Source organism: Bradyrhizobium ottawaense (genome assembly GCF_900099825.1).
Lineage (GTDB): Bacteria > Pseudomonadota > Alphaproteobacteria > Rhizobiales > Xanthobacteraceae > Bradyrhizobium > Bradyrhizobium ottawaense_A.
The window spans coordinates 8,028,671-8,083,242 of the sequence record NZ_LT629693.1; the positions used below are offsets into that span (position 1 = coordinate 8,028,671).

Below are 54,572 nucleotides of genomic sequence, written 5' to 3' on the forward strand. Positions count from 1 at the left end.
TGGCCTGCGAGCGCATCACCGACGCCGGGGTTGCCGACGTCGCCGCCGCGCATCGCGCGATGGCGCGGTACTACGAGGACGGCGACCTGCTGCAATATTACCGCTGCAACCGCCATATCCACGAGGCGATCATCGCCGCGGCCGGCAACCCCGTGCTGTCCGGACTTTATGACTCCGTGACCGCCCGCATTCGCCGCGCCCGCTATGTCACGCCGATGACGCCGCAACGCTGGGCGCTTGCCCTGCAGGAGCACGAGGCAATCCTCAACGCGTTGCAGCGCCGCGACGGCGTCGGACTGTCGCATATCCTGCGCGCGCATCTGCGCCACAAGCGCGAGGAGGTCCTGCAGGCCGGGTTCGCGGAGACCGAGTCTCACGTGGAAGGTCGCGCCTCCCTATAACGACAGGCCTGATCCGCCGGCATCGGAAGCGGCGACGAAAGCCGGCGCCTTCCGCCATCGGCGCGACCGGCGCTCGAAGCCGGTGATCCCCCGCGTCCGGGATTTTTGCGGGGCTCGCGCGATAACCACCCGTTCACCATGCCGACGAATCCCGGCGGCGTTTCGCGCAAATAATTCACCCCTCAAGTTCCCTTATACCTTTGCTGCCTAGTCATCCCTGTGGGGATGGCTGTCATCACCGTGCAGTTGGGGCATTCCGGCGTAAGAGTATCGAAGCGTATGAACATCGCACGTATCGTTGTCCTGACTATCGCGCTCAGCGCCGGTGGCGTTGCAGCCTATCTCGCCCGCGGAACCGACACCACGTCGGCCCCGGTCGAGCCGGTCGCGCAGTTGCCGACGAACGAAATTCTGGTCGCGAAAACCGACCTCGGGCTCGGCCAGCAGGTCAAGCCGGAGGATCTGCAATGGCAGATCTGGCCGGCGTCGAGCACCAGCGGCAATCTCATCACTCGCGCCGGCAGGGCCGAGGCGATCAAGGACATCGCCGGCTCGATCGTGCGCGCGCCCTTCATCGCCGGCGAGCCGATCCGCGAGCAGAAGCTGGTCAAGGCCAACGGCTCGGGCTTCATGGCGGCGATCCTGCCGAGCGGCATGCGGGGCATCTCGACCGAGATCTCGCCGGAGACCGGCGCCGGCGGATTCATCCTGCCCAACGACCGCGTCGACGTCCTGCTTTCCAAGCGCGAAAAGAACCCGGACAACAAATTGCCGGACCTCGTCAGTTCGGAAATCATCCTGACCAATATCCGTGTCCTCGCCATCGACCAGGCGCCGAAGGAAAAAGAGGGCAGCAACTCGCTGGTCGGCAAGACCGCCACGCTCGAGCTGAAGCCCGAGCAGGCCGAGACGCTCGGACGGGCGCGCCAGAGCGGCACGATCCAGCTCGCGCTGCGCAGCATCACCGACGTCAACGCGGTCGACAACGGGTCTCAGGACCTGGCTCTCAGACGAGACCAGAGCGTCAACGTGGTTCGCTACGGCGTCGCCAACCAATCGACGGCACAGAAGTGACCGAAAGGACGCGCGACATGAAGTTTGGGGAAAAGCAGTCAGTGATGCGCAACGTGAAAAGCCGTGCCGGCCGGGCCGTGCTGTTATCGGCTGTCGCCGCGCTGGCGCTGGGTCAGGCCGCGCGGGTTATCGCCGCGGAGCCCGACAAGGAACTCGCCAGGCAGCTCTCCAGGGAGCCCGAGACCACGTCCGCCATCGGTGGATCGGTGCGGACCAAGTTTCTGGCACTCGGCGTCGGCAAATCCGTCGTCATCGACCTGCCGCGTGACGTCAAGGACGTGCTGGTTGCCGATCCGAAGATCGCCAACGCCGTCGTGCGCTCCGCCCAGCGCGCCTATATTATCGGCGCTGCGGTCGGCCAGACCAACGTCGTGTTCTTCGATGCCGATGGTCAGCAGGTCGCCTCCTACGACATCGCTATCAAGCGCGATCTCAATGGCGTGCGCTCCGCGCTCAAGCAGACGTTCTCGGGAGTCCAGATCGAAGGCGTCGGCGACGGCGTCATCCTGACCGGCTCGGTGGCGAGTCCGGTCGAAGCCCAGCAGGCAGGCGATGTCGCGGCGCGACTGGTCGGCGGCGCCGACAAGGTTGTCAACTCCATCACCGTTCGCGGCCGCGACCAGGTGATGCTCAAGGTCACCGTCGCGGAAGTGCGGCGCGACATCATCAAGCAGTTGGGCGTCGATCTCAGCGCCAGCATGAATTACGGCACCGCGGCTGTGAATTTCAACAATTCCAACCCGTTCACCGCAAACAGTGCACCGCTCGTCTCCGGCAACGGCCTGACCGCGGCAGCCCTGACCAAAGCTGGTCTGCCGTCGGTCACCGCGACCCTGCGCGCGATGGAGAGCGCGGGCGTGGTGCGGACGCTGGCGGAGCCAAATCTGACGGCCATCTCAGGCGAGTCCGCGACATTTATTTCAGGCGGCGAATTTCCAATTCCGACCGGTGTAACCTGCCAAACGACGACGTCGGGCGCTATCGGACAATGCGTCCAGACGGTCAGTTTCAAGAAGTTCGGCATCTCGCTCAACTTCACGCCGGTGGTGCTGAGTGAGGGACGGATCAGCCTGCGGGTGATGACCGAGGTGTCGGAAGTCTCGACCGAAAACGCTTTGACCGGCGGAACCGGTGGAACGACGATTCCCTCGATCAAGACCCGCCGCGCGGAAACCACGCTGGAAATCGCGTCCGGCGGCTCGATCGCGATGGCCGGCCTGATTTCGGAGCAAACCAAGCAGGCCGTCAACGGAATGCCCGGTGTGGACCAGATACCGATTCTTGGGGGACTTTTCAGGAGCCAGGACTTCGTCAATCACGAGACCGAGTTGATGGTTATCGTGACGCCCTATGTGGTTCGCGCCGTGGCGCAGAAGGAGCTGTCGCGTCCGGATGACGGGTTTGCGCCGGCGTCGGATTCTCAATCGGCGCTGCTCGCCCGCATCAACCGCATCTACGGCCTTGCCGTCCGCGCCGACGCGATCGGGACCACCCAGGGCAATTTCGGCTTCATCATTGACTGAGACGGCAGCACGCCACCGATCCGGGACGGGGACAGAACGATGACCATCCAAACACCGCATCGCCTTCAGAGCTGGCGCCTGCTCGGCGCCCTGCTCGGCCTGTCATGCGCCCTGGGCGCGTGCAACCAGACCACGGAGATCGTGACCGCGAGCGTTCCCGGCAACGATTACAAGCTGCGTCACCCGATCGCGGTGACCGAGGCCAACCAATCGATCGTCGTCTTCGTCGGCCACGCGCGCGGCGGCCTCTCCGGTCCGCAGCGTGTCGACATCGCCGGCCTGGCGCAGAGCTGGGTTCGCGAGGGCACCGGCGCCATTGTCGCCGACGTGCCGGCCGATCCGGTCTATGGACGCGCGGCCGCGGCGTCCTACCGTGAAATCCGTTCGATCCTGATGGCGCGCGGCGTGCCGTCCAACGCCATCACAGAGCGTCCGTACCAGGCGGAATATGCCGGTACGCTTCCTACCATCAAGCTGAGCTACCCGAGGATCAAGGCGGTCGCCGGCCCCTGCGGCCTGTGGCCGGAAGACCTCGGACCGAACATCGACGACGCCGGCTACAACGAGAATCGGCCCTACCACAATTTCGGCTGCGCCACCCAGCGCAACCTCGCCGCCATGGTCGACAATCCGGCGGACCTCGAGCAGCCGCGTCCGGAAGCCCCGGCCTATACACCGCGACGCAATGTCGCCTTTGAAAAATACCGCAAGGGCATCACGACCACGACCGTCTATCCCGAAGTCGAACAAGCCAAACTCAGCGATACAGGCAAATGATCAAGCGCGACCATCAAGATTCGGACGAACACATGGACGTCACGCCGCCGCGCAACGACGAGTATATCTCGCCGGCGCCGCGCGTCTCGGTACAGGCCTATTGCGCCAGCGTCGCGGTCGCCACCACGATGCGCGCGGCGAGCGAAGATCGCCGGCTCGGCAAGGCCCACCTTTCGGTTCATATGGGCGGCGTCGCCGCCGCCATCGAAGCCTATCAGAAGGCGCCGACGCCGAACGTGATCGTACTCGAAACCGAAGTCGAGCATGACATCCTCGAAGGCCTCGACGAACTCGCGGCCGTCTGCGATGCCGGAACCCGCGTCGTCGTGATCGGCAGCGCCAGCGATGTCGCGCCCTACCGCGAACTGGTGCGGCGCGGCGTCAGCGACTACGTGGTCGGACCGGTCCAGCCGCTCGACGTCGTCCGCGCCATCTGCGGCCTCTACGCCTCGTCCGAGGAAGTCGCCGTCGGCCGCGTCATCGCCGTGGTCGGCGCCAAGGGCGGCGTCGGCGCCTCCACCGTCGCCCATAACGTCGCCTGGGCGATCGCGCGCGACCTCGCGATCGATTCCGTGGTGATCGATCTCGATCTCGCTTTCGGAACCGCCGGCCTCGATTTCAACCAGGATCCGGTGCAGGGCATTGCCAACGCGATCTCTCAGCAGGAACGGCCCGATACCGCCCTGATGGAACGCCTGCTCGCCAAGTGCACCGACCGGCTCAGCCTTTTGGCCGCGCCGGCGACGCTCGATCAGGTCTACGATTTCGGCGCCGACGCGTTCGACGCGATCTTCGACACGCTGCGAATGACGACGCCCTGCATCATACTCGACGTGCCGCATCAGTGGTCGGCATGGACCAAGCGCGCGCTGATCGGCGCCGACGACATCCTGGTCGTGGCCGAGCCCGATCTCGCCAACATGCGCAACGCCAAGAACATGCTGAACGTGCTGAAGGCGGCGCGGCCCAATGACCGGCCGCCGCTGTATTGTCTCAATCAGGTCGGCATGCACAAGCGCCCGGAAATCGCCGTGCGCGAATTCGCCAAGGCGATCGAGAGCCAGCCGATCGCCGCCATTCCGTTCGATTCAAAGATGTTCGGGACCGCCGCCAATAACGGCCAGATGATCGCGCAAGTTTCCGCTACGCATAAGACCACCACGATGTTCCTGCAGATGGCGCAGCGCATGACCGGTCACGCCGTGACCAAAAAGGCCTCGCTCCTGACGCCGATCCTCAAGAAGTTGCAGGCTGCGACAGCTCGCAAGCGGGCATAACCTGCCCGCGCCCTAGTTGGCGCGGCCGGCCCCGGCGATCGGCATCTTCTCCGCTTCCGCGCGGCCTTCCTTGCGCGCCAACAGCCGCTTCAGTTGCGTGACATTCGCCGCCGCTTCATCCGGCGGCAGGTCTGCCCGCACGATCTTTTCAGCTTCGGCGAGATGGCCCTGCAGGCCCACGGTGAGCGCCAGATTGGCGCGTACGCGCTGATCGGCCGGCGCACGATCATAAGCGCGCCGCATCACCTCCTCGGCCTTCGCCAGGTCTTTCGAAAGCACGTAGGACAGTCCGAGGTTGGACAGCACCGACGGCTCATCGGGCACGATCTTCAGGGCACTGGCGTAATACTGCCGCGCCTCATCAAACCGGCCGAGCTGATCCAGCGTCGCGCCCTGAGCCGACAGGATTCGCCAGTCCGGATCTTCGGGACTGTGGGCGCGGCCGAGCACTTCGAAAGCCTGCTGGAAGTTGCCGTTGTCCGCCAGCGCGCGTCCATAGCCCGCAAGCAGCGCCTTGTTGCCGGAATGGGAGATTGTCGCCTGTTCGAGCACCGCCACCGCCTGGGCGCGCTGTCCCGACGCGCGCAGTGCCTTACCGTATTGCAGCGCCGCCTCGGCGTCCTTGGGGTTGGCTTTGAAGCGCGCCTGAGCGAGTTCGACGTCACGCCGTGGATCGGCGGAGCGCTTGGTGTCAGCCTTCTCGCCGAGCGACCCGGTGACGTCCGAAATGTCACCTGCGGTCTGGCAGCTGCAAAGCGCCACCGTCAGGATGATGGCGGTAGCCGTCCCCGCAAGAAGTCGTGCGACGCGGGGGGACTGGATCGATTTCTGGAACATGTACTGGACTCGCGGTCGGCGACTGTCCAAACACGCTCACAGCTTAACCCTAAATTCAGGTTAAGTTCCCAGGATTTGGGTAACGGATGACCTCCGGGGGCCGATGGCCCCCGGCACCTAGGAATTTGCCTTGCCGGCCCCGGCCTTATCGGCGAGGCAATCCGGCCTAATCGACGAACTGAGCGCCCAGCTCGAAGCCGATCCGCCATGCGAGCTTGCACACGCGCGGCCGGCCTTCCGAAAATATCACGGTGAACTCGGTCGGAATTTCCGGATATTCGGCGATGATCTTCACGCCGCCATCCGAGATGTCCGAGATCATGCAATCCCGCGGCAGTCCGCCCGTCGCGAACTGGATCTTGGCAAAACTCCTACACGCACGACGATCGCTCTTGCGGCGATTGGCTGCTGTTGCTGCTGCAAACATTTGAATCCCTGGCCCTGCTCGATTGATGCGCCCGATAGAGTCTCTGGTGTACAGAAGAAGTCTTGGAATTAAGCTAGCGAGAAAGCTCGCAATGTAACGGTTATCTTTCAACTCCGTTTACCGACGGCGGCGCCGTGCGCCGTGAAAAGCGCCCATTGTCGCGCCGCCGCACGCGCAATTTTCGGCAAATTAAAGGGTTGATCCGCCCTCGATTGGCGGTAGCCTGACCCCTCGACTCGAATTGCCGGGAAAGCAAACGAGCATGGGGACCATGGTTCTTCTCGACCTGATGGGCGGCGTGGCGCTGCTGTTGTGGGGCCTGCACATGGTCCACAGCGGCATTCTGCGCGCGTTCGGGCCTGACCTGCGCCTGCTGCTGGCCAAGGCGTTGAGCAACCGCTTCACCGCCTTTGCCGCCGGCCTCGGCCTGACCGCGCTGCTGCAGAGCAGCACCGCCACCGCTCTGATCACGAGTTCGTTCACGTCGGAGGGACTGGTCAGCCTGGTGCCGGCGCTCGCCATCATGCTCGGCGCCAATGTCGGCACCACGCTGATCGTGCAGGTCCTGTCGTTCAACATCGCCGCCGTCGCTCCGGTGCTGTTCATCATCGGCCTAGTCGCGTTCCGCAGCGGTCCGCGCTCGCGCATCAAGGATATCGGCCGGGTCTCGATCGGCCTCGGCCTGATGCTGCTGGCGCTGCACATCCTGCTCGACACGCTGGCCCCGGCCGAGAATGCGCCCGGCGTGCGCGTATTCATGAGCGCCATCACCGGCGATCCCATGCTCTGCATCATCTTCGGCGCGGTCGTGACCTGGGTGGTGCATTCTTCCGTCGCCAGCGTGCTGCTGGTGATGTCGCTGGCCTATGCGCATTTCATCTCGGCCCCGGCAGCGCTGGCGCTGGTGCTCGGCGCCAATCTCGGCAGCGCGATCAACCCGATCTTCGAAGGCGCCCGCCGCGACAACCCGGCGAGCTACCGGCTGCCGCTCGGCAACCTCGTCAACCGGCTGGCCGGCGTCGCGCTGGTGGCGCCGTTCCTCAATCCGATCTCGGAGTTGCTGGGCTCCTGGCAGCCGGATCTGGCCAAGGCGACCGCGCTGTTCCACATCGCCTTCAACGTTGCGACCGCCGTCATCTTCATCGGCCTGCTCGATGGTATGGCGCGGCTTCTGAAGAAGCTGCTGCCCACCCGGGTCCAGGAGGCCGACCCGTCGCGCCCGCGCTATCTCGACGACAGCGCGCTCGAGACCCCCTCGCTCGCGCTGGCGGACGCCGCGCGCGAGGTACTGCACATGGGCGATCACGTCGAAATCATGCTGCGCAAGGTGATGGCGGCGATGATGACCAACGACCGCGCGCTGGTCGACCAGGTCTCGCAGATGGACAACAGCGTCGACAGCCTCGACGAGGCGATCAAGCTCTATGTCACCAAACTGACCCGCGGCAGCCTCGACGAGCGCGAAGGACAGCGGGCGATGGAAATCGTCTCCTTTGCCATCAACCTCGAACATATCGGCGATATCATCGACAAGAACCTGAGCGAGCTCGCGACCAAGAAGATCAAGCGCCGCTTCCAGTTCTCGGCCGAAGGCGCCGAGGAGCTTTCGGCTTTCCACAAACGCACGACGGATTCGCTGCGGATCGCATTCGGTGTCTTCATGTCCGGCGACCTCAACGAGGCGCGCAAGCTGCTGACCGAGAAAGCCGCGCTGCGCAACGCCGAGCTTGCCGCCACCGAGCGGCACCTGGATCGTTTACGTGAGGGTCGGCCCGAGACCATCGAGACCACGTCGCTGCATCTGGACGTGTTGCGCGACCTGCGGCGGATTCACTCGCACATCTGCTCGGTCGCCTATCCCGTGCTGGATGCCGCCGGCGAGCTTGCCGCCTATCGCTCGACCGAAGCCGACGTGGCCGCGCTGTCAGCGCCGGCGCCGGCGCCCGGGCGCGGTTGATCAGCGATCGAGCGTCTTCGAGGCTTGGCCGCGGTTCTTCACGATCAGCATGATGTTGCGGATGTAGATCACGGTCGCCATCGCCTGGCCGAGGATGATGACCGGTTCGCGCTTGGCGATGCCGTAGACCAGCGTCATCAGCCCGCCGCCCATCGAGAAGAACCAGAACGCCATCGGCACCACGCTCTGTCCGGCGCGCTCGCTGGAAATCCACTGCACCAGGAACCGCGCGGTAAACAGCAGTTGCGCGATCAGGCCGAACGCCAGCCAGAAATCGAACTTGGCGACGAACACGTCGTAGAGGTAATCGCCGAGCGCCTGGCCGTATTGAATCAGCATCAGTGAACCTCAGTGGCTGCGGGCGTCGGCTTCTTGCGGCGGATCAGCCACCACACGCCGGCGAGATCCATGATCCCGATCCACAGCCGGTCGAAGAAGCCGTAATTGGAAACGCCGGAATGGCGCGGGCGGTCGATTACGTCGACATAGGCGATGTCGAAGCCCTCGCGGCGGACCAGCGCCGGCAGGAAGCGATGCAGCCCGTCGAAATAGGGCATCGACAGGAACACGTCGCGCGGAAACGCCTTCAGCCCGCAGCCGGTGTCACGGGTGCCGTCTTTCAGGATCGCGTTGCGCACGCCGTTGGCGATCTTCGATTGCATGCGCTTGAAACCGGTATCCTTGCGCCCGACGCGCTGGCCGGCCGCGAGGCCGACCCGGCCGACACCGCGTTCCACCGCGGAAATCAGATCCGGCAGGAAGGCCGGATTGTTCTGTCCGTCGCCGTCGAGGGTTGCCACGATCGCGCCACGCGCCGCCCGCACGCCGCTGCGCACCGCGGCCGACTGGCCGGACGAATTGGCGTGCTTGAGTTGGCGGATTTGCCCGTGCTGCGCCATCAACGCGGCGAGGCGTTCCGCGGTCGCATCCGTCGAGCCGTCATTGACGTAGATGATTTCGTAAGCCCAGCGGCCATCGAGCGCGCCGATGATCTCCGCGATCAGCGGCGCGACATTGTCCGCTTCGTTGCGCACGGGCACAACGATGGAAACGGCGACCGGTTCTCTGTCGGAGGAAGGCAAATCGGCACTCATTGCAGGGTTGGATTGAAAGAGCATAAGGGCTGGAACAAGGCCGGAACCGGCTCGATCCGACGCTCGGGCGACCGCTTTTATGGGGCGAAAGCGCCCCTCGCAACCCTTTTGAGGCGTCCGGACGAGGGTCCCACCAGGGGCACAATCGTGCCATCACGGTGGATCGCAAATCCCAGCCGCCGGGCCGCGAACCAGTAACGCACGCACAGCACACAGATGACGCTGACCAGCGCGCCGGCGACCACGTCGCTTGGATGATGGGCCAGCAACACCAGGCGCGTCGCCATGATGATGACGGCATAGACGATCATCACCCCCCTGGCCCTCGGCCACACCGCAGCCACGGCAAAGGCCAGCGCAGTGGCGGTGATGGAATGTCCGGAGGGGAAGCTCGAATAGGCCGGGGTTCCGGCAAAGTGCGAGAAGTTGAAGACATTGGCCTCGGCGCCGCCGACAAACGGCCGGCCGCGGCCGACGACCCATTTCATCACTTCGCCGACCAGAATGGAGAACAGCACCGCAACGAACAGGAATTGCAGGCGCGTGCCCAGACCCAGCAGCAGCGATCGCTGGATGCCGCGCATCGCCGGTGCTGCGACCGCAATCAAGATCAGCAATGCGCCCAGCGCCCCCAACACAACCTCGTCCTTGCCGAAGTCGGTGAGGATGCGGACCCACCACAGCGCCGGCGCGCCACGCGTCGGCATCTGGGCGATCTCCCAGGCATCGAGCGCGTACATCAGGACGATGATTGCAAGACCGATGCCGCCTGCGAGCAGAAGGATATGGCGCGCCGCCCGGCGCGCCGCCTCGGCACGCCGCGAATGCGACGGCTCACGCACCAGTTGGGCCAGCGACAGCCAGGCCAGCGTCACCAGTCGCGACACATAATTTTGGGATTCGGTGATGCCTGCGGGCGCGGACATCCTATTCCGTGCCTTCCGAGCGGAAGATCGCGATCGAAACCGCCCTGCCCTGCGAGATGTTATAGCCGTCGATCCGGTTGGCCACGTTGTAGCGCAGCCCGATGGCTTCGGCGCGCTGGACGAAGCCGCGTTCCGAACGCGCTTCCACCAGGGCAAAACGGCAGGTGCCTTGTCCGAGGAAATCCGCAGCGCCCGATCCGTCGGTCAGCAGCGTGTCGGTGCCGGTCATGAACACGAGGCTTGGCTCGTGGAAGCCCGCGGCCGCGGCTTTCGGCCCGACGCAGACGACGTTGCGCAGGGCGCGCGCGATCTCGGCGCTCGGAAACACCGTCGTCAGCGACGGCAGCACGATGCCGTAGATTCCGATCGACAGAAACATCGCTGCAAGCACGCCGTTCAGCAGCGAGCGCTCGGCACGGCTGTCCTCGAACATCCACCAGGCGATCAGGCCGAAGATCATGGCCGCCGCCAGGATCGGCCAGGCCGGAAACACCGGCTGATGCGTCAGCTTGATCGCACCGACGATGGCGATGACCGAGGCGAGTGCCGGGACCGCAAACCACCAGGCCGCGCCGCGCACCAGCCAGGAGCGCGACAGCACGCGGCGTTCCAGCGCGCCGACCGTGAGGATCGCGATCGCCGGATAGAGCGGCAGCACGTAATGCGGCAGCTTGGTCAGCACCAGTTCGAACACGATCCAGGACGGGATCAGCCAGGCCAGCAGATATTGCGCGCCGGGCTCGCGCCGCGCCCGCCACACCGCCGGCGCCGCCATTCCCGCCAGCGCCGCACCGGGCCAGAACGTGACCCAGAACAGCACAAAATAAAGGCCGGGCGGCGCGCCATGGGATTCCTGCGCGGCCAGCTTGCTCAGCATGTCGCCGCCGATCGAATTGGCGAAGAACGCATCGCCGGCGCGCCAGAAGATCGCGACGAACCACGGCAGCACCAGCACCAGCATCCACATCAGTCCCCAGACCGGACGCATGCGCCACAGCCAGGCCGCCGAGCGGTCGAGGATCGCCAAAGTCAGGATCGTCAAGCCGACGAACATCAGGATCAGCGGCCCCTTGAGCAGAATGCCGCCGGCCAGCGCCGTCCAGAAGATCGCCGGCGACGTCCACGACGGATGCACCGGATCCTCGCCGCGCTGCCAGGACAGGTACACCCGCGCCATCGCGCCCATCGTAGCGACCACGGTCAGCAGCAGCATCGCGTCGGTCTTGGCGAGCCGCGCCTCGGCGCCGAGCAGGACGCAACTCGCCATCATCAGCCCGGCCAGCGCGGCTCCCCGCCGCGTCACGAAGGCCAGCGCCGTCCAGTAGGTCAAAAGGACCGCGCCGATGGCGCCAATCAGGGACGGAATGCGGTAGATCCAGATGCGCAGTTGGGCCCGCGGCAGGCCGAGCGCCGAGGCGGTTTCAACGGCGGCGGACTGCAGCCAGTAGATGCCGACCGGCTTCTTGTAACGGACGTCGTCCTGGAAGCGGATATCGACGAAATCGCCGGTTTCGACCATCTGCTTGGTGGCCTGGGCGAACCGGGCCTCGTCGCGGTCGATCGCCGGAATGTTGAAGAAACCGGGCAGGAAAATCACCAACCCGCACAGCAGCAGAAGCACGATGACGCGGAAGTGGTTAGCCGTCGCAAAGTCGAACGCCGTGACCAGCCAGCGGCTGGAATTCGCTGGTTTCACAGGCTGTTGGCCTGCTCCAAAACGCCGGACTTGCGTGGTTTCAACCATCTAGTTCGCATACGATGAAACCGCACTGCAAACAACCCGCTGTTCCGGCGGTAACGTCCCCGCCCTACTCCACCCGGATCACGACGGTATCGGCAGCCCCGGTGGCGTCGATCACGGTCAAGCGGGCAAATCCGGGTCCTGGCGGGTCGACCAGCCGCTGGCGCCGGCTGTCGATTTCGCCGACCGAGATACCGTTGATCATCATGGTCAGCGGCAGCACCCCGCCGGCGACCTTGACGGGCATCGCCGCGGACTGCCCGTCACCGGTGCGATCAACGTCGATCCGCGACCCGTTCAGGGGAAACTGGATATGCGGCGCCTGGTCGGCGCCGGTCCGGATCAGTTCGCCCACGGGCCTAAACCGCCGCAACGGCAGCGGCAGCTTGGCATTGCTGGCGAGCACGACGCCTTTCGGCGGCTTCGGCAGGCCTGCGGGGATTTTGCCGGTGCGGGCAAAGGCGTCGAACAGGATCGGGGCTGCGGCGGTGCGGCCGACCAATCCCGGCACTGGCGCGCCGTCCGGCCGCCCGACCCAGACCGCGATCGTGATGCGGCCGTCGAAGCCGACCGACCAGGCGTCGCGGTAGCCGTAGCTGGTGCCGGTCTTGAACGCGATCTTGCCGTGCACGCCGTTTTCCGGCGGCGGCGTTCCGATCAGGACATTGCCGACCTGCCAGGCTGCGGCCTGGTCCATCAGCCGCATCGGCTCGCGGTGGTCCTGATCGCTCATGATCTCGCGCAACGGTTTTGTGGTGCCGAGCCGCGGAAATCCCGTATAGAGCTGCGCCAGATCCTGTAGCGTAACGCCGACGCCGCCGAGCCCCATCGCCAGCCCCGGCGCTTCGTCCTTTGGCAGCACCAGACTGCCGCCGGCCTGCTTCAGCCGCGATGACAGCCGGCTGGCGCCGACCCTGTCGAGCAACGCAATTGCCGGCACGTTCAGCGACAGTTGCAGCGCCTTGCGGATCGGTACCGTCCCCTGGAACGTCATGTCGAAATTTTCCGGCGCGTAGGAGCCGAAACGAATCGGACGGTCGTCGATCAGGCTGTCAGGATGGACAAAGCCGTCCTCGAAGGCGAGCCCGTAGATGAACGGTTTCAGCGTCGATCCCGGCGAGCGCAACGCGCGGGTCATGTCGACCTGCCCGGCGCGACGTTCGTCGAAATAGTCGGACGAGCCGACCCGGGCCAACACGTCGCCGCTTTCATTGTCGACCACGATCATGCCGATCGAGATATTCGGACCCTGCGCGATGGCGCGGTCGCGCGCCAGCGCTTCCAGCGTCTTCTGCAAGGTCGCATCCAGCGTCAGCCTGATGACCGGCGTGTCCTTCAAGATCGCAATCGCGGCGTCGGAAGAATGCGGCGCCAGGATCGGCATCGGCTTGCGCATCCGCGGCACCGCGACCGCCCTCGCCTGAATGGCGTCCTCCTGCGAGACGACGCCGTCTTCGACCATGCGGTCGAGCACGCGATCGCGCGCCGCGTGGGCGGCTTGCGGATAGCGATCGAGCCGCCGCCGTTCCGGCGATTGCGGCAGCGCCACCAGCAGTGCTGCTTCCGCCAGCGACAGCCGCTTCGGCTCCTTGCTGAAATAGGCGATGGAGGCGGCGCGGATACCTTCGAGATTGCCGCCGAACGGCGCCAGCGCCAGATAGAGATCGAGGATCTGGTCCTTGCTGAGCTGCCGCTCGATCTGAACCGCGCGCACCATCTGCCGCAGCTTGGCGTAGACCGACCGCTCGCGCCGCGGCTCCATCAGCCGCGCCAGTTGCATCGTGACGGTCGAGCCGCCGGAGACGATGTGGCCGCGGGTCACGAGTTGCAACGCCGCGCGTCCGAGCGCCAGCGGATCGATACCGCCATGCTCACGGAAGCGGCGGTCCTCATAGGCCAGCAGCAATTTCAGATAACCGGGATCGACCGCCGTTTTGGCATCGACGGGCAGCCGCCAGCGGCCGTCGGCCATCGCATAGGCGCGCAACAATTTGCCATTGCGGTCGACGATCGAGGTCGAGACTTTTCGCGCCTGCTCCAGCGGTAGCGGCCCGAGCGAGACGACCCAGGTTGCGAAGGCTGCGGCGAAGACGACGAGCGCAATGCCGATGGCAGATGCGATGCGAAATAGCCGTTGTTTTCCGCGGCCGTCATGGCCGGGCTTGTCCCGGCCATCTACGTCTTTTGGCTCAGCAAAGGACGTCGTGGATGCCCGGGTCATCTGGCGCGAAGACGGCGCTTCGCGCCTTTTGCCCGCGCATGACGAAGGAGTTTGCGGAGCCGCCGCGTTACCCATGTCTCCCTCTTCACTCATTTCGCCGGACGCACCTCGACCGTGCCGGTGCCGGAGCGGCCGTAGCGCGAGGGGTTGTACATGTCCTCGACATAGGCCTGCGGCAGCACGTACTTGCCGGGCGAGACCGCGCGCACGACGTAAGCCACCGTGAACACCGCCTTGTCGTCGGCGGCGCGATCGATGGCCGCCGTGAAGCGGTCGTCGCGGAACTCGGTATTCTCCGGCTCCTCGCCGTCCTCGATCCAGTCCAGCGTGCCGCTATCGCCCGACGACACCAGCTTCGGGTTGTCGATCTCGAGCCCGGCCGGAAGATAATCGGACACCATGATGTGTCCGAACTCCGGCTTCGCTTCAGTGACCTTCAGCACCACCGCGAAGCGATCGTTCTGCTTCGCCTTGGAAATGTCGGCCGGCTTGCCATCGAGCGTGAAGTAGTTGCGCTCGATCTTGAAGCCGTTGGAGGCCGCGGGCTCCGGCGAGATCGGCGAGCCCGATACCGAGACCACCGCCTGCACCGGCGCATCGCCGGTGTTGGTGATCTTGATCGGCTTGCCGGCCATCGCCTCGGCCTTGTAGCTGCGATAGACCGCCGTTTTGGCCGGCACGCCGTCGATATCGAGCGCCAGCGTTTCCTTGGCCAGCGCGCGCGAGGCCAGCACCAGCCAGGCGTTCTCCTGCGTCGAGGTGTAGGGGGTGAGCCCGCGCGCCACTTCGACACGCTGCACGGCCTGCGTCAGCGTCGCCCGCGGCGCGTTGCCTTCGCTCGCCAGCGACACCAAAGCTGCCGCATCGCGCAGCGCCGAACCGTAGTCGACGCGTCCGAACTCGATCACAGGCTTTGGCGCCAGCGCATCAAGCGCCGCGCCATAAACCCGCTCCGCCCGCGCCTTGTCGCCGACCAAAGCCAGCGCCGCCGCCAGTTGCGATTTTGCAATCGGGGTGGCGAGATTGCTGAGCTTGGTATCGGCGAGATAACGCAGATCGCCGATCGGGGCCGCGCCGTTGCGGGCCAGCACATAGAGGCCGTAAGCGAGATCACGGCCGCCGTCCTTTTCCGGCTCGTTGGCGTTGACCACGGAGTTGCGGATGCGGTCGAGCGCGGACTTGAACAGGACATCCGGCACCGCAAAGCCCTTTTCGCGGGCGCGGGTCAGGAAGTCAGTCACATAAGCGTCGAGCCAGGCGTCGTCGCCGCCCGCCGACCACAGGCCGAACGAGCCGTTCGAGCCTTGCCGGGCCAAGAGGCGATCGATGGCGTCCTTGATGCGTTGATCGACCTCGGTGTCCATCGCCAGATGCGCACCGGCGGCGAGATCGTTGACATAGAGCAACGGCATCGCGCGGCTGGTGATCTGCTCGGAACAGCCGTGCGGATAGCGGTCCAGCGCTTTCAGGATCGTCGCAGCATCGAGCGCGGTCGACAGGCTCGCCGACAGCGAGACGCTGCCGGTGCCCGAGACCAGGTCGGAGAACATGTCCTGCGTCAGCGTCAGACTTTCTCCTTTCGCCAGCGTGCGGATCGAGCGCCGCGCCAGGATCTGCGTCGCCGCCTTGACGTCGAGCGCATAGTGCCGCGCCAGCGCGAGACCATTCGGGCCCTTGATGTCGACGTCGAGATTGGCCGTCCCCGCGCCGCCGGCATCGAGCGCCAGCGCCATCGAGGTGCGCTGCTTGGCGGCGAGCTTTACCGTGGTGGTGGGGTTACCCGTGACCTTCACCGGACCCGTCGTCTTGACAGCGATGGTGTAGTCGCCGGGCGCGCCTTCGACGTTATCTAGGTCGAAGCTCATGGTGCCCCTGTCGCCGTTGAGCAGGAACCGCGGCAGCGTTGCCGTCAGCACCACGGGATCGCGCACCGTCACGTCAATGTTGGCGCGGCCGACCTTGGTCGCGCTCCACGCCACCGCCATCACCCGCGCGGTGCCGGCGAATTCGGGAATATCGAACGAGACCTCGGCGGACCCGTCAGGGCCGACCGTGACGATGCCGGAATACAGCGCCAGCGGCTTTTGCGTGGGCGGCGCGCCCTGCAGCTCGGCGCCGGCGGAATCGCCGCCGGTCTTGAGCTGGCCGCGGGTGCCCTGCATGCCGTCGATCAACTGCCCGTAGAGGTCGCGGACCTCCGCCGTCAGGCGGCGCTGGCCGAGATAGTAATCATCCGGCGCCGGCGGCTTGTAATTGGTCAGGTTGAGAATGCCGACATCGACCGCCGCGACCACGATCTTGGCGTCCTCACCGTGGTTTAGCCCGCCGAGCTTGACCGGAATCTTCAGGGCCGTTCCCGGCCGCACCAAGGGTGGCGGCGACAGCGCGACCTGCAGCGTGCGGGTCTTCTTGTCGATGCCGAACCATTTCAGGCCGATCGCCCGGCCGGGCATCCGCCCTGCGGCGGCATCCAGCGGCCGGCGCAGGGTCGCCAGCACATAGGCGCCGGTGCCCCAGTCCTTGGCGACGGGGATTTTGACCTGCTGGGTGCCTTCCTTGACGTCCACGGTCTGGGTCGTCAGCAGACGGTCGCCGAGCACGTTGATGGTGAGCTTCCCCGCCGCGCGGGCGTTGACCGACACCACCATGGTGTCGCCGGAGGCGTATTCCTGCTTGTCGATCGAGGTCTCCAAAAGGTCAGGCGTATCGGCGCTGCCGTCGGAGTACCAGCCGACATCGAACTGCACCGAGGTGATCGGCCCGTCCACCTCCGACGACTTGACGTCGAGGCGGTAGCGGCCGGGCTGCGGCGCAAGGCTGACGCGTGCCGCCTTGTCGGCGGTCAGCGTGAGATCGCCGTCGGCGACGCGGCTGGTCGACTTGACCGGCTCATATTCCCAGGACGAGTTCTGGCGATACCACTGGTAGCGCGACTCCATCTTCAAAAGCTCGTAGCGCAGGCCGTTGCGGGCGAGTTGCTTGCCGTCGGGGGCGACGAACACCACGTCGAACTCGGCCTTATCGCCTTCAGCGACGTTCTTGTCGCCGAACAGCGGCTTGATGCCGATCAGGTTGACGCTGGGGGCGACCGGCAGCACCAGCTTGCGCTCGACGGCGCGGCCGCCTGTCTCCGCCATGCGGATGAAGATCTGGGCTTCTTGCGGCCGGGTCGAGGACGGCGGTTTTGCCAGCGATACCGGGAAGGTCGCGACACCATTGGCGTCGGCCTCGGGCAGGTTCTCGATCGGGGTCCGCTCGTTGCTGGCGGTCTCCTCGTCGGCGACGCCAAATTGATAGCCGGGATAGCCCGGCCGGCCGGACGCCGCCGGCGCGACCAGCATGTCGCCTTCGAGCGAAAGCCCGGAAGCCGGTGCGCCGTACAGGAAATGTCCGTCGACCTTCAGTTCAACCGGAACCTCAGCCTTGATCAATTTGTCCTTGGCGGTGAGGTCGAATTCGATCCGCTCCGGAATGTAGTCCTCGACCATGAAGGTGGTCTCGCCGACCGACGCACCCTTGGGGTCGGTATAGGCCCGCGCCCGCCAGGTCCCGGTCGGAACCGCCGAATTGAGCGGCACCGCCATGGAGCGGCCGCCCGCCCCCTGATCGGCGAGCTGCGCCCGGCGGTATTCGACGCCATCGGGCCGCTCGATCACCAGGGTCAGCGGTCCGCCGGTCAAGGCGTTGCCCTGCCCGTCGCGCAGCAGCGCGGTCAGGTAGACCGTTTCGTTGGACCGGTAGACCCCGCGCTCGGCATAGACGAAGGCGTCCGCTCCCGAAGGCGTGACCCGGCCGGCGACGCCGCGGTCGGTGAGGTCGAAGGCGCTCGTCTTCAAACTGAGGAAGGCGTAGTCCGCCTTCTCGCTGGTGACGGTCAGCAAGGCCGGCGACAACCCGCCCTCGCCCCGCGCCAGCCCTGCCTCGAACAGCACATGGCCGGCATCGTCGGTCTTGCGGGTGGCAAGGATCTCGTTGTTGCGCGCGACGAGCTTGACCTCGGCCTTGCCGACCGCCTCGGTGGAGGCCAGCGAGTTGACGAAAACATGGATGCCGTCATTGCCCGAAAACGCCGTCAGGCCCATGTCGGAGACGATGAACCATTGGGTCGCCAGCGTGCCGTCATCGTCGCTGCCCGGGCTCTTCGGCGCCGCCGTCATGACGTAGACGCCGGGCTGCAGATTGCCCAAGGCCTCGTCGACCGGGAACGCGGTCACGACGTCCTGGTTCAGCGTGGTCGCGGTGGCGAGTTCGCCGGTCCAGACCTTGACGCCGCGCTCGTCGCCGAGATCCGAGAGCTGGTAGCGGCTCAGCGTCTTCTGGAAATCGCTGTCGATCACGGTGTTGATGAGGTTGCGGTCGCCGATCCGGAATACGTTGACGTTCACCGCGGGCGTGTTGACGCTGACCAGCGGGATGCCGCGCTGGCCGGTGCGTGGCAGCACATAGGCGCGACCGGTGAAGCGCACGAACGGCTTGCGGTCGCGGACATAGATGTTGAATTCCGCCGACTTCGGCAGGCTCTCCTTGACCGTCGACGGCAGGCCGGCGCGCAGGTTGATGTTGTAGCGCTCGCCATGCTTGAGGCCATCGACGCAGAGCTGCTTGCCCTCGGCCGACAGCGCCGGCTTGTCGGTACCGGCCAGCGCCAGGAACGGCGCAAAATCGACCCGCTTGGCGAGGTCCTCGGAGAACTGGAAGCAGGCCCGCGGCGAGGCGCCGTCGGAATCGACGGTGTAGTCGAGCAGCCGGAAGCCGTGCTCGTCGCGCATCTTCTCATACTGGCCTCTGATATCGGCGACCTCGCGCAGATCGAGCGACAGCCGGAAGCTATCCAGCGCCGGCCGCCACAGCTTGCGGTCGGACAGCGAACGGCCGAGCACCGCCAGCGCATCGGCCTCCTCGCCCGGATTGCCGGCACGCTGATAGGCGATATAGGCAGCGGTCGAGGCGCGCTCGAGCAGGAAGGTCTGCTCGCTCGACGAGTTGGAGCGGATCTGGAAGATGGTTTTGGCGAGTTTCAGCCAGTTGGCGCCGTCCTCCGGCGTGGTGGCGGCGATCTGGCCGAGGATCTGCAAGCCGGTACGGAAGTCGGCCCTTTTGAAGGCGGCGTCGGCGTCGCTGCGGAGCGTCGCGGCCGACCTGGTGACCGGCCCCGCCTCGCTCTTGATCTGGGCCTCCAGCTTGATCGCGGAATCGGCGAGATCGTCGCGCTTGAAGGCCTTGTCGGCGGCCAGCGCCGGAAAAAGCCCAAGCGCCAGCGTGGCGCAAACCAGTGTGGCGCGGACAAAACCGATCATGACGGAACTCCCAGCGCGGACAAACGCCGCGGTATGGTCAAAAATGCGCGAAAAGGTGACGGACTGATGGCGAAGGACAAGGCTTGCGAAAAGGTCGCAGCAGGCATGGCGTTGGCAGTCCAAAAAAGGGCACGGCGCGGCGCCGGCGGCAGTCAGCCGGCGCCAGCTTTGGGTCAGCGGCGCGCCATAAGCAATGGCCCGCCGTCTGGCTTTGTCGCAAACATGAGGAAATCGGTTCGACGGCCTTGGCGGGCAGCGGATTTTTCATAATGGCAGTGCTAAACAGGCCCGGCGGAACACCGCCCAGACGGTCCCATAGCTCAACTGGATAGAGTAACGGATTTCTACTCCGTGGGTTGCAGGTTCGAATCCTGCTGGGATCGCCAACGGTAAGGCCTACTTGCCCAGAAGTGACGCGCGCCAGAGCGTGAAGTGAGACCGCATATCCATGCCGCTCCGGACTTCCGCTTGCTCGCTAAGCTCGGATTTCAACAGCCGGGAGATCTCGCGCGCGTTGCTCAAACTGCCCCGTGCAAGCAAGCGCGAGAGCTGTTCCATTTCGCCGTCCTGGAGCGTCGACATCGGAACGGTCCCTTATTCCCGTTGATGTCCCCATTGTCTCCGGCCGACACTGACCTTCCAAGTGAAAGTTTGGCAACGTTGCGGCTTGCCGGCGCCCCCGTCCGCCGCGCTTCAATGGTCCAAGCGAGACGATCTACCGAGACTCGAAAAAAGCCGCCGCTGGGTTGTTCAGCGGCGGCTTTGTCAGGCCGGGGTGTGAGTTACGAAGACCGCGACCACTCCAAGCTGGTCAAACCCGAATTAAGATCGAGTTTCGCTTTGGAGTTCGACCTAACCGACCCTGAGATTTTCAGCCGATTCCTTGCCGCGGTTGGCCACGACTTCGTAGCTCACTTTGGCGCCCTCGTTGAGGTTGCTGAGCCCCGCCTTCTCCACAGCCGAAATATGGACGAACACGTCCTTGCCGCCGGTGTCGGGCTGAATGAATCCGAAGCCCTTTGTTGCATTGAACCACTTTACTGTACCTGTCGCCAACGTCGTCACTCCCTGTTTTGATCCAGGAAGACAACCTAGGTCCGTCTGGCAATGTACTGCAAGGAAAACCTCTTACCCAGCCTCAACATAGCCCGATGCTGACCGGTGTGGCGTAGCCGGCCCGGGCGTCACCCGAGAGGTTCCGGGCGTCGCCCCTGAAGATTGCGTGAGATCGCACAAACTTTGAAGAAGCGCACGACAGCTGCCCGCAGGGATTAGCCTTGCCCGGCGTGACCGCTCCAGTTTCCCGCGCCATCCGTCAGCGCTGACCGGTCGCGCCCCACCTTTTCCCGAAGACCGGCGAACTCACCTGATCGACTTTCCAGTCGAAGAAGTCGTACTGGCCCGACCACGCGTGGACCTTGCTCCCGCACACCTCGCACGCGAAGCTGCCGGAACGCTTGTCGGGGTGATGCTCCCTCGTTGCGGTATAGGGTAGCCCGCAATTGGGACAGCTAAAATATTCGGTGGTCCAGATGCCGCTTGCCATGACGCGATTATGCGAAGCCTCGCGGAGGTTTTCCAGTCCGGCCGCTTGCCACCGTTAGCCCGTTCTTAACGCCTTCGATTCTCATTCGATAATGGCCGTTAACGAATGGCGGACGCCGCCCCGTCTTTCCGAACGCTCACGCAGGGCGCCGGGCGTTGGCTGCAAACGGCCGGGATGCGCTCAGGCACCCTTCTTCACGATCTGATATCCGCTGGCCGCCAGGTCCTGCAGGATCGCCTTGGTGATGTGCGCGCTCTGGTCCGGCGCGATCCACTCGTAGTCGAGGTTCGGACCGCCGTCGCCCTCGGGATATTTGATGAAGGCGCTATGAATTGCATTCGTAATCAATGTTTCGATAGCCTGCTCGGACATTTGGCCTCCTGTCTATGCGCCGAACATATCACAGCACCGCTTGACTGACTGCGCTTTCTTCCGCCGCAACGATCGCGGCGTCGGTGCGAACGAGCCTGGCCTCCCACGGTTTACGAGGCGACGGCGCCGATGAAGCGGTCGCCCTTGAGTCATGGAGCGAGGGAGTGAAGATAGACTGCAAGAAAAACCCGCCGGGTTGAGACGGCGGGTTTCCTTGGTCTCGCGAAGCTTTGGGAGCAGGGGCGCGATTACGCAGATCGTAACGGCCGGCGGTTAAGGAGCTCTGCATGAACACCTTGATCCGCGTAATGCCCGCATCAGATTCTTGGAGGTGCCAGGCGCGGTGCGATTGATTGGTGCGGCTTTTCATCAGCCGCGGTGAAGCGTCGCGCTTCCGTGCCCGCAACGGAACTTACGTCTTGCGGGAGGGTTGTTCTGGCCAGAGGAGCATCAGATGGCAGACAACAAGAATCCGAACGAGAAGCAGCCGGGCGAACATCCGGACGGAAAGTACCACTACAACCCAGGCAATCAGTCGGGCAAAACGGCCGAGATCGTCCCCAAGAAAGAGGCGAACGAGAACGACGAACCGCACCGCGACGCTCCCAAGCGCCCATAGATGGTTTGCCGCCTTCCCTTCGATGGACGTAAACAAGCGGCGCCGCCTGATTTCATCGGCCGCGCGACGCAATCGTCTGCGCGCTGGACATTGCGATTGTGGTGGCAGCTCACCAATGTTTAACCGCCGTTTGCTGTATGCAATGCAGAAATGGTTGCCCAGAAAATCGTCTTGCCGAAACCCGGTTGCGGGAGATTGAATTCGGCGTGGGTCCTTGGAGCGACACCTGGCTATCGCCGGCCTCGCACCATCTTTCCCGCAAACTCCCGGCGCTTCCGAACAGGACGCCGGGAGTTTTGTTTTTCGCATGATCGGCGCGATGGCGGACGGCGCTTTGGCGGCAAGCCGAGGCGATTGACGCGGCCCGCTGGTGTTGCTCCCGAGCCACGTTTGCGACTCCATTTGAGGTCGGCGCAATACCGCCCAAACGTCGCCACGCCATCGCCAAGGTCGAAAGGGAGTTTTCGCCAGTCTCCGAGGGTCCCATGGGGTCCCGCAACAGAATGTTGGGAGTCATGGCAGGGCATCACCACGGCGAAGGCATCGGCGTTTCGAAGCTGCGGCTCGCAGCCCTGACGCTGGCGTTGACCTCTTCCCCGGTCTGCGCCGACACCTTTCAGGAGATGTGGATGGGCCGGGTCGCCCGGCCGCCCGCCGACAATCAGGAAGCCTCGGTTTACTGGGAGGACACCTGGGACGCGCGCGGCAAACGCTTCAAGGCCAACGAGGTCTCCTGCGCCCATCGCACCGAGGCCTTCGGCACCATCTTCGTCGTCACCAATCTCGACAACGGCAAGACGATCAAGTGTCCGGTGCAGGATCGCGGACCCTACGCCCACGGCCGGGTGCTCGATTTCTCGCTCGGCGCGGCGCGCCAGATCGGCTGTGACGGACTGTGCCGCGTCAATGTCCGGCGCGCCGGTTACGAATAGCCTCGCATGCGACAAATTGGCACGACGGGCAAAATATCGCTTAACCCGTCGAGCAAATCAGTGGTTCAACTCCGCCCGTCTCACGGCAACAAGAGGGGCGATCGCGATCGTCACGACGTGCGGTGGGATGCGGTGGACGCGAAGGCTGCGACTGACGAGCGCGGTCATTGCGTACGGTGAAATCGTTTGGGTCCGACGCCCCGGTGCTGGCGTCAAGTTGGCGGAAGCGAAAGCTGAAGCTGACGATGGTGGCAAGAAAGCCGGTCACCAGGACGAACTCGTATAAGCCGTAAAGCCATTGCGCAGGGAAGGCCGGAGTGTTTCCGCCAAACCTGTATGCTCGTGTGCGCATTTTTTGATGCACATTGCACGCGAGACCGCGGGTGCGGCGCGCACCCGGTCTTCCCTGCGCCCTCTGTTCTCAGGAGGGCAAACGAAATGCAAAACTTCGGGCGCATCGCGCCGCGAGATCGCGAAGTCGTATTCGAACTTCGTAGGGCGGGCAGAGCCAACGGGTCGCGCGAATGCGCGCCCGATGACAGGCTCCGCGTGCCCACCAATCCAGGTCACAGAAAAGATGGTGGGCACGGCGCAAGTGCGCCTTTGCTCACCCTACGAAGTAGAGACGTGCTGTTTGAAATTCAAATCAGAAACTCACGCCCGCGGGCGGCGGCATGCCGGCTCCCGCGTCACGCGAGCGAGTGCGCGATCGGCCTGCGATATCGGACTGCAGACCGTGAATACGAATGCCAGCCGCGTGCACTGCCAGTCCGGACCGATCTCGGCTGCCGGGAACGGCTCCGAATAAGTCAGTCCGGCCGCGACGAGCGCGATGACACAGACGAGCGACACCAAAGCCAGCGTGAAAACGAGGCGTTTGCGGGTCCACCAAATGTGGGGCATGGCGGTCCTCCTGTTCGGACGCCGCCAACATAGGATCGCGCCGGCAGCTCCGGTGTGAACGGCATCACAGTCCGTCTGGCCTCCCGGTTTCGTGATTTCGGCAAGCCCCGCCAGGCTTCAAGCCCCCGCCAGGCTTCACTGTCAGGCCCCGCCAGGCTTCACAGGCCTCGCCCGGCGTCACTGGGCCGGCTGGATCACGTTGCAGTTGGTGCGGCCGGACATCAGGCAATCCTGCATCTTGCTGGCGGCGGTCAGGTCGTGCGCCAGCCACAGCCCGGCGGCCAGCATCACAGCCGCGATCAACAGGCCGGCAATCGCGCCGCGGCGGCTGCCGCCCTCCTCCGGATCCGTCATGGTGTCATCGCCTTCCATAGCGTTTTCGAGCGAAGTGGATGCCGGTTCGCGTAAAGAAAACGCGTCAAAACAAGGAACCGGCGCGCCGGCAATAGTTCGAAGAGAACTTACACGCGCTGGGTATAACTGTCGCAAATCCGTTGCGCGCGGGCATCCCTTGATCGACACTCCGTTTTTGGGACTGAGCGTGCGCGGGGGCGTGCCATGGGTAAGCAGGAAACGGGCTACGATTACCATCGTTACCGGAAATTGCTGGCGGAAGCGGTCGACGAGACCAAACGGCTCGAACTGATCGAGCAGTTGATCAACGAGAAGGCCCGCGACCGGCTGGAAGCCCAGCGGACGTCGGACCGGGTGGCGATGACGGCGGTGACGGTCGCCAGGATCCTCGGACCGACCGCGCGGCCGCGATAATTTCGGGATCAAGTCGCTCGATCCGAGCGAGCCGGCCGTCCTGCTCCGGAACTGGACCCGGCGCGATCGACGGGCGTGGTCCTCGCTTCTGCGCCCTCTCGGACCCTCACTTCTCGGCGGCGGCCATCACGATCGAACCGACCAGTCCGATCAGGGCACAGGCCAGCAGGGCATATTGCAGGATTGCGACCGCCTGCCGCGGCGTTTCGGTCGCGGTGGCAATGTCGTAAAGCAGCCACGCCGACGTCAGCCCGCTCATCAGCATGATTTTCGGCCATCTGCTGTTCATGCAAATCTCCCCTGATTTTGCTATTGGACGCTGGCATTTTGCCTTGGGTTCACCTAACCAAGGCGACAAACCGCGCCGGCGCGCGGCTACCCCTATTTTGAAAGCGACAAGGCCTCTTTTATGAGTGGATTCAAGGAACCGAGCTTCGCCGACCGCCAGAAGGCCGCGCTGCAGGCCAAGCAGAACATTCTGAACAAGTTCAAGGCGGCACCCGGACCTGATGATCCCGAGGTGAAGCGCCGGCAGGCCGAGCGCGAGGCGCAGGCCGCCGTCCGCGCCAAGGCAAAGGAAGTCCGCGAAGCCGCCAAGGCCGAAGCGAAGGCGCGTGAGGAAGCCGCCGCCGCCGAAGCCAAGGCCGCGCTCGCCCGCGAGAAGGAAGAGGAAGTCGCCCGCCAGGCCGCGCTCGAGGCCGAACAGAAGGCCAAGCGCGACGCCCGCTATGCCGCGCGCAAGGGCGGCAAGGGCAAGAAGAAGTAAGCGGCGGGATCGGTTCGGCGCGTCGTCGCCAAGCACCAGCACCTATCGAAGATTGTCCGAGCGAGTCATTCCGGGGCGATGCGCAGCATCGAACCTGGAATCTCCCTCACCGCATCATGCTTCAAGCAAACGATCTCAGTGCGGCGTGCGACAAGCTGCCGCCCAAGCTTGGACGCATTGTTGACGGAGTCTTTTGCGAAGCCTCGTTTTAGCGTGTGCGCTGCAGCATATCCGGCCTCTCCCAGGGCCAGGAAACGGCACTAAATCAGGATTCCAGCCACGGCTTGCCGTCGCGCACCGCCTCGACCTAACAGACAGCCTCGAACTATCAGACTAGAGCATTCTCGGGCGAAGACCGGCTAAGATGGGCACAACGCCGGCCTGGAAACGCCGACCAAGAACAGCATCAGGGGAGACACCATGATCACACGCCGCCATATCCTCGCATCCGCGCTTGCCGCGCCCGCCATCCTGCGTCTCGGTACCGGTACCGCGCACGCTGCGACCACGCTGAAGATCTCGCACCAGTTTCCAGGCGGCACCATCGACAAGGGCGATTTCCGCGACCGGCTGTGCCGGATGTTCGCCCAGGAAGTCACCAAGCGCAGCGGCGGCGAAATCGTCGGCGAAATCTATCCGAACTCCTCGCTGGTCAAGACCAACGCGCAGTTCTCGGCGATGCGCAAGGGCGCGCTCGATATCAGCCTCTACCCGATGCCCTATGCCGGCGGCGAATTGCCCGAGACCAATATCGGCCTGATGCCGGGCCTGGTCGCGACCTACGATCAGGGCATGCGCTGGAAGAAGGAGCCGGTGGGCAAGGCTTTGACCGACTTCCTCGCCGACAAGGGTATCATCCTGCTCTCCTGGGTCTGGCAGGCCGGCGGCGTCGCCAGCCGTTCCCGCCCCATCGTGGCCCCCGAGGACGCCAAGGGACTGAAGGTCCGCGGCGGCTCGCGCGAAATGGACATGGTGCTGCAGACCGCGGGCGCCGCCGTGCTGTCGGTGCCGTCGAACGAAATCTATGCCGCGATGCAGACCGGCGCCTGCGACGCCGGCATCACCTCCTCCACCAGCCTGATCTCGTTCCGCCTCGAGGAGGTCGCGAAGGCGCTGACCTCGGGCGCCGGCGCGTCCTACTGGTTCATGCTGGAGCCGTTGATGATGTCGAAGGCGATCTTCGACAAGTTGCCGAAGAACCAGCAGGACATCCTGCTTGCGGTCGGCACCGAAATGGAAGTCTTCGGCCGCAAGGGCGCGCAGGACGACGACGTCGAGGTCGCCAAGGTCTACGAGAAGGCCGGCGCCAAGGTCTCCGCGCTCGACGTGGCGACGGTCGGCAAGTGGCGCGACATTGCGCGCGATACCGCCTGGAAGGACTATGGTGCTAAGACGGCAACCTCAGCGAAATTGCTGAAGCTCGCGAGCGACGTCTCCGCATGATGCATGGTCCGCTTCCGGATCAGAAAGACCTTCCCGGCGCCGTCACGAGCAACCCGCTCATGGCGGCCCTCGGACAGGCGCTGGCGCTTTGCAACAACGTCATCGTCTTCGTCGCTGCGCTGGCGCTGATCGCGGCCTGTGCGATCCTCAGCTACAGCGTGATCGGCCGCGCCCTGTTCCACAGCGCCAATTACTGGCAGGACGAGGCGGCGGTGTTTCTGCTGGTCGGCGCCACCTTCATGACCGCGGCCTATGTGCAGGGCCAGCGCGGCCATATCGGCATCGAGGCCTTTATCGGTCTGATCTCAGCGCGTGCCAACCGAATCCGGCTGTGGCTGGTCGATGTCGCGAGCCTGCTGTTCTGCGCGTTCTTCGCCTGGAAATCCTGGACGCTGGCGCATGAGGCCTGGGTCGACGGCCAGGTCTCGAACTCGATGTGGTCGCCGCCGCTGGCGATCCCCTACGTGCTGATGGCGCTCGGCATGAGCTTGCTTTGCCTGCAACTGCTGTTGCAGATCATTATTCCTTTGGTGGGTACCTCGCGCCGATGAGCGTTCTCGGAATTGGCCTCAGTTACGGCTTTGCCACCCTGTTTGCGATGTTCTCCGGCATGCCGATCGCGTTTGCGCTCGGCGCCGTCGCCGTCGTCTTCATGGCGATCTACATGCCGGCGGCCTCGCTCGATACCGTGACGCAGAACGTCTACGAGGAAATGGCATCGATCACGCTGCTGTCGATCCCGCTGTTTATCCTCAAGGGCGCGGCGATCGGCAAATCCCGCGCCGGCCAGGATCTCTATTCGGCGCTGCATGCCTGGCTGCATCGCGTCCCCGGCGGGCTTGGCGTCGCCAACGTGTTCGCCTGCGCGTTGTTCGCGGCGATGGCGGGCTCCTCGCCTGCGACCTGTTCGGCGATCGGCTCGGCCGGCATTCCCGAGATGCGCAAGCGCGGCTATTCCGGCGGCTTCGCGGCCGGCATCATCGCGGCCGGCGGCACGCTCGGCATTCTGCTGCCGCCCTCGATCACCATGATCCTGTTTGCGGTCGCCGCGGAGAAATCGTTAGGACGCCTGTTCCTCGCCGGCATCGGGCCGGGGCTGCTGCTGGTGACATTGTTCGGCATCTACGCGGTGTTCCGGTTCCGCAAGGAATATGCCGCGGCCCACGCGCTCTACATCGCGACCGGCACCGAAGCCGCGATCCTGCACCACGACGATTTCACCATGGCGCAGCGCTTCAGCGCGCTGCCGCGGGTGCTGCCGTTCGTCCTGCTGCTCACCGGCGTGATGATCGCGCTCTATGGCGGCTACGCCACGCCGTCGGAAACCGCGGGACTCGGCGGGCTATTGGCGCTGGTGCTGATCGCGCTGATCTACAGCGTGTGGCGGCCGAGCGATCTGGCGCCGATCCTGAAATCGACCATCCGCGAATCCACCATGCTGATGATGATCATCGGCATGTCGCTGCTCTATTCCTATGTGATGAGCTATCTGCACATCTCGCAATCGGCGGCGGAGGCCATCGTCGCGATGCATCTGCCGCGCTGGGAGTTGCTGGCGGCGATCCTGGTGATGGTGGTCGTGCTCGGCTTCTTCCTGCCGCCGGTGTCGATCATCCTGATGACCGCGCCGATCATCCTGCCGCCGCTGCGCGCCGCCAATTTCGACATCATCTGGTTCGGAATCGTGATGACCATCGTGATGGAGATGGGACTGATTCATCCGCCCGTCGGCCTCAACATCTTCGTCATCCGCAACGTCGCGCCCGATATTCCCTTGAGCGAAGTGATCTGGGGCACGCTGCCGTTCGTGCTGTTGATGATGGTCGCGGTACTGCTGCTGTGCTTCTTCCCGGGGATATCGACCACACTGCCCGATCTGGTGATGGGCCCGGACGGGGGAAGATAGGCGGCGCCGACGCCACGCGGCTAACCGGAGCGCGGCCGATCAAGCCGCTCACGACGTTGATCGCAGCAAGCAGCTTCGGCATATCGACGCCGGTCCTGATCCCCATACCTTCGAGCATGTAGACCACGTCCTCGGTCGCGACATTGCCGGTCGCACCGGGAGCGTAGGGACAGCCGCCGAGGCCGCCGGCCGCGGAATCGAGCACGCGGCAGCCTTCTTCCATCCCGGCATAGAGATTGGCCAGCGCCTGGCCGTAGGTGTCGTGGAAATGCATCGCGAGCTTCGCCATCGGCACATCGCCCGCCACCGCGCGCAGCAATTGCCGGGCTTTCAATGGCGTACCGACGCCGATGGTGTCGCCGAGCGAGATTTCGTAGCAGCCGAGGTCCCACAGCACCCTGGCGACGTCGACGACCGCCTGCGGCTTGATCTCGCCCTCATAGGGGCAGCCGAGCACCGTGGAGATATAACCGCGCACCCGGACGCCATCGGCCTTGGCACGGGCCACCACCGGCTTGAAGCGCTCGATCGATTCAGCGATCGAGCAATTGATATTGGCGCGCGAGAAACTCTCGGATGCAGCGGCGAACACCGCAATTAGCCTGGCGCCCGCGGCCTGCGAGGCCTCGTAGCCCTTCTCGTTCGGCACCAGCACCGGCAGTTCGCAATCTCTGTGATGGCTGACGCCGCGCAGCACGGCGTCGGAACCGACCATCTGCGGGATCGCCTTCGGCGACACGAACGCGCCGACCTCGACCTCCCGCAACCCGGCACCGATCAGCGCTTCGATGAAGGCAATCCGGTCGGCAACGCTGACCGGAGTCTTCTCGTTCTGCAGGCCGTCACGCGGACCGACCTCGACGATGCGGACGGCGTCGCTCATCAGGCCGCCGCCGGTTCGATTTCGGCGAGTTCAACACCCTCGCCGACGATGTCGCCGACCTTGCACTTGATCTTCTTCAAGACGCCCGCATAGGGCGCGCGCAGGGTCTGCTCCATCTTCATGACTTCCAGCGTCAGGATCGCAGCGCCCTTCTCCAGGGTCGCGCCCTCCTCGGCCAGCAGCGCCACCACGGTGCCCGGCAACGGCGCCACGATCTTGTCCTCGCCGACGTGCTCCTCGGTCTCGCCGCCGAACGGATCGACCCAATGCAGGTCGAAGCGGCCGTTGCGGGTGCGCAGATAGAGCTCGTGGTTCTCGATCACGGCCACGACATTCGACTTCACCCCGTCGATGGTGATGTCGAAGCCGCCGCCGGCATAAGGCATCATCGAAAGAGCGATCGGGGCCGCGCGATCGGCCAACGACACGGTAAACCGGCCATCTCCGTAGTGCAGCGTCACCTTCTGCTCGGTGCCCGGCCCCTGCCGGAACTGGAACACCCTTGTCCGAAGGCCGACCGGCTGCCAGCCATAGGTCCGCCACGGCGAATGCGCTTCGTTTCGCGCGGCCTGCTGCTCTTGGACGATCACGGCCGCCACCGCGGCGCAAAGCTCGAGTTCACCGGGCGGAGGCGAGGTCTCGGTCAGGCCCTTCAATTCGCGTTCGATGAAACCGGTGTCGATGGTGTTGGCGCGGACGTCGCGATGCGTCACCAGCGCCGACAGGAATGGAATGTTGGTAGTGATGCCGCGCACATCGGTTTCTTCCAGCCCGCGGTTGAGCCGCTCGATTGCGGCCTCGCGGGTCGGCGCCCAAGCGATCACCTTGGCGAGCATCGCGTCGTAGTACGGCGACACCGCGTCGCCGCTGCGATAACCGGCGTCGATCCGCAGGCCGTCCACGGCATCCGGCGTACGCCAGGTCTTGATCCGGCCCACTGAAGGCATGAAATTCTTCTGCGGATTCTCCGCATAGACCCGCGCCTCGATGGCATGGCCGTTCAGTTTGATTTCGTCCTGCTTCAGCGGCAGCTTCTCGCCAAACGCCACCCGCAACTGCCATTCGACGAGGTCGATGCCGGTGATCAGTTCGGTGACGGGATGTTCGACCTGCAGGCGAGTGTTCATTTCGATGAAAAACACCTCCTTGCCGTCGGAGACGAATTCGATGGTGCCGGCGCCGACATAATTGACCGCCCCCGCCGCCTTGCGCGCGGCGGCGCAGACGGCGTCGCGTTGCGTGGCGTTGAGCGTCGGCGACGGCGCTTCCTCGATCACCTTCTGATGCCGCCGCTGCAACGTGCATTCGCGCTCGAACAGCGACAGCAGATTGCCGTGGCTGTCGCCGATGATCTGCACCTCGATATGGCGCGGGTTCTGGACGAACTTTTCGATCAGCATGCGGTCGTCGCCGAACGCCGCCTTGGCTTCGCGCTTGGCGCTGACGATCGCGGCCGAAAGCTCGCCGGCCGATTTCACCACCCGCATGCCGCGCCCGCCGCCGCCGGCCGACGCCTTCACCAGCACCGGGAAGCCGATCTTGTCGGCGGCTTCTGCCAGGATCGCCTCGTCCTGGACCTCGCCGTGATAGCCGGGCACCAGCGGCACGCCGGCCTTTTCCATCAGTTGCTTCGAGCCGGACTTCGAACCCATCGCGGTCATCATCGCGGCTGTTGGGCCCACGAACACCAGCCCGGCATCCAGGCAGGCCTGTGCGAACTCGGCATTCTCCGACAGGAAACCGTAACCGGGATGAACGGCCTCGGCGCCGGTCTTGCGCGCCGCTTCGATCACGCGTTCGATGTTGAGATAGCTGTCGCGCGCCCGCGCCGGCCCGAGCAGTACGGCCTCATCGGCCATCGCGACATGCATGGCGTCGCGGTCGGCCTCGGAATAGACCGCGACCGTCCGCAGCCCCATGGCGCGGGCGGAGCGGATCACGCGGCAGGCGATCTCACCCCGGTTGGCGATCAGAAGGGTGCGAAAACGCCGGTAGAGTTTCGAGCGGTCCATTGTCAGTTCCTGCATCACATCCTGAACAGGCCGAACTTCGTCGGCTCGATCGGCGCATTCGCCGATGCGGATAATCCGAGGCCGAGCACCAGCCGCGTATCGGCGGGATCCATCACGCCGTCATCCCACAGCCGCGCGGTGGCATAATACGGACTGCCCTGGTGTTCGTATTGGGCGCGGATCGGCGCGCGAAACTTCTCGTCCTCTTCGGCCGACCAGGTGTCACCCTTGGCCTCGATACCGTCGCGCCGCACCTGGGCCAGAACCATCGAGGCCTGTTCGCCGCCCATGACGGAGATGCGCGCGTTCGGCCACATCCAGAGGAAGCGCGGGCTATAGGCGCGGCCGCTCATGCCGTAATTGCCGGCGCCATAGGAGCCGCCGATCACGACGGTGAATTTCGGCACGCCGGCGGTTGCCACCGCCGTCACCAGCTTGGCGCCGTCGCGGGCGATGCCGCCGGCCTCGTACTTCTTGCCGACCATGAAGCCGGTGATGTTCTGCAGGAACACCAGCGGGATATTGCGCTGGCAGCATAGTTCGATGAAGTGCGCGCCCTTCAGCGAACTCTCGCTGAACAGGATGCCGTTATTGGCGATGATGCCGACCGGGTAGCCCCAGATATGGGCGAAGCCGCAGATCAGCGTCGTGCCGTACAGTTTCTTGAACTCGTCGAATTCCGAGCCGTCCACCAGCCGCGCGATGATGTCGTGGACGTCGAACGGCTTGCGGCCGTCGGCGGAGACCACGCCGTAGATTTCCTCGGCCGGAAACAGCGGCTCCCGCGGCTCGCGCATGTTCAACGCGGCGCGCGTCGGCGGTTTCAGCGTGGCGACGATGCGCCGGGCGATCCCGATCGCATGGGCGTCGTTCTGCGCATAGTGATCGGTAACGCCGGATTGCCGCGAATGCACGTCGGCGCCGCCGAGTTCCTCGGCGGTCACGACCTCGCCGGTCGCGGCCTTCACCAGCGGCGGGCCACCGAGAAAGATCGTGCCCTGATTGCGCACGATGATGCTCTCGTCGGACATCGCAGGCACATAGGCGCCACCCGCGGTGCAGGAGCCCATCACGATCGCGATCTGCGGAATGCCCTGTGAGGACATCTGTGCCTGGTTGTAGAAGATGCGGCCGAAATGCCGCTCGTCCGGAAAGATCTCGTCCTGCATCGGCAGGAAGGCGCCGCCGGAATCGACCATGTAGACGCAGGGCAGATTGTTCTGCCGCGCGATATCCTGCGCGCGCAGATGCTTCTTCACCGTCATCGGGTAATAGGTGCCGCCCTTGATGGTGGCGTCGTTGGCGACGATGACGCATTCGCGGCCCGAAATGCGGCCCACCCCGGTGATGACGCTGGCGGAATGGACGTCGCCGCCATAGAGGCCGTTGGCGGCCAGCGGCGACAATTCAAGGAAGGCCGTGCCGGGATCGATCAGCAGGTCGACGCGTTCGCGCGCCAGCATCTTGCCGCGCGAGGTATGCCGGGCCCGCGAAACCTTGCCGCCGCCGCCGGCGACCACCTTGAGCTTCTCGCGAAGGTCCGCGACGAGGCCGCGCATGACTTCCGCATTGCGGGCAAATTCGGGGGATGTGGGATCGATCGTGGAATGAAGCTGCATGATCGGCGTCTTCTTTGAATGCTGGCGAGCCGTTGAGATTGCCTTGAGATGGACAAGCACGGCGCCCCTCGCGAGGATGCGAACCGGCTGTACCATCTTTGCGGCAACGTGTCCCGGCTATGGGAGTTGTCGGCTCATTCTGAAGGGCGAGTTCGGGTCCGGCAATACCGGCGCCGGGCGATGAGGCCTGCTGGCGTTCTCATCAATACCTCCTTTCAGGCTGCGCGGGTCGTTGAATTCAACACGTCGGCAGGCCAATGAATTAAACGATCATACGTTTTTTTAATTGAATCGCAAGTAGCTTGGTCGGATCGCCGCACGGCGCATCCAGATCGTTGAAATTGCTATAATTTCATGCAATGAATATACGAGCGTTTGCTTGTTTCTGCAGAACCGATATCAAGCAAACAGAGCTTCCAGAGGACTGCTTTCAGAGGACTGCTTTCAGAGGACTGCTTTCAGAGGACTGCTTTCAGAGGACTCATGGCGCGCACGATCGGCTCATACGGCCCGAAGACGATGGAGGCGATCCGCAAAGCGGGACTGCGCCTCATCTTCGAACATGGCTATTCGGCGATGAGCCTGCGGCAGCTCGCCGCCGCGGTCGGGATCCAGGCCGGATCGCTCTACAATCATATCAGCACCAAGCAGGAACTGCTGTTCGACCTCGTACAGGACCACATCAACGAGTTGCTTCGTCAGCTCGATCTTGCCTTGCTGGGGAAACAACGGCCGGCCGAGAAGCTCTCGGCCTTCGTCGCGTTCCACGTCACCTACCACATGACCAAGAAGCGCGAGGTCTTCATCGCCAATTCCGAACTGCGAAGCCTCGAGCCGAAGAACTACGATGCGATCGTGAAGTTGCGCGGCGCCTACGAGCGGCGGTTGGCGGAGATTCTCGCGGAAGGCGTATCGGAAGGCGTATTCGAGGTCGTCGATATCCAGGTGGCGACGTTTGCGATCCTGGCGCTTCTGACCGGCATCTGCACATGGTACCGGCCGGGCGGTCGACTGACCCGCGAGGCCATCATCGCTGCCCACGAGAAGCTGGTTCTCTCGAGCGTTACTCCCGGGGGAACGGCGAGTCCTGCCCGAACAAATCCTGCTCGAACAACTCCGGTTCGGAAGAGAAGCAGGCCTGCCCGGAGCGTTGCGCCCGGCCAGCAGCGCGATTGATCGAGGCGCACATGACAGAACTTCAGCAGCTCGACGAGATCGATTTGCGGATATTGTCCGAACTGCAGAACGACGGGCGCATCCGCAACAATGAACTGGCTGTCCGGGTCGGCCTATCGCCCCCTTCCTGCCGGCGGCGCGTTCGCGCCTTGCGCGAGCGCGGCGTGGTCAAGACGATCCGCGCCTCCCTCGACGAAAGGCTGCTCGGCTACGAGGTGACATCCTTCGTGACGATCCAGTTGCAGAGCCAGGCCCAGGCAACAGTCCAGGCTTTCGAGAGTTCGATTGCGGCCATCCCTCTGGTCCAGCAGTGCTGGCGGCTTTCGGGAGAAGCCGACTTCTTGCTGAAATGTGTCGCGCTCAGCGTCGAGGGAATGCACCAGCAGCTGCTGCAGTTTGCGGCGATGCCCAGTGTCCGCAACATCAGGAGCTTGCCGGTGCTCGGTGTCGCAAAGGATGAGCCGTTGCCGATGCCGGATTATCCGCCCGCATCCATCGCAGTAGAATAGCGCCGGCCCTACCCCGGTGGGTCGAGCCTAATGGGTCCAGCCTAATGGGTCCAAGGCTCGCCGCGCCGGAAAGCGAAATTGTCCGAATAGGCAACCTGGCGCTGGATCGAATCCTTGGGCTCGATCACCTGGTAGGCGATGCCCTTGCGTTCGCAATAGGCCACCGCCTCCTCCCTGGTGTCGAAGTGCAAAGTGAGCTGCTGTTTCATGTCGCCGGACGAGGTCCAGCCCATCAGGGGCTCGATCGCCCGGGGCTGCTCGGGCTCGTAATCGAGCTGCCACTCCCTGGTTTTGGCCCTCCCCGATTGCATCGCGTTTTTGGCGGGCTTAAAAATGCGTGCGGTCATGGATGGTAGAACCCCAAAGAGATGTGTAACGAGATAGGCGACATGGAAGCGTTTGGCGGAAACATCAGGGATAGTATAGAGACACCTTTCAGGGACTTGATCGGTGATTCCGTAACCCCGAATGTACCAGTTCTGCACCGGTATAGTCATTATGCTGCACTGTGACAATCTTGGGCCGCCCAGCGGCCCAAGGACGATCTAGAGCCTGATCTAGCGGCCCGATCCTCTCGAAAGCATCACTTCGAAACGGCACCCATGAAAATCAACGCCACCCTACCCGAAAAAGGACGCGACCTCCGGCTCGACCTGTTTCGCGGGGTCGCGAACTGGGCGATTTTTCTGGATCACATCCCCGACAACGTCGTGAACTGGATCACGACCCGCAATTACGGCTTCAGCGACGCCGCCGACCTGTTCGTCTTCATCTCCGGCTATACCGCCTCCTTTGTCTATGCCCGGATGATGCTCGACCGCGGCTTCATCGTCGGCGCCACCCGGCTGACCAAGCGTGTCTGGCAGCTCTACGTCGCCCACATCATCCTGTTCGTGATCTATATCGCCTCGATCAGCTATCTGGCGCTGCGGTTCGGCGATTCCGAACTGGTCAACGAGTTCAACGTCGTCGGGCTGGTCGATAATGCCACCGAAACGCTGCGGCAGGGGCTGTTCCTGAAGTTCAAGCCGGTCAATCTCGACGTGCTGCCGCTCTACATCGTGCTGATGGGACTGTTTCCGCCGGTGCTGTGGATGATGCTGCGCCAGCCCAACTGGACCATGCTGGCGTCGATCGCATTGTGGCTGGTGGCCCGCCAGACGGGCTGGAACCTGCCTGCCTACCCGGCCGGCACCTGGTACTTCAATCCGTACTGCTGGCAGGTGCTGTTCGTGTTCGGCTCATGGTGCGCGCTTGGCGGCGCCCGGCGGTCGATGGGGGTGATCAATCACCCGGTCACGCTCTGGCTCTGCATCGGCTATCTGATCCTGGGCCTCGTCATGACGATGGCCGGCAAGTTCCCGGATTTCGGGTCGCTGTTCCCGCATTGGCTGTATTCGACGTTCAACCCGAACGACAAAACCAACCTGGCGCCCTATCGTTTCCTCCACTTCGTCGTCATCGTGATCATGGTGATCCGGTTCGTGCCGAAGGACTGGCCGGGCCTGGAGTGGAAGGTGTTCGATCCGCTGATCGTCTGCGGTCAGCAGTCGCTTGCCGTGTTCTGCGTCGGCGTATTCCTGTCCTTTGTCGGGCATTTCGAGCTGTCGATGAGCTCGGGCTCGCTGTTCGCGCAGATCTTCGTCAGCGTCACCGGCATCGCGATCATGACCATCGTCGCCTACTACATTTCCTGGTCGAAGCGGCAGGACAAGCCGCTGCCCAAACCGCCGGTACCGAAACCCGCCTGAGCGCGGGCTGAGACAGGCTGCGTTCTCAGCCGGTCCCCGCTCCGGCCGGCTGGGTCGATGCCACCAGGGTCGCGACGTCGGTGAAGGTGTTGACGAGCGGCGCGACCACCCGGTGCATCGCCGTCTTCGTCACCACCGTGTCGTGCAGGATCAGATTGTCGATCCCCGTGTTCAGGAAGCAGGCCACGGCATCCTCGGGCGTTTCCACGATCGGCTCGCCCTTGATGTTGAAGGAGGTGTTGATCAGCACGGGAACGCCGGTCAGCGCCTCGAACTCCTTCAGCAGACGATAGAGCCTCGGATTGGTCGCCTCGCGCACGGTCTGCACGCGTGCGGTGCCGTCGACATGCACGATCGCCGGAATCTTGTCGCGCCATTCGGGGCGAACCGGTTTTGCGATCAGCATGAACGGCGAGTCCTCCTCGCCCTCGAATACGTCCTTCATCCGCTCGGCCAGCACGATCGGCGCGAACGGCCGGAACGCTTGCCGGTGCTTGACGCGGCTGTTGAGGATGTCCTTCATCTCGGGCTTGCGCGGATCGGCCAGCAGGCTGCGATTGCCGAGCGCCCGCGGCCCAAACTCCGAGCGGTCCTGGAACCAGCCGATCACGCGCTGGTCGGCGAGCAGCCTGGCCGTATCGCGGCAGACATTGTCGCTGCGCCTGGCATCGACCTGAATCCGCACCAGGAACTTCCGTAGCGCGCTGGCGGCCTCCTGTTCGCTATAGGGCTTGCCGACATAGGAATGGTCCATGACGAAGCTGCGCCGCTGCTTCAGGATCTCCAGCCAGCCATAATAGGCGCAGCCGATCGCGATGCCGTCATCGCCCGCCGCCGGCTGGATCCAGACATTGTCGAACCCGGCTTCGCGGGCGACCCTGCCGTTCGCCACGCAATTGAGCGCGACGCCGCCGGCCATGCACAGGTTCTTCGCCCCGGTCGTTTCGCGCAGCCAGCGCGCGCGCGCGAGCAGCACGTTTTCGGTATCGTCCTGCACCCGCCAGGCCAGATCTTCCCAGTGCCGCATCGAGGGACTTTTCTCCCAGCTGCTGCCGTCAAAGATGTGGGGCTGGGTGAACTCGCCGGTCCAGCGCGGCACCTGCAACTTGCCGTCGGTCAGTTCCAGCAGGTGCTTGACCTGTTCGTGCCGGCCATAGGGCGCGAGCCCCATCAGCTCGCCGCACTTGTTCCAGTCGCCGAAGATGTAGGTCGAGGCCCGGCTGTAGAGCGCGCCGAGACCGGGCATGGTGTAGAATTCATCGCTAAGGAAGCCGCGGTCCGGCTCCATCCAGACCTTCTTCAGACATTCCAGTTCGTTGCCCTTGAACTTGTAGTAGCTCTCGGATTCGCGCGCGAGCGGCGTCGCCGTATCGCTGGCGGGATAGGCTTCCATGACGTCGGACTGATAGCTACCGACGCCGTCGACGATCATCACGACGCCTTCCTCGAACGGCGACACCGCGAACGCGCTGTAGGCGTGCGCCAGATGGTGCGAGATCGAGACCACCTTGTCCTGCCCCGACCGGTAGAGCGGGTGCTTCGCGGCCTCGCCGCGCTCGAATTCCGGAAGAAAGCCCGGCGCGTCAAAATAGACCAGCCGCTCCTCCATTTCCGGGACCGGCATGATGTAGCAATTGCGCACGACCAGATCGACGTCATCGAGCGTGATGCCCTCGGCCTGCAGGCAATAATCGATCACCTCCTTGTAGAAGCCGGAAGCATGCTTGTTTCGCGTGATCCGCTCCTTGGCGATCGCGAACGCGATGGCGCCGTCGCGCAACAGGCAGGCGCTCACATCATGGTCATAGGTGTTCAGGCCGAGCACATAGGTGTGTTGTTTGGGCATGGGGACTCGTTAGGGCGGGGATCGTCGCGCGCTGAGAGATGGGAATCGTGTCGACATCAAGTTACGGGCGTGGCCTTAAATTGCCGGCGCGGCCATCAAATGGCTGAAGCAACCTTGCCGGAGTTTTTGCGTTCCAATTCTGCAACGCACGATCAGCCACGTTCAGAAAGATGAACGGCGAGATCCGTAAATCCGCCGCAACCAGACTGTAACTTGACCTTACATTCCCTTCTCAATAAAGTCGTTAAAACCCGCAAGAACCTTAGTAAAAATATTGTCTTAGCGCATCTGAACCGAAAGCATTCTCAGGCGTCTAAGTGAGATAAAGCCGAAGTTCGGTTGTTTGGAAGTGACCGGGAGATTCTTGAATGACTAAACGCTACAATATCCTGACGCGCTGCCTCGCAGCGTTGGCTTTGTTGTTCGTCTACGTGGCCAGCACGTCTGCGATTCTGGTTGGCGCAACGACTTCGCCCGCCCAGGCCTGGCGCGGTGGCGGACGCGGCGGTGGCTGGGGACGTGGCGGTGGCTGGGGCCGCGGCTATGGCCGTGGTTATGGTCGTGGCTATGGCTACTACGGTGGCGGCGTGATCGTTCGCCCCGGTCCGCGTTGCTGGTGGAACGCTTACGGCGCTCGCGTCTGCAGGTGGTGACATCGGCTTGATCGCCGTCCCGCTACGCGTGATCGGTTATAAGTTTAAGGCGTGCCGCATAGCCGGCACGCCTTTTTCTTTGAGTGGAACTTCTCTTTGAACAAATTCTGATTTCCGCCGCGCGACAAGCGCGCAGCTTTCCCACGAACACTAGCTGGCCAGCCGCGGGATCAGCTTGAGCGCATTGCCGCGTTCGATCGACGCGATTTGTTCGTCCGTGAACACGCCCGCCTCGCGCAATCCTTTGACGTGATCGATCCCGGTTCGGTACGGAAAATCGGTTCCGAACACGATCTGCGATGGCGGAATGATCGCGGCCAGCGCCGACATCGCACTTTTGTTCGAAGTCTGCGCGGTGTCGTAATAGAAGCGCCTGAGTTCAGCCAACGTGCCATCAGGCACGGTCGGCTTCACGTTCGGTTCCAGCAACGGGTTGCGGACGAAGCGCTCGATCAGGAACGGCATGGTTCCGCCGGCATGCGAGAAGATCCAGCGGATGTCGCGAAACTTCTGCGCATTGCCCGAGAAGACGATGTCGGCGATGGTGCGCGTCGTATCGGTGCCGAACTCGATCATGACAGGCTGCTGCGTAGGAACCAGATTGACGCAGCAATTGGCCGCGGTCGGATGGGTGTAGACGAGCGCCTTGCGGCGGTTGAGTTCCTCCAGGACCGGCAGGAACAGGGGATCGCCGAGCCATTTGTCGCCGTAGCTCGTCATCAACGCGATGCCGTCGGCCTTCAGCGTATCGAGCGCGTATTCGATCTCGCGCAAACTGCCTTCGGCGTCCCGCAGCGGCAGCATCGCGAAATTGCCGAACCGCCCGGGATGATCTGCCACGAGTTTGGCGGCGTATTCGTTCGACTCGCGGCACAGCCGCCGCGCCACATCGGGCTTCACCGGATTGATGCCGGGGGTGGTGACCGACAGCATCGCGGTGGCGGTACCGGCCTTGTCCATGTCGGCGAGCGATTTTTCGATGGTCCAGCTCCTCATCAAGCCTTCGCCGAACCCGATCTCGTTCGACGCCGTGATGTAACTCGGCGGCGAGAGATGATGATGGACGTCGATGCGGAAGGGTTTTGTTTCCGGAGTGGCCTGCGCCATAGCGCGGCCGCCTCCCGCTGCGGTCGAAAGCGCCAGCGCGCCGGCACCGAGCATGAAGCCGCGCCTCGATGGCGCGGACGATGACGGAATGTCTTGGTCGCAGCAGAGGCACCCGCTCATCGCGGGCATACGCAATTCCGTCATGTCGTTCTCTCCCTGATTTTGTTTTTCTTTGAACGTAAGCCTTAGCCGTCGAGAATGGCCACTGCCCGGGTCCAGCCCGCCGAAGCGCGCTCGATCTTGACCGGGAAGCACGACACCATAAACCCGGTCGACGGCAGCTGCTCGAGATTGTGCAGCTTTTCGATATGGCAGTAACCGATATGACGGCCGGCCTTGTGGCCTTCCCAGATCAGGCTGGCGTCATGGGTCTCCGCGTATTTCTTCGCAGTATAGACGAACGGCGCGTCCCAGCTCCAGCCGTCGATGCCGGTCAGCCGCACGCCGCGCTCCAAAAGATACATCGTCGCCTCATAGCCCATGCCGCAGCCCGAAGTGACGTAATCCTGCCGGCCGTATTTGACGCCGGCGCTGGTATTGACCACCACGATCTCCAGCGGCGACAGCGCATGGCCGATGCGCTTGAGTTCGGCTTCGACGTCCTTGGCGGTGGCGACATAGCCGTCCGGAAAATGCCGGAAGTCGAGCTTCACGCCGGGCTGCAGGCACCACTCCAGCGGCACCTCGTCGATGGTCCAGGAACGCTCGCCGCGGTTCATGGTCGGATGGAAGTGCCAGGGCGCATCCAGATGCGTGCCGTTGTGGGTGGAGAGCTGCACCTGTTCGACTGCCCAGCCCTGCCCATCCGGCAGATCCTCGGCTTTCAGTCCATCGAAGAACTGCAGCATCCGCGGCAGGCCCTGTTGGTGATCGATGTACTGGATGGTCGGGTGACCGCCCGGCGGATCGGCGGGCACGTCGTTTTGCAGGGGAACGGAGATGTCGATCAATTTGCGCGCCATGGCGTTTTCCTCACTCTGTTTTTGTTGGGGGCCTAGGCCGTCTTCGCGTCTTGCCGTTCAACCCGGTTCTTCAGAATACCGATTTTCTCGACTTCGAGCTCGATTGTATCGCCATGCTCCAGGTACCAGCCGAGCTCCAGCCCGCAACCGTTGCCGACGGTGCCCGAGCCGATGAACTCGCCCGGCATCAACGTTTCATCCTTGGTGACATGCGCGATGATCTCCTCGAACGGAAACAGCATGCCGTCGGATACGCCTTGCGAGCGCATCTTGCCGTTGACGCGGACTTCCATGTTCAGCTTGTAGGGGTCGCCGATCTCGTCGGGCGTGACGATCCAGGGTCCCATCACATTGCCGCCGTCAAAGCTCTTGCCCTTGGCGGGGCCGAGCCGGCCTTCCATTTCGATCCGCTGGGCGTCACGCGCCGAGAAATCGTTGAAGATGGTATAGCCAAAGATGTGATCTTTGGCCTTGGCAGCGGAAATATTGGCGCCCTTGTTCTTGGTGATGACGCCGTATTCGCACTCGTAGTCCATCACATGGCTGTAGCGCGGCCATTTGACGGTCGTGTTGGTACCGCGGACGCTGAAGCGGTTGGTGATGTAGTAGATCGGTTGCTTGCGATAGATCTCCGGCAATTCGCCGAGCGGTTCGGCGTTGAGCCGCGCCAGTTCGGCCATGTCGTTCTTGGCGCGCGCGGCGAGCTTCAACTGCCCGCGCGGGGCCTGCAGGATATGCAGCGGGAACGACATGCCGTCCCGCATCTGCCTCGGCTCCGGGATCGGCGCGAGAATGTCGGCGCCCGCCACCGGGACCGACAGGGATTCGTCCCTGCCGTGCTTGTCGAACACCTTTGCGGCCTGTTCGAGCGCGCCGTCGCCGGCATCGATCAGAGCCAGCATCGACGCGAAGGCCGGATTGGCGCCGCCGTCGCGGCTAGCGGCGGCTGCCAGATCAAACAGGCGACCATCGCCGGAATGCACGATGGCGACCTTGTCCTGGCCGCCGGATTTGAACGTTGCGAGTTTCATCTGATCACCCCTTGCTTTCGGATGTAATATATGATCAAAGAAAATATCGATAATCAAGCATTAAAAATGTAAGTGGGGAAACCGCAGTGAAAAAGACCATCGCGACGTTTGCCATCGGCATGGCGCTGACGGGTTCGGCCCTGGCGCAAGCCAAGATCCAGGTCGGCTGCACCGCGACGTCGGATTGCGCGTCCGCCATGGTGGCGGTCGATGAAGGCATCTTTAGAAAGCACGGGCTCGAGGTCGAGATGACGCCGATCGGCATCAACTCGAACATTCCGGCGGCGATCCTGTCGAACTCGATCCAGATCGGCGGGCCGACCTCGACCGTGTTCCTGCAGGCCGTCGACGGCGGGCTGGATCTCGTCGGCATCGCCGGCGCCTCGGTGATGAATCCGGTGTCGAACGGCAACATCACCGCCTTCGTCCGCAACGGCATCACCATCAAGGAGCCAAAGGATTTCGTCGGCAAGAAGGTCGGCGCGCCCGGCCTCAATGCCTTCCTGCATGTGCTGTTCGTGAAATGGCTGGTCGAAAAGGGCGTCGATCCCAGAAGCGTCAATTTCGTCGAGGTCACCTTCCCGACCATGTCCGACATCATCAAGTCCGGCGGCGTCGATGCGGTGCTGACGGCCGAACCGTTCGTGACGCGCATGACCAATGCGGGCTTGGGCTCGGTCGGTGCGCGCTACGCGGTCGAGCTGGCGCGGACCGATCCCATCATCTTCTATGCGACCTCGCGCGAATGGGCTGACAAGAACGCCGCTGCGATCAAGAAATTCCGCGACGCGATCGCCGAGGCCGCCGAGATCGTCAACAACGACCGCGAAAAGGCCTCCGCCTCGATCTCCAAATTCACCAAGCAGCCGATCGAGCTGGTCAAGATGACGCCGCCGAACCGCTCCGAACCGGTACTCAAACCCGAGCAGCTCGGATGGTGGATCGAAGTGATGTCGTCGCAGAAAATGCTGCAATCCAAACTCGAACCCAATAAACTTGTCCTGAAATGAGGGTCTCGCAATGCCGGCTCAAGAACTCCCTGCGAGCCGACCGGTGATCGAAGCCGCAACCTTGAGCGAGCGCGCGGCAACGCTGGTCGAGCAGGATATTCTCGCCGGCCTGCTCGCGCCGGGATCCCGGCTTGGCATCGTCGATCTGGTGCAGCGCTATGACATCGGCGCAACGCCGCTGCGCGAAGGCCTGTCGCGGCTGATGTCGCGCGGGCTGATCGTCGGCACCGGACAGCGCGGCTTTCGCGTCGCCGACATCAGCCGCGAAGACCTGCTTGACATTACCCTGATGCGCACCGCGATCGAGATCGAGGCGATCAGGCTCGCGATCGATAGCGGCGACGATGCCTGGGAGGCCGGCATCGTCAGCGCGCTGCACCAGATGCGCCGTCACATCGAGCGGACCGGCGATGAATTCCGCGAAGGCGCGGAGGATTTCGACCGGCTGCACAAGGGCTTTCATACCGCTTTGCTGGCGGGCTGCGGCTCCAAACGCCTGCTGGCCGCACACTCCGATCTCTACGACCAGGCCTATCGCTACCGCCGCGTGATGATGCGCTCCTTCGACAGCGGCAAGAAATTCGTCCGCGCGCACCAGTTGCTCGCCGAACGCGTGCTCGGCCGTGACGTTCAGGGCTCGCAGGCGATGCTGGCAGCGCATCTGCGCTCGACCCTGGACATTGTCTATCCCGGCGGCAACGAGCGCTGACGCCATGAAAGCTCAAGTGAAAGCTCAAACGATGGCAAACGCCCAGATGCGCCTCGATCCCGTCCCCGGCGCTCCCGCGCCGCAGATCGCGTTTGCCGATACCACCCTCGAGCTTGGCGGCAAGACCATCATCGAGAATCTGAGCCTCGGCGTCCGGCCGGGCGAATTCCTCTGCATCGTCGGTGCCTCCGGCTGCGGCAAGACCACGGCGTTGCGGCTGGCGGCGGGGCTCTATCAGCCGACCCGCGGCAGGGTCACGTTCGACGGCCAGCCGATGCGCGAACCGCGCCGCGAGATCGCGATCGTGTTTCAGGATTACGGCAAGGCCCTGCTGCCGTGGCGCACCGCGGCCGGCAACGTCTCGCTGGCGCTCGAAGCCGGTGGCATGCCCGCCGCCGAGCGCCCTGCCCGCATCGAGGAATTGCTGCGCACCGTCGGCCTGCCCGGCCACGCCGGCAAATACCCGGCCGAGATGTCCGGCGGCATGCAGCAGCGCCTGCAGATCGCCCGCTGCCTGGCCCAGGAACCGAAGACGCTGCTGATGGACGAGCCGTTCGGCGCGCTGGACGCGATGACGCGGCAAGGCTTGCAGGACGAGGTGCTGTCTCTGGTCGCAGCCAGCGGCGCCACCGTGATCTTCGTGACGCATGACCTCGACGAGGCGATTTATCTCGGCGACCGCGTCATCGGCCTGCTGCCGCATCCCGGCCGGATCGGCATCGAACTGCCCGTCAACGTGCCGCGCCCGCGCGACCAGTTGTCGACCCGCGAGCATCCGGAATTCCTGCGGCTGCGGCGGCAGTTGTTCGACTTCATCAAGGCGACCGAACAGTGAGCCGAGACTCCGCAAAGGCGCTGCTGCTGCCGGTCGCGGTGCTCGTGGCCTTCGAAATCTGGGCGCGCGCCGCGCATCTGCAAAGCGACAGCCTGGCGCCGCCGAGCGAGATCATCCTGGCGCTTGCCGGCGCCATCGCCGATTTCTCGATCCTGACCGCCACCCGCGACACGCTGTTCGCGGCGTTCGCGGGCCTTGCGATCGGCAGCATCATCGGTCTTGCGCTCGGTATCGCCTTCGGGCTTTCCAACACGCTCAACCGCCTGATGGAAGTGACGGTCGAGGCGATCCGGCCGATCCCCTCGATTGCGCTGCTGCCGATCGCGCTGATCGCGCTCGGCTTCGGCTACCGTATGGAAATCGTTATCGTCGCTTTTGCCTGCGTCTGGCCAATCCTGATCCTGAGCCGGGCCGCCGTGCGCAGCATCGAGCCCCGGCTGATGGAGGTCGCGCGCGCGCTGCGATTGCGGCCCGCACAGCGGGTCTGGAAGATCATCATCCCGGCCGCGCTGCCGCGCATCTTCGTGGCGTTTCGGCTGGCCGCCGGCATCGCGCTGATCGTCGCCGTCACCGTCGAAATCGCCATCAATCCGATCGGCCTCGGCGCCGGCATCATGCTGGCGCAGCAGGCGCTGCGCGCGGACCTGATGCTGGCCTATCTGGTCTGGATCGGCGCCATCGGCTACGCGCTGAATATTCTGCTGGTGGTGGCGCAGCGCCGCCTGTTCGGCCGCGCCGCGTTGAGCGGAGACAGCGCGTGAAATCGACCGCACTCCTCTGGCGCCTTTCGAGCTTTGCGGTTGCCGCCGGCTTCATTGCGCTCTGGCAACTGATCGCCAACCTGAAATGGGTGTCGCCGGTGTTCCTGCCCGGGCCGGACCGCGCCTGGGCTTCGCTGGTGCGCGGATTTTCGACCGGAGACCTCTGGGCCAAGCTCGCCGGCACGATCGAACACATGGCCTATGGCTGGCTCGCCGCCTCCATTGCCGGCATCGCGCTCGGCGCCCTGATCGGATCGTCGCCGAAGATGCGGGCCTATGTGGCGCCGTCGCTGGAATTTTTGCGGCCGCTGCCGGTCTCGGCGATCATTCCGGTCGCGATTGCGATGCTCGGGCTGACGCAAGCGATGGCGCTGTTCGTGATCTCGTTCGGTGCGATCTGGCCGATCATGCTGGCGACCATCCACGGCTTCGCCGCGGTCGAGCCCCGCCTCTACGAGGTGGCGCGGTCGCTGCAGATGTCGAAGCTCGCGGTGATTTTCAAAATTGCGCTGCCGTCGGCGAGCCCCGACATTCTCGCCGGCATGCGCCTCAGCCTGACGGTGGCGCTGATCCTCGCCGTGGTCTGCGAAATCCTGGCCGGCCTCGACGGGCTCGGCCACTGGGTGCTGCTCTCGGCGCGGGCCTTTCGCTCGGCCGACCTGTTCGCCGGCGTTATCCTGCTCGGTGTGACCGGTTACGTGACGTCGGTGGCGATGTCGTTCGCCGAACACCGGCTATTGGCGTGGCAGTCCTCGCAGCGTTGATCGCTCAGGGCTGGGAAGCGCTTTCCGGTACCGAAGACGCGTTGACGTCCGCTGCGAGCCGCTCCGGCACGCGTTGCAGCCAGGCCAATCGCCGCTTGCTCACGCCCGCCAGATCGCCGCGCACCAGTCCGATCGAACGGCCGAGCGCGCCAAGGCTGAAGGTGACGAGCACCTCGTGATGCCGCATCCCCTTGCCGCCCTTGACCAGCCCGAGATCGCGGATGATGCAGTACGTCCCGCTACTCATGCGGGAAAGTTTTGCATCCTTGAAATGATTGCGCACGCGCGACAACATCCGCGCAGCATGCACCGCCCGGCGATTCCGTCAATCTTGACGGACGCCGAATCGATCAAGTCGAAATGCGCTGCGCAGGTTGCGCAATTGATGCTGCCGCAATCGGTGCAGTCTAGGCGACGAGCCTGATATGCGCGGGCCGACGACTGGGCTGAATCGAGACGCGCTCCATCGCCGCGCGGCGCTCGTCGAGGCGCGTATCGGCGACGCGCTCGCTCTCCGCAAAACATTGAAGGATCTGAATCCGGATTTCCTCAGCGAGCGGGCCTTCGACCCGGCGCATGCGATTCCAGAGCCGAACGATTTCCCGCTGTTTCTCGACGTCCATTGGCCACCTCCGAAAGAATGACCAATTAGAACATAACGAGAACAATATTGCAAGCCGATTTGCGACCAGCGCAGTGTATTCCAGAGGCCGCGTAACGCAGACTGTGTCGGATGTGGACACAAAGCGGCACGCTTCTGATGCCGCCTTTGAACCTTTGGTCCTAACCTTCTGACATACTTGAGCTGGTGGATTATGAGGGACCAGTAATTAGCGCAGCGTCGCCGAGCATTATTCAGCTCTGGCGGCGTTGTTGTTGGTACGGAGGAAATCCGGTTCTCTTTTGATGCTCTTGCCTGCATAGTGGCCTATGGCAAAAGCAAGAGTGACCTTTAAGACCCTCCGGATCGCAGACGATAACTGGACTATCCAGGCGGACTATCCGGAAAGCGAACAACGCGAAATTACCGGCCTGACCAGCAAGGCAGATGCTGACGACTGGATGAACGGAAACCGCAAGGTCGCGTGGCTCCGCTCACAGGGCTACGCAAAATGACCCGATAGCTTCCAGCGTATGCGGCTTTGCCGACGCTGGCATCATCCCACCCCGTCCAGGTTAAGTCCCCGTCCGGATACTTCCCCGGCTTGCTGAGGCGTGGCCGAACGTAAGTCGTTGGCCGTGGCGACCCGATGGCGACTTCGTCGCAAATCGACACCACCATGCCTCGGCGTCGCATTTAAGCAGACAATACAATGGGTTGTTTGGTCGGGGCAGCTGGATTCGAACCAACGACCTGCAGTACCCAAAACTGCCGCGCTACCAGGCTGCGCTATACCCCGATCCGTTGGGAAATGCGTCGATACACGCATAAACCGCCGCCAGCAAGGCGCCGAACGCTTTCGCTCAGTGCCTCGCAAACAGCGGGTGCGCGACCCGGTCGCCGGGCTGGATGCCATACTTCTGCGCCGTGCCCGCGATCACTTCCAGCACGCCCTTGGCGAGGCCGCCGGAGGAGATGATTTTGGTGGAAAGCGGTTCGGTATTCTCGGCGATCCGCAGGATCCGGCCGTCGGCGCGGATGAAGATCATGTCGAGCGAGATGTAGGTGTTCTTCATCCACATCGAGACCTGCTGCTCCGGCGAGAAGTCGAACAGCATGCCTTTGCCGTCGGCCAGCTCCTTCCGGTACATCAGCCCGGTGGTCTTCTCCTCCTCGGTCGTCGCCATCTCGACCGAAAACACCTGCACGCCAGACTTGGTGACGATCTCCAGCGGTTGAATGCTCGCCGCCTGCGCGGCGGGACTTGCGCAAAGGGTAACGAACATACCGATCGCAGCGGCCAGCAAGGTCAGCAACCGGCCGCACCGCGAACCGCGCACAACAATTGAAGCGAAATTCATGAAAGCACTCACGCCGGACATCTCAGGGGATTAGCTCGCAAACCCTAACCCGATGATCCCGGCAAATACCAGAGGCCGCGGCCGGCGCACGCGCCTTCCGCCTCACAATTCCGTCAGGCGTTGTTACTGAAATCAGTGCGACGAGAGCGCCGACGGCCCGGTCTCGGGATGGATCTCGGCCGCCATCATGCCCTTGGACCCCGGCCCGAACCGCACCAGCACGTACTGGCCGGGACGCAGCTCGGTCATGCCGAAGCGGCGTAGCGTTTCCATATGCACGAAGATGTCGGGCGTGCCCTCGCCGCAGGTGAGGAAGCCAAACCCGCGCAGCCGGTTGAACCACTTGACCTGCGCCCGCTCGAGACCGCTGGTCGGGGTGACGCTGACATGGGTCCGCGGCGGCAGCATCTGCGCCGGATGGATCGCGGTGGATTCATCCATCGAAACGATTCGGAACGCCTGATAGCCCTTCTGGCGCTGCACGCATTCGACCACCAGCCGCGCCCCCTCATAGGCGGTCTGATAGCCATCGCGCCGGAGCACGGTGACATGCAGAAGCACATCGGGCCAACCGTTGTCGGGCACGATGAAGCCGTAGCCCTTGGAAGCGTCGAACCATTTGATGACGCCCGAGATTTCGACGAGATTGGCTGCGGCTTCGCCGAGCCCTGTCAACGCGTCTATCGCCGCATCGCGCTCCGCGCCGACAGAATATTCAACTGGCCCAAGCCTGTTCTGGCCCGTCCCGCCTGACGGCGGCCCCCCGAGCTTCTTGGACTCAAATCCGTCCGACCCCATGACCCCGGACCCCACACATTAAAAAAACGGTTCGTCACCGCCGTGACGGAACCGGAACACGCGCCCATCCATGACCACTCATGATAACGCCGCGCGAATCTCTTGACTCAAAAGATAACACTCCCGCTTGCGGCGCATAGCTAAAAAACAATTCTACCGGGAACTATGAACAGGCTTGCACAGCTACGAATCAATTTCAGATCAATTGCCTACGAACGGTCCGAGCGTCTCCCCGATGTCGTGGCGGATCACGAGGTCGGCGACATCGTCCTGTTCAGTCGGCTCGTTGTTGATGATGACGAGTTTTGCACCGCAGTTCTTGGCCATCAGCGGAAAGCCCGCGGCCGGCCACACCACCAGCGACGATCCGATCGCCAGGAACAGGTCGCAGTGCTGCGCGAGTTCTGTGGCGCGGCGCATCTGGTCTTCCGGCATCGCCTGCCCGAACGAGATGGTCGCGGTCTTCACCGGGTCGTCGCAGACCGTGCAGTCGGGCGCACTGCCGGTTTCCTCGAAACGCGCTTTTACCCAAGCAAGATCATAGGCCTGCCCGCAACCGATGCAGCGGGCATAGGTGGTGTTGCCGTGCAGTTCGACGACGTCGTCGGGCTTGAAGCCGGACATCTGATGCAGATTGTCGATGTTCTGGGTGATGATCGCGGGGACCTTGCCGGCCTTGTAGAGCGACGCCAGCGCGCGGTGACCGCGCCCGGGCCGCGCCGCAGCAAAGGTCGGCTCCATCGCAAAGCGCCGCCGCCATGACTCGTCGCGCGCATCCAGGCTTGAAACGAATTCATCGAACGCGATCGGCCGGTTACGGGTCCACAACCCTCCCGGCGAGCGGAAATCGGGGATGCCGCATTCGGTCGAGATGCCGGCGCCGGTGAACGGAACGATCGATGACGCCTCGGCAATCATGTTACCGAGCGCTTCGACGCCGCTGCGCAGATCCGGAGCGATCAAAGGAGAGCCCCCGTTTTTCAAGCCGGCCGGTTATAGCACGGCCGCCCGGATTGCCAGATCGATGCAACCGTCCCGCAGGCACCACCAATCAAGTGAGCGCCGATTCAGATCGGTCCGGGCACGCCGCCGCTACGCCGCCTTGGCGACCGGCTCCTTCGGCTCGCGCGCCTCGTCAGCCTTCTTGACCTTGGCAACCGGAGCACCTTCCGCCTTCTTCACCGGCTTGCCGTACTGGGCGAGCTTTTCCAGCTCCGCTTCGAGTTCGGCGCGCCGCGCGGCGACCTTCTCGAACAGCTTGTCGGTGGCGTGGTCGCGCAAGCCTGCGAGTTCTTCGATGCTCAGCGAGTCCAGATCGATCTTTGCCATTGGAACCTCCCGTTTGCTGTTCGCTACCGGCTACCGGGAAGGCATGGCTGCCACAAGAATGCCGCCTGCCTTATCCACCGGCTTCGGTGTGCAAAGGCGCGCGATCACAATCCTGCAACGCCGTTTCCTAATTCGCGCCCCATTCGCGACCGCCAATGATGCGGGATACGAATCAAGAAACGGGATGGGCGATGACGGAACAGGAAGAACGGCTCGCGCGCGAACGGGCGGAAATTGCGGCACGCGTGGCTAGCTTCAAGAAAACCCAGCAGAAATTCGAGCGCGAGCGCGAGGAATATTACGCGACGACCCTCGGCAAGGCGTGGAGCGGATTCAACCGGCCCTCGTTCTGGACCTAAGGAAGCGCATTACGGCAAAAAGCCCGGAGCAATGCTCCGGGCTCTTCAGATTACCAATGACGATAGTAGCGATGCCGGTAATACGGCCCGCCATAGTAGGCGTAGGGTCCGGGTCCGTAATAAGCCGGGCCGTAATAGGCCGGGCCGTATTAGCGAGGACCGTAATAGCCATAGCCGGGCCCGTAATACGGGCCGTAGGCGCCCGCGACGCCGGCCGCGATAGCGCCCGCAGCCAGACCGAACGCCAGGCCGGGGCCGATGCCGCGCGCCTGTGCCGGCGCAGTAATGGCGGTTGCGCCAACCGTGGCGACCGTCGCCAGGACGGCAAGTGCCTTTTTCATACGCACCTCCTTGCATTGTTCGGACGGGATAACGCCGACGCGTTGCGATGGTTGCAGGACGACGCCCGAAGATGAAGGGAACCGGCCGTGGATCTCCTGCAAGAAAATTTGGAAACGGCCGGAACGTAAACGCTGCTCCGGCGTTTGCAATTCGAGTGCGGCAACCTTGCGAGAGGTGAAGCATGAAAGACCCCGTCGGCATCCTCGGATTCCGGCGGGGTTTTCGTTGGCGCGATGTTGACGCCGACGCGGCCAGGCGCGAGCGCGTAACGAGTACTCGGAATAACGTAGCGCGAGATGCTGTTATCGGAGCAAAAGTTCCGACACGGTATGACGCGAACTGCCCGACCGCAGCGCGGAACGAACGACGACCTCGGGGATTCTCTTCCTCAGGAGGTCGCTCATGCCGCCATGGATGGAAATTCTGCTCAATGTGATCGGCTATGCCGGTTTCATCGGCGTCGCGAAATATCACAAGCCGTCAGACGAAAATGCGCCGGACCACGGAGCTTAGCGCGCGCCAGGCTAGTTCGCCTTGTGCGGCTCGCCGGCGGTGCGCACCAGCCGGTCGGCCTTGACCAGCACATGCCCGCTATCCGGCTGCGGCCGGAGCGAAAAGCTGACGGCGATGAAGGCTACGCAAAACAGCGCGCCGACCACCATTACGCGCCGGTGGGTCGGTTGATCTGCATTGTGGAACGAAGGGACCATGGCTGTTTTCCTCGGGGCCCATCCCTACGCCGATCGCGGACACGCACAACGCGAATTGGGTTTTAACCTAACTGAATAGGGTTATCCCGGCTGCCGAAAGGAAGTGTTGACCTAACCGGTCCGGACTTTCAGATGCCGCCGCGCCAGGATTATCCGCAGCAAATCCACAGGGCACACACAGGAGCGGAATTGCGAATTCCGTCGTCGCCGTCTGCTCTTGCTGCGCAGCGATCCACAACCTTCACCGACACAGCGCCTCTCAGGCGTCGGCAAGCCGCTTCAAGGTTGCGTGAAAGCTGAGGCTGCGACGCCCGACCAGGACCGTGCCGAACGCTTCCGCCGTGCTTTCCGTAAATGTCCCGGAAAACCCGCTCGCGACCGCCTCGCCGGCAAACAGCGGGCGAACGAACGGGTCGGCAAACCCCGTGTGCTGGTCGGTGCTCAACTGCCCCTTCCAGGTGCCGTTGCCGACCGTGTAGGAGCCGATCGACCAGAAGTGCGGCCCGCCGCCGAGCAGCACGCCGTCACGCAGGATCAGGACGCCGCTGTCGCGCCCCTTCACCCCGTCGAGCATATGCATGTGAATCGAATAGAGCCCATTCCTCATCGCGGACGCTTCCCCGGTCTGGGCCGAGTTTAGCGCAATGCAACAGCTCAGATCGATGAAAATGCTGATGTAACGCGCGAAACGATTTGCCGCAGCGCATCCGGGCGCCGCAAGCCAGACTCCTTTTGTTCTTCTGGAACGAACAGGGGGCGCGTTTTTCGCCCCCTGTGCCCGCTTAACAGACCGTTACGCTTCCTGCTCCATCGTGACAGCAACGGCGCCGTTGGCCGAAAGCCGCACCTTGTTGCCTTCGATGTCGGCGACCAGGCTGCCGTCAATGTAATGATGGTGGCCCTTGTGACTGCCCTCGCCGCTGTCTTTCCGGGTCAGCTTGATCCTGCCGCCCTCGACCTTGTCGACGGTGCCCACTGGCGCACCATCGGCTCCGATCACTTCCATATGCTCCTTGATGCCGCTCACGCCTGCCATTTGATGTTCCTTTGGGGTGTTCGGTTGCTATCGGGAACACCTAACGCGCGGAATCTCCGGAGGTTCAAAGCCCCGACGCGCCCCTGAACACGAATTCGAGACCTGCGCGGCTGGTTCGAACCTTTTGGGGGCGGTTGGTACATATCTCTGAAAGGTGCCGCCATGACCCAAGCCGATCATTACCGAGACCAGTCCAACAGAGCCAAACGCCTGGCGAAGGCCATCAAGGATCCCGAAGCTTCCCAGAAGCTGATCGAGATGGCCGAGGAATTCCGCCTCTACGCCGAGCGTCTGGACCAGACTCACTGACGCCTCGCACGGCGGCCTTGCACTAACGAGGTGTCGTGGCGCCCTCCCGGCGCTGCCGGCTTCGAAACGGAAGCTTAAAGCCTTTGTTCACCTCGTGTCGTTGAAACGGCCCGCCGTTAACCCAACCTCTTTGCAAGGCGTAAATGGCCACCTGACAAGTTTACGTCAGGAGGGTCCTCTCATGGTCATTTATCCCGTACCGGTTGAAGTGACGCAGGCTAGAATTCAGCTCCTCGTCGACCAGACCGCCAAGGCGCCGCCGAAGACCATCAACGACGATCTGGACGCGGTCTACCATACCGAGGCGGTCGCCGAGGAAGCGGCCCTGCAAGAAACCCGGACCGAGGAAACGTCCGTGGTGGACGTCAAGGTCTAGCGGCCAACACGACAGCGAACACCGGCGCGAAGCCGATCGCAGCCCGATCATTCACGCTTGCGCGCCATCGAGGTGATTTGCGTCACGCACGCGGGCCGTTAGCGCTGCTAGCGTCGCGCCATGATGACGCTTCAGACCATCGCAATCTGGCTCATTCAGGCCGCACTGTTTTTCATCGGCATCTGCGCCGCGACATCGACGAATTGATCCCCAGCGCCATCATCTTCTTTGCGGTGGCGGCGGCGCTCGGATGGATCGGAAACAAGTTCTGGCCCGAGGACTGGATCCACAATCCCCTTCTCTAGGCGAGATCAGCAGGCTCGCTGCCGGACCGGTTATCTCGCAATCTCTTCGGTGCGGTAGATCTTCGTGCCCGACGTTTCGACGATGCGGCCTTTCAGGGATTTCACAAACGCCTTGGATCCCTCGACAGCGAAATGGGTTCGCAACGCGGCTTCGTCCGCCCATTGCTCGAAGAAGAACAGCCGCATCGGGTTCTGACAGTCGACATGCACGTCGTGCGAGATGCAGCCGGGCTCCTTGCGCGAGCGCTCGACGTGCTCGATGCAGGAACGAAGCACCGCGTCGAAGGAATCCTCACGCGCCAGAATACTGCCGGTAACGAGAATCATGCCGATCCGCCCCCTGCCCGCGCGCCCGCCAACCGCATACGTGAGTGCGGACCGCCAAAACGGAACGACTGTTAGGGCATCGAGCGAGGCCAGACAACCGGCCCCGCCCGCCCTTTGACCGAGACGTAACGCAGGCCCCGATCAACGATGTGTTCGCGGTCACGCTGCCGAAGCGACGCTGCGGCGCGCATCTGTTCGGTCCCGCAGCCTTCAGCGCCGCGCGAAGCGCGGCTTCCGGAGATCCGGCAGCCCGATCGGCGTGAGGTCTCCCAGCGTCCGCCGCT

60 protein-coding genes, 2 tRNA genes and 2 pseudogenes (2 of these 64 running past the window's edge) are annotated in these 54,572 nt (G+C 63.7%); 29 read left to right on the top strand and 35 right to left on the bottom strand.

Going from position 1 to position 54,572, the window contains the following annotated elements:
• From BLR13_RS37925 to BLR13_RS37945, 5 genes are all read left to right on the top strand, one after another.
• Positions 1-401, top strand: the 3' portion of a protein-coding gene (locus BLR13_RS37925; RefSeq protein WP_074832264.1) for a GntR family transcriptional regulator. 265 nt of this gene lie to the left of the window's left edge; the window shows 401 of its 666 coding nt (coding positions 266-666); the start codon falls outside the window, past its left edge; its stop codon occupies positions 399-401.
• A gap of 279 nt (positions 402-680) precedes the next feature.
• Entirely contained in the window at positions 681-1,475 is a 795-nt protein-coding gene (gene cpaB, locus BLR13_RS37930; RefSeq protein ID WP_074829406.1) for a Flp pilus assembly protein CpaB, read from the top strand.
• 44 nt (positions 1,476-1,519) lie between these two features.
• On the top strand, positions 1,520-2,998 hold the full coding sequence (locus BLR13_RS37935; protein ID WP_079588037.1) for a type II and III secretion system protein family protein: 1,479 nt from the start codon (positions 1,520-1,522) through the stop codon (positions 2,996-2,998).
• Positions 2,999-3,037: 39 nt separating this feature from the next.
• Entirely contained in the window at positions 3,038-3,775 is a 738-nt protein-coding gene (locus BLR13_RS37940; RefSeq protein ID WP_074829404.1) for a CpaD family pilus assembly protein, read from the top strand.
• Entirely contained in the window at positions 3,772-5,052 is a 1,281-nt protein-coding gene (locus BLR13_RS37945) for an AAA family ATPase (RefSeq protein WP_074829401.1), read from the top strand. Before BLR13_RS37940 ends, BLR13_RS37945 begins: the two co-directional genes overlap by 4 nt.
• A gap of 12 nt (positions 5,053-5,064) precedes the next feature.
• Here the strand turns inward: BLR13_RS37945 and BLR13_RS37950 are convergent, their stop codons facing one another.
• Both BLR13_RS37950 and BLR13_RS40870 read right to left on the bottom strand, forming a co-directional pair.
• On the bottom strand, positions 5,065-5,889 hold the full coding sequence (locus tag BLR13_RS37950) for a tetratricopeptide repeat protein (RefSeq protein ID WP_074829399.1): 825 nt from the start codon (positions 5,887-5,889) through the stop codon (positions 5,065-5,067).
• 166 nt (positions 5,890-6,055) lie between these two features.
• Positions 6,056-6,316 (bottom strand): PilZ domain-containing protein, encoded by a 261-nt coding sequence (locus BLR13_RS40870; protein ID WP_074829396.1) that lies wholly within the window; start codon positions 6,314-6,316, stop codon positions 6,056-6,058.
• 262 nt (positions 6,317-6,578) lie between these two features.
• Between BLR13_RS40870 and BLR13_RS37955 the strand changes: the two genes are divergently transcribed.
• Positions 6,579-8,273 (top strand): Na/Pi cotransporter family protein, encoded by a 1,695-nt coding sequence (locus BLR13_RS37955; protein ID WP_074829393.1) that lies wholly within the window; start codon positions 6,579-6,581, stop codon positions 8,271-8,273.
• Here the strand turns inward: BLR13_RS37955 and BLR13_RS37960 are convergent, their stop codons facing one another.
• The 6 genes from BLR13_RS37960 to BLR13_RS37985 all read right to left on the bottom strand — a co-directional run bounded on the left by BLR13_RS37960 (position 8,274) and on the right by BLR13_RS37985 (position 19,552).
• Positions 8,274-8,612 (bottom strand): lipid-A-disaccharide synthase N-terminal domain-containing protein, encoded by a 339-nt coding sequence (locus BLR13_RS37960; RefSeq protein WP_074829390.1) that lies wholly within the window; start codon positions 8,610-8,612, stop codon positions 8,274-8,276.
• Positions 8,612-9,367 carry a glycosyltransferase family 2 protein gene (locus BLR13_RS37965; RefSeq protein WP_074829386.1) on the bottom strand — a complete coding sequence of 252 codons (756 nt, stop codon included), beginning with the start codon at positions 9,365-9,367 and terminating at the stop codon, positions 8,612-8,614. The genes BLR13_RS37960 and BLR13_RS37965 overlap by 1 nt, the downstream gene beginning before the upstream one ends.
• Positions 9,368-9,444: 77 nt before the next feature.
• On the bottom strand, positions 9,445-10,293 hold the full coding sequence (locus BLR13_RS37970; RefSeq protein ID WP_074829383.1) for a phosphatase PAP2 family protein: 849 nt from the start codon (positions 10,291-10,293) through the stop codon (positions 9,445-9,447).
• A gap of 1 nt (position 10,294) precedes the next feature.
• The gene (locus BLR13_RS37975) at positions 10,295-12,037 is read right to left on the bottom strand and encodes an ArnT family glycosyltransferase (RefSeq protein ID WP_074829381.1); all 1,743 of its coding nucleotides are present in this window, start codon (positions 12,035-12,037) and stop codon (positions 10,295-10,297) included.
• A gap of 64 nt (positions 12,038-12,101) precedes the next feature.
• On the bottom strand, positions 12,102-14,348 hold the full coding sequence (gene pbpC, locus BLR13_RS37980; protein WP_171945013.1) for a penicillin-binding protein 1C: 2,247 nt from the start codon (positions 14,346-14,348) through the stop codon (positions 12,102-12,104).
• On the bottom strand, positions 14,345-19,552 hold the full coding sequence (locus BLR13_RS37985; protein ID WP_074829378.1) for an alpha-2-macroglobulin family protein: 5,208 nt from the start codon (positions 19,550-19,552) through the stop codon (positions 14,345-14,347). The genes pbpC and BLR13_RS37985 overlap by 4 nt, the downstream gene beginning before the upstream one ends.
• Before the next feature lie 309 nt (positions 19,553-19,861).
• Here BLR13_RS37985 and BLR13_RS37990 point away from each other — a divergent pair.
• A tRNA-Arg gene (locus BLR13_RS37990) sits at positions 19,862-19,938 on the top strand.
• Between the two features lie 10 nt (positions 19,939-19,948).
• Here BLR13_RS37990 and BLR13_RS37995 read toward each other — a convergent pair.
• The 4 genes from BLR13_RS37995 to BLR13_RS38010 form a co-directional block, all read right to left on the bottom strand.
• Positions 19,949-20,134 carry a hypothetical protein gene (locus BLR13_RS37995; RefSeq protein ID WP_074829375.1) on the bottom strand — a complete coding sequence of 62 codons (186 nt, stop codon included), beginning with the start codon at positions 20,132-20,134 and terminating at the stop codon, positions 19,949-19,951.
• 270 nt (positions 20,135-20,404) lie between these two features.
• On the bottom strand, positions 20,405-20,608 hold the full coding sequence (locus BLR13_RS38000; RefSeq protein ID WP_027540153.1) for a cold-shock protein: 204 nt from the start codon (positions 20,606-20,608) through the stop codon (positions 20,405-20,407).
• A gap of 259 nt (positions 20,609-20,867) precedes the next feature.
• Positions 20,868-21,098 (bottom strand): hypothetical protein, encoded by a 231-nt coding sequence (locus tag BLR13_RS38005; protein ID WP_074829372.1) that lies wholly within the window; start codon positions 21,096-21,098, stop codon positions 20,868-20,870.
• A 180-nt stretch (positions 21,099-21,278) separates the two neighbouring features.
• Complete coding sequence (locus BLR13_RS38010; protein WP_074829369.1) at positions 21,279-21,470, bottom strand: hypothetical protein; 192 nt, start codon at positions 21,468-21,470, stop codon at positions 21,279-21,281.
• Positions 21,471-21,924: 454 nt separating this feature from the next.
• On the opposite strand from BLR13_RS38010, the gene BLR13_RS41275 reads away from it, so the two are divergent.
• Both BLR13_RS41275 and BLR13_RS38015 read left to right on the top strand, forming a co-directional pair.
• Positions 21,925-22,089 carry a hypothetical protein gene (locus BLR13_RS41275; protein WP_171945012.1) on the top strand — a complete coding sequence of 55 codons (165 nt, stop codon included), beginning with the start codon at positions 21,925-21,927 and terminating at the stop codon, positions 22,087-22,089.
• Positions 22,090-22,604: 515 nt separating this feature from the next.
• Positions 22,605-23,021 carry a septal ring lytic transglycosylase RlpA family protein gene (locus tag BLR13_RS38015; protein ID WP_074829367.1) on the top strand — a complete coding sequence of 139 codons (417 nt, stop codon included), beginning with the start codon at positions 22,605-22,607 and terminating at the stop codon, positions 23,019-23,021.
• A 654-nt stretch (positions 23,022-23,675) separates the two neighbouring features.
• Here the strand turns inward: BLR13_RS38015 and BLR13_RS38020 are convergent.
• A complete protein-coding gene (locus tag BLR13_RS38020; protein WP_074829364.1) occupies positions 23,676-23,924 on the bottom strand; it encodes a hypothetical protein in 249 nt (82 codons plus the stop codon).
• Positions 23,925-24,101: 177 nt separating this feature from the next.
• Positions 24,102-24,296 carry a hypothetical protein gene (locus tag BLR13_RS38025; protein ID WP_074829361.1) on the bottom strand — a complete coding sequence of 65 codons (195 nt, stop codon included), beginning with the start codon at positions 24,294-24,296 and terminating at the stop codon, positions 24,102-24,104.
• 186 nt (positions 24,297-24,482) lie between these two features.
• Here BLR13_RS38025 and BLR13_RS38030 point away from each other — a divergent pair, with 186 nt between their 5' ends.
• Entirely contained in the window at positions 24,483-24,692 is a 210-nt protein-coding gene (locus BLR13_RS38030) for a hypothetical protein (protein WP_074829358.1), read from the top strand.
• A gap of 106 nt (positions 24,693-24,798) precedes the next feature.
• Here BLR13_RS38030 and BLR13_RS38035 read toward each other — a convergent pair whose 3' ends face one another.
• Complete coding sequence (locus BLR13_RS38035; RefSeq protein WP_074829355.1) at positions 24,799-24,981, bottom strand: hypothetical protein; 183 nt, start codon at positions 24,979-24,981, stop codon at positions 24,799-24,801.
• 120 nt (positions 24,982-25,101) lie between these two features.
• On the opposite strand from BLR13_RS38035, the gene BLR13_RS38040 reads away from it, so the two are divergent.
• From BLR13_RS38040 to BLR13_RS38055, 4 genes are all read left to right on the top strand, one after another.
• Positions 25,102-25,458: a DUF6481 family protein gene (locus tag BLR13_RS38040; protein WP_074829352.1), complete on the top strand. Its 357-nt coding sequence runs from the start codon at positions 25,102-25,104 to the stop codon at positions 25,456-25,458.
• A 420-nt stretch (positions 25,459-25,878) separates the two neighbouring features.
• Complete coding sequence (dctP, locus tag BLR13_RS38045; RefSeq protein ID WP_074829350.1) at positions 25,879-26,901, top strand: TRAP transporter substrate-binding protein; 1,023 nt, start codon at positions 25,879-25,881, stop codon at positions 26,899-26,901.
• A complete protein-coding gene (locus tag BLR13_RS38050; RefSeq protein WP_074829347.1) occupies positions 26,898-27,452 on the top strand; it encodes a TRAP transporter small permease in 555 nt (184 codons plus the stop codon). Before dctP ends, BLR13_RS38050 begins: the two co-directional genes overlap by 4 nt.
• The gene (locus tag BLR13_RS38055) at positions 27,449-28,807 is read left to right on the top strand and encodes a TRAP transporter large permease (protein ID WP_074829345.1); all 1,359 of its coding nucleotides are present in this window, start codon (positions 27,449-27,451) and stop codon (positions 28,805-28,807) included. The genes BLR13_RS38050 and BLR13_RS38055 overlap by 4 nt, the downstream gene beginning before the upstream one ends.
• A 4-nt stretch (positions 28,808-28,811) precedes the next feature.
• Here BLR13_RS38055 and BLR13_RS38060 read toward each other — a convergent pair.
• The 3 genes and pseudogenes from BLR13_RS38060 to BLR13_RS38070 form a co-directional block, all read right to left on the bottom strand.
• Positions 28,812-29,690 (bottom strand): annotated as a pseudogene (locus BLR13_RS38060) (hydroxymethylglutaryl-CoA lyase); the annotation flags it as partial.
• Entirely contained in the window at positions 29,690-31,702 is a 2,013-nt protein-coding gene (locus BLR13_RS38065) for an acetyl/propionyl/methylcrotonyl-CoA carboxylase subunit alpha (RefSeq protein WP_074832255.1), read from the bottom strand. The gene BLR13_RS38065 and the pseudogene BLR13_RS38060, both read right to left, overlap by 1 nt.
• 14 nt (positions 31,703-31,716) lie before the next feature.
• A complete protein-coding gene (locus BLR13_RS38070) occupies positions 31,717-33,321 on the bottom strand; it encodes a carboxyl transferase domain-containing protein (protein WP_074832258.1) in 1,605 nt (534 codons plus the stop codon).
• 483 nt (positions 33,322-33,804) lie between these two features.
• Here BLR13_RS38070 and BLR13_RS38075 point away from each other — a divergent pair, with 483 nt between their 5' ends.
• The gene (locus tag BLR13_RS38075; protein WP_074829342.1) at positions 33,805-34,497 is read left to right on the top strand and encodes a TetR/AcrR family transcriptional regulator; all 693 of its coding nucleotides are present in this window, start codon (positions 33,805-33,807) and stop codon (positions 34,495-34,497) included.
• A gap of 11 nt (positions 34,498-34,508) precedes the next feature.
• Positions 34,509-35,006 carry an Lrp/AsnC family transcriptional regulator gene (locus BLR13_RS38080; protein ID WP_074829339.1) on the top strand — a complete coding sequence of 166 codons (498 nt, stop codon included), beginning with the start codon at positions 34,509-34,511 and terminating at the stop codon, positions 35,004-35,006.
• 41 nt (positions 35,007-35,047) lie between these two features.
• Here BLR13_RS38080 and BLR13_RS38085 read toward each other — a convergent pair whose 3' ends face one another.
• Positions 35,048-35,353: an ETC complex I subunit gene (locus BLR13_RS38085; protein ID WP_074832252.1), complete on the bottom strand. Its 306-nt coding sequence runs from the start codon at positions 35,351-35,353 to the stop codon at positions 35,048-35,050.
• Positions 35,354-35,608: 255 nt separating this feature from the next.
• On the opposite strand from BLR13_RS38085, the gene BLR13_RS38090 reads away from it, so the two are divergent.
• Entirely contained in the window at positions 35,609-36,757 is a 1,149-nt protein-coding gene (locus BLR13_RS38090; RefSeq protein WP_074829336.1) for an OpgC domain-containing protein, read from the top strand.
• 25 nt (positions 36,758-36,782) lie between these two features.
• On the opposite strand, the gene BLR13_RS38095 is transcribed toward BLR13_RS38090, so the two are convergent.
• A complete protein-coding gene (locus BLR13_RS38095) occupies positions 36,783-38,603 on the bottom strand; it encodes a carbamoyltransferase family protein (RefSeq protein ID WP_074829330.1) in 1,821 nt (606 codons plus the stop codon).
• Positions 38,604-38,971: 368 nt separating this feature from the next.
• Between BLR13_RS38095 and BLR13_RS38100 the strand changes: the two genes are divergently transcribed.
• On the top strand, positions 38,972-39,256 hold the full coding sequence (locus BLR13_RS38100) for a hypothetical protein (RefSeq protein WP_074829325.1): 285 nt from the start codon (positions 38,972-38,974) through the stop codon (positions 39,254-39,256).
• Between the two features lie 150 nt (positions 39,257-39,406).
• Here BLR13_RS38100 and BLR13_RS38105 read toward each other — a convergent pair whose 3' ends face one another.
• Genes BLR13_RS38105 through BLR13_RS38115 form a run of 3 tightly spaced genes read right to left on the bottom strand, consistent with a single transcriptional unit; the run spans position 39,407 to position 42,356 of the window.
• Complete coding sequence (locus BLR13_RS38105) at positions 39,407-40,507, bottom strand: amidohydrolase family protein (protein ID WP_083387664.1); 1,101 nt, start codon at positions 40,505-40,507, stop codon at positions 39,407-39,409.
• 41 nt (positions 40,508-40,548) lie between these two features.
• Entirely contained in the window at positions 40,549-41,325 is a 777-nt protein-coding gene (locus BLR13_RS38110) for a cyclase family protein (RefSeq protein ID WP_074829322.1), read from the bottom strand.
• Positions 41,326-41,357: 32 nt separating this feature from the next.
• Entirely contained in the window at positions 41,358-42,356 is a 999-nt protein-coding gene (locus BLR13_RS38115) for a fumarylacetoacetate hydrolase family protein (protein ID WP_074829319.1), read from the bottom strand.
• Positions 42,357-42,475: 119 nt separating this feature from the next.
• Here BLR13_RS38115 and BLR13_RS38120 point away from each other — a divergent pair, with 119 nt between their 5' ends.
• From BLR13_RS38120 to BLR13_RS38140, 5 genes are read left to right on the top strand one after another with little or no spacing between them, the layout of a single operon-like run.
• Positions 42,476-43,366, top strand: a complete 891-nt coding sequence (locus BLR13_RS38120; protein WP_074832247.1) for an ABC transporter substrate-binding protein — start codon at positions 42,476-42,478, stop codon at positions 43,364-43,366.
• 10 nt (positions 43,367-43,376) lie between these two features.
• The gene (locus tag BLR13_RS38125; RefSeq protein ID WP_074829317.1) at positions 43,377-44,075 is read left to right on the top strand and encodes a GntR family transcriptional regulator; all 699 of its coding nucleotides are present in this window, start codon (positions 43,377-43,379) and stop codon (positions 44,073-44,075) included.
• Between the two features lie 31 nt (positions 44,076-44,106).
• Positions 44,107-44,910, top strand: a complete 804-nt coding sequence (locus BLR13_RS38130) for an ABC transporter ATP-binding protein (protein ID WP_074829314.1) — start codon at positions 44,107-44,109, stop codon at positions 44,908-44,910.
• Complete coding sequence (locus tag BLR13_RS38135; RefSeq protein ID WP_074829310.1) at positions 44,907-45,671, top strand: ABC transporter permease; 765 nt, start codon at positions 44,907-44,909, stop codon at positions 45,669-45,671. Before BLR13_RS38130 ends, BLR13_RS38135 begins: the two co-directional genes overlap by 4 nt.
• Positions 45,668-46,435, top strand: a complete 768-nt coding sequence (locus BLR13_RS38140; protein ID WP_074829306.1) for an ABC transporter permease — start codon at positions 45,668-45,670, stop codon at positions 46,433-46,435. Before BLR13_RS38135 ends, BLR13_RS38140 begins: the two co-directional genes overlap by 4 nt.
• A gap of 4 nt (positions 46,436-46,439) precedes the next feature.
• Here BLR13_RS38140 and BLR13_RS38145 read toward each other — a convergent pair whose 3' ends face one another.
• A complete protein-coding gene (locus BLR13_RS38145; protein ID WP_154070911.1) occupies positions 46,440-46,682 on the bottom strand; it encodes a hypothetical protein in 243 nt (80 codons plus the stop codon).
• A gap of 178 nt (positions 46,683-46,860) precedes the next feature.
• Between BLR13_RS38145 and BLR13_RS41280 the strand changes: the two genes are divergently transcribed.
• On the top strand, positions 46,861-47,079 hold the full coding sequence (locus BLR13_RS41280; RefSeq protein ID WP_172805583.1) for a hypothetical protein: 219 nt from the start codon (positions 46,861-46,863) through the stop codon (positions 47,077-47,079).
• Positions 47,080-47,380: 301 nt separating this feature from the next.
• Positions 47,381-47,551, top strand: coding sequence for a hypothetical protein (locus BLR13_RS38155; RefSeq protein WP_244525025.1), 171 nt, complete (start codon positions 47,381-47,383; stop codon positions 47,549-47,551).
• A gap of 207 nt (positions 47,552-47,758) precedes the next feature.
• Here the strand turns inward: BLR13_RS38155 and BLR13_RS38160 are convergent.
• From BLR13_RS38160 to BLR13_RS38180, 5 genes are all read right to left on the bottom strand, one after another.
• A tRNA-Pro gene (locus tag BLR13_RS38160) sits at positions 47,759-47,835 on the bottom strand.
• Positions 47,836-47,899: 64 nt separating this feature from the next.
• A complete protein-coding gene (locus BLR13_RS38165) occupies positions 47,900-48,397 on the bottom strand; it encodes a DUF192 domain-containing protein (RefSeq protein ID WP_074832244.1) in 498 nt (165 codons plus the stop codon).
• A 132-nt stretch (positions 48,398-48,529) separates the two neighbouring features.
• A complete protein-coding gene (locus BLR13_RS38170) occupies positions 48,530-49,195 on the bottom strand; it encodes a cold-shock protein (protein ID WP_074829295.1) in 666 nt (221 codons plus the stop codon).
• A gap of 201 nt (positions 49,196-49,396) precedes the next feature.
• Complete coding sequence (locus tag BLR13_RS38175; protein ID WP_074829292.1) at positions 49,397-50,158, bottom strand: SIR2 family NAD-dependent protein deacylase; 762 nt, start codon at positions 50,156-50,158, stop codon at positions 49,397-49,399.
• A gap of 129 nt (positions 50,159-50,287) precedes the next feature.
• Positions 50,288-50,524 carry a hypothetical protein gene (locus BLR13_RS38180; RefSeq protein ID WP_074829290.1) on the bottom strand — a complete coding sequence of 79 codons (237 nt, stop codon included), beginning with the start codon at positions 50,522-50,524 and terminating at the stop codon, positions 50,288-50,290.
• 191 nt (positions 50,525-50,715) lie between these two features.
• On the opposite strand from BLR13_RS38180, the gene BLR13_RS41285 reads away from it, so the two are divergent.
• Entirely contained in the window at positions 50,716-50,883 is a 168-nt protein-coding gene (locus tag BLR13_RS41285) for a hypothetical protein (RefSeq protein WP_171945011.1), read from the top strand.
• A 50-nt stretch (positions 50,884-50,933) separates the two neighbouring features.
• Here BLR13_RS41285 and BLR13_RS38190 read toward each other — a convergent pair.
• The 4 genes and pseudogenes from BLR13_RS38190 to BLR13_RS38200 all read right to left on the bottom strand — a co-directional run bounded on the left by BLR13_RS38190 (position 50,934) and on the right by BLR13_RS38200 (position 52,971).
• A pseudogene (locus BLR13_RS38190) lies at positions 50,934-51,224 on the bottom strand (hypothetical protein).
• Positions 51,225-51,749: 525 nt separating this feature from the next.
• Positions 51,750-51,935 carry a hypothetical protein gene (locus BLR13_RS40875; RefSeq protein ID WP_074829287.1) on the bottom strand — a complete coding sequence of 62 codons (186 nt, stop codon included), beginning with the start codon at positions 51,933-51,935 and terminating at the stop codon, positions 51,750-51,752.
• Positions 51,936-52,194: 259 nt separating this feature from the next.
• A complete protein-coding gene (locus BLR13_RS38195; RefSeq protein WP_074829284.1) occupies positions 52,195-52,542 on the bottom strand; it encodes a GrlR family regulatory protein in 348 nt (115 codons plus the stop codon).
• Positions 52,543-52,728: 186 nt separating this feature from the next.
• Positions 52,729-52,971 carry a DUF2171 domain-containing protein gene (locus BLR13_RS38200; protein WP_074829281.1) on the bottom strand — a complete coding sequence of 81 codons (243 nt, stop codon included), beginning with the start codon at positions 52,969-52,971 and terminating at the stop codon, positions 52,729-52,731.
• A gap of 162 nt (positions 52,972-53,133) precedes the next feature.
• Between BLR13_RS38200 and BLR13_RS40880 the strand changes: the two genes are divergently transcribed.
• From BLR13_RS40880 to BLR13_RS40885, 3 genes are all read left to right on the top strand, one after another.
• The gene (locus tag BLR13_RS40880) at positions 53,134-53,280 is read left to right on the top strand and encodes a hypothetical protein (protein ID WP_154070909.1); all 147 of its coding nucleotides are present in this window, start codon (positions 53,134-53,136) and stop codon (positions 53,278-53,280) included.
• A gap of 181 nt (positions 53,281-53,461) precedes the next feature.
• Entirely contained in the window at positions 53,462-53,656 is a 195-nt protein-coding gene (locus BLR13_RS38205; RefSeq protein WP_074829274.1) for a hypothetical protein, read from the top strand.
• Between the two features lie 77 nt (positions 53,657-53,733).
• Complete coding sequence (locus BLR13_RS40885; protein ID WP_143039821.1) at positions 53,734-53,961, top strand: hypothetical protein; 228 nt, start codon at positions 53,734-53,736, stop codon at positions 53,959-53,961.
• Positions 53,962-53,991: 30 nt separating this feature from the next.
• On the opposite strand, the gene BLR13_RS38210 is transcribed toward BLR13_RS40885, so the two are convergent.
• A complete protein-coding gene (locus BLR13_RS38210; RefSeq protein ID WP_074829269.1) occupies positions 53,992-54,288 on the bottom strand; it encodes a putative quinol monooxygenase in 297 nt (98 codons plus the stop codon).
• Positions 54,289-54,498: 210 nt separating this feature from the next.
• A protein-coding gene (locus BLR13_RS38215; protein WP_074829266.1) for a hypothetical protein crosses the window boundary here: on the bottom strand, positions 54,499-54,572 show its end. Its footprint extends 112 nt past the window's final position; 74 of the gene's 186 nt are visible here — the last part of the coding sequence; the start codon falls outside the window, past its right edge; its stop codon occupies positions 54,499-54,501.

Coding starts and splice junctions, on each gene's coding strand:
- cpaB (WP_074829406.1), top strand. CDS start 681: ATGAACATCGCACGTATCGTTGTCCTGACTATCGCGCTCAGCGCCGGT.
- BLR13_RS37935 (WP_079588037.1), top strand. CDS start 1,520: ATGCGCAACGTGAAAAGCCGTGCCGGCCGGGCCGTGCTGTTATCGGCT.
- BLR13_RS37940 (WP_074829404.1), top strand. CDS start 3,038: ATGACCATCCAAACACCGCATCGCCTTCAGAGCTGGCGCCTGCTCGGC.
- BLR13_RS37945 (WP_074829401.1), top strand. CDS start 3,772: ATGATCAAGCGCGACCATCAAGATTCGGACGAACACATGGACGTCACG.
- BLR13_RS37950 (WP_074829399.1), bottom strand. CDS start 5,889: ATGTTCCAGAAATCGATCCAGTCCCCCCGCGTCGCACGACTTCTTGCG.
- BLR13_RS40870 (WP_074829396.1), bottom strand. CDS start 6,316: ATGTTTGCAGCAGCAACAGCAGCCAATCGCCGCAAGAGCGATCGTCGT.
- BLR13_RS37955 (WP_074829393.1), top strand. CDS start 6,579: ATGGGGACCATGGTTCTTCTCGACCTGATGGGCGGCGTGGCGCTGCTG.
- BLR13_RS37960 (WP_074829390.1), bottom strand. CDS start 8,612: ATGCTGATTCAATACGGCCAGGCGCTCGGCGATTACCTCTACGACGTG.
- BLR13_RS37965 (WP_074829386.1), bottom strand. CDS start 9,367: ATGAGTGCCGATTTGCCTTCCTCCGACAGAGAACCGGTCGCCGTTTCC.
- BLR13_RS37970 (WP_074829383.1), bottom strand. CDS start 10,293: ATGTCCGCGCCCGCAGGCATCACCGAATCCCAAAATTATGTGTCGCGA.
- BLR13_RS37975 (WP_074829381.1), bottom strand. CDS start 12,037: ATGGTTGAAACCACGCAAGTCCGGCGTTTTGGAGCAGGCCAACAGCCT.
- pbpC (WP_171945013.1), bottom strand. CDS start 14,348: ATGAGTGAAGAGGGAGACATGGGTAACGCGGCGGCTCCGCAAACTCCT.
- BLR13_RS37985 (WP_074829378.1), bottom strand. CDS start 19,552: ATGATCGGTTTTGTCCGCGCCACACTGGTTTGCGCCACGCTGGCGCTT.
- BLR13_RS37995 (WP_074829375.1), bottom strand. CDS start 20,134: ATGTCGACGCTCCAGGACGGCGAAATGGAACAGCTCTCGCGCTTGCTT.
- BLR13_RS38005 (WP_074829372.1), bottom strand. CDS start 21,098: ATGGCAAGCGGCATCTGGACCACCGAATATTTTAGCTGTCCCAATTGC.
- BLR13_RS38010 (WP_074829369.1), bottom strand. CDS start 21,470: ATGTCCGAGCAGGCTATCGAAACATTGATTACGAATGCAATTCATAGC.
- BLR13_RS41275 (WP_171945012.1), top strand. CDS start 21,925: ATGGCAGACAACAAGAATCCGAACGAGAAGCAGCCGGGCGAACATCCG.
- BLR13_RS38015 (WP_074829367.1), top strand. CDS start 22,605: ATGGCAGGGCATCACCACGGCGAAGGCATCGGCGTTTCGAAGCTGCGG.
- BLR13_RS38020 (WP_074829364.1), bottom strand. CDS start 23,924: ATGCCCCACATTTGGTGGACCCGCAAACGCCTCGTTTTCACGCTGGCT.
- BLR13_RS38025 (WP_074829361.1), bottom strand. CDS start 24,296: ATGGAAGGCGATGACACCATGACGGATCCGGAGGAGGGCGGCAGCCGC.
- BLR13_RS38030 (WP_074829358.1), top strand. CDS start 24,483: ATGGGTAAGCAGGAAACGGGCTACGATTACCATCGTTACCGGAAATTG.
- BLR13_RS38035 (WP_074829355.1), bottom strand. CDS start 24,981: ATGAACAGCAGATGGCCGAAAATCATGCTGATGAGCGGGCTGACGTCG.
- BLR13_RS38040 (WP_074829352.1), top strand. CDS start 25,102: ATGAGTGGATTCAAGGAACCGAGCTTCGCCGACCGCCAGAAGGCCGCG.
- dctP (WP_074829350.1), top strand. CDS start 25,879: ATGATCACACGCCGCCATATCCTCGCATCCGCGCTTGCCGCGCCCGCC.
- BLR13_RS38050 (WP_074829347.1), top strand. CDS start 26,898: ATGATGCATGGTCCGCTTCCGGATCAGAAAGACCTTCCCGGCGCCGTC.
- BLR13_RS38055 (WP_074829345.1), top strand. CDS start 27,449: ATGAGCGTTCTCGGAATTGGCCTCAGTTACGGCTTTGCCACCCTGTTT.
- BLR13_RS38065 (WP_074832255.1), bottom strand. CDS start 31,702: ATGGACCGCTCGAAACTCTACCGGCGTTTTCGCACCCTTCTGATCGCC.
- BLR13_RS38070 (WP_074832258.1), bottom strand. CDS start 33,321: ATGCAGCTTCATTCCACGATCGATCCCACATCCCCCGAATTTGCCCGC.
- BLR13_RS38075 (WP_074829342.1), top strand. CDS start 33,805: ATGGCGCGCACGATCGGCTCATACGGCCCGAAGACGATGGAGGCGATC.
- BLR13_RS38080 (WP_074829339.1), top strand. CDS start 34,509: ATGACAGAACTTCAGCAGCTCGACGAGATCGATTTGCGGATATTGTCC.
- BLR13_RS38085 (WP_074832252.1), bottom strand. CDS start 35,353: ATGACCGCACGCATTTTTAAGCCCGCCAAAAACGCGATGCAATCGGGG.
- BLR13_RS38090 (WP_074829336.1), top strand. CDS start 35,609: ATGAAAATCAACGCCACCCTACCCGAAAAAGGACGCGACCTCCGGCTC.
- BLR13_RS38095 (WP_074829330.1), bottom strand. CDS start 38,603: ATGCCCAAACAACACACCTATGTGCTCGGCCTGAACACCTATGACCAT.
- BLR13_RS38100 (WP_074829325.1), top strand. CDS start 38,972: ATGACTAAACGCTACAATATCCTGACGCGCTGCCTCGCAGCGTTGGCT.
- BLR13_RS38105 (WP_083387664.1), bottom strand. CDS start 40,507: ATGACGGAATTGCGTATGCCCGCGATGAGCGGGTGCCTCTGCTGCGAC.
- BLR13_RS38110 (WP_074829322.1), bottom strand. CDS start 41,325: ATGGCGCGCAAATTGATCGACATCTCCGTTCCCCTGCAAAACGACGTG.
- BLR13_RS38115 (WP_074829319.1), bottom strand. CDS start 42,356: ATGAAACTCGCAACGTTCAAATCCGGCGGCCAGGACAAGGTCGCCATC.
- BLR13_RS38120 (WP_074832247.1), top strand. CDS start 42,476: ATGGCGCTGACGGGTTCGGCCCTGGCGCAAGCCAAGATCCAGGTCGGC.
- BLR13_RS38125 (WP_074829317.1), top strand. CDS start 43,377: ATGCCGGCTCAAGAACTCCCTGCGAGCCGACCGGTGATCGAAGCCGCA.
- BLR13_RS38130 (WP_074829314.1), top strand. CDS start 44,107: ATGGCAAACGCCCAGATGCGCCTCGATCCCGTCCCCGGCGCTCCCGCG.
- BLR13_RS38145 (WP_154070911.1), bottom strand. CDS start 46,682: ATGAGTAGCGGGACGTACTGCATCATCCGCGATCTCGGGCTGGTCAAG.
- BLR13_RS41280 (WP_172805583.1), top strand. CDS start 46,861: ATGCGCGGGCCGACGACTGGGCTGAATCGAGACGCGCTCCATCGCCGC.
- BLR13_RS38165 (WP_074832244.1), bottom strand. CDS start 48,397: ATGAATTTCGCTTCAATTGTTGTGCGCGGTTCGCGGTGCGGCCGGTTG.
- BLR13_RS38170 (WP_074829295.1), bottom strand. CDS start 49,195: ATGGGGTCGGACGGATTTGAGTCCAAGAAGCTCGGGGGGCCGCCGTCA.
- BLR13_RS38180 (WP_074829290.1), bottom strand. CDS start 50,524: ATGGCAAAGATCGATCTGGACTCGCTGAGCATCGAAGAACTCGCAGGC.
- BLR13_RS41285 (WP_171945011.1), top strand. CDS start 50,716: ATGACGGAACAGGAAGAACGGCTCGCGCGCGAACGGGCGGAAATTGCG.
- BLR13_RS40875 (WP_074829287.1), bottom strand. CDS start 51,935: ATGGTCCCTTCGTTCCACAATGCAGATCAACCGACCCACCGGCGCGTA.
- BLR13_RS38195 (WP_074829284.1), bottom strand. CDS start 52,542: ATGAGGAATGGGCTCTATTCGATTCACATGCATATGCTCGACGGGGTG.
- BLR13_RS38200 (WP_074829281.1), bottom strand. CDS start 52,971: ATGGCAGGCGTGAGCGGCATCAAGGAGCATATGGAAGTGATCGGAGCC.
- BLR13_RS40880 (WP_154070909.1), top strand. CDS start 53,134: ATGACCCAAGCCGATCATTACCGAGACCAGTCCAACAGAGCCAAACGC.
- BLR13_RS38205 (WP_074829274.1), top strand. CDS start 53,462: ATGGTCATTTATCCCGTACCGGTTGAAGTGACGCAGGCTAGAATTCAG.
- BLR13_RS38210 (WP_074829269.1), bottom strand. CDS start 54,288: ATGATTCTCGTTACCGGCAGTATTCTGGCGCGTGAGGATTCCTTCGAC.